Below are 40,509 nucleotides of genomic sequence, written 5' to 3' on the forward strand. Positions count from 1 at the left end.
GACTAATGACTAATGACTAATGACTAATGACTAATGACTAATGACTAATGACTAATGACTAATGACTAATGACTAATTAAAATCGCTTTACCCAATCTTCGCCGACGCGAAGTGTCAAGTCAGAATTGATTTCACCAGTAGAAGATGCTTCAATTTTACCGTCGCCTAACGCTTTTTGCAGTAGATTCGCTGCCTCTAAATCGCCTTGCTGAACAATAATTTGACTTTGACGCTCTTTCTGGGGCGAATCCTGCACTACAGATACATTAAAAAAGCCCTGTTTTCTGAGAAATTCAGCAACGGTTTTTGCGGTTGTCGGTTTGCTAGAAGCGTTTTGGACAGATATTTTGAGGTTTTTGGGCAAAACCGGCTCGCTGGGATTGCGAACTCGTCCTTGTGCAAAATCCGGCACGCCCGGGTTCAAATATTGTGTGATAACGCGATCGACCCCGACCGTATCTAAAATCCAATAACTCCTCAAATCCCCTTGTTTTGAACTAGAACTTCCAGGCAACATTACCATTTTAAAAGTATCTCGCTCCAATTGCAAACCGAAATTTGCCAGCGTCAATATTTCCTCATAATTTAGGTTTGTATCCACATATTTTTGCATCAATCGAACAATTTGTGGCAAGCGCACAAATACTGATGGACTTGCGAGGCGGTTCCGAATAGCTTGAATCAAAGATTGCTGTCGCTGAATGCGGCCGATATCTCCTAAACCGTCGTTGCGAAATCGAGCAAATTGTTCTGCTTGTTCTCCGTTGAGAGTTTGCCATCCCTGGGCTAAGTTTATTTTTAACTTTTGGGCGGTATCTGTATAGGACATGGCGCGAGGTACAAATACTTCAACTCCGCCCAACAAATCGACTAATTCCCGAAACGCACTGCTGCTGACTCGCACGTATCGTTCAATTCTCGTATTGTTCAGCATACTGCTAACCAATCGCGTCGCCAAAGCTGCTCCTCCCCTAGCATTGGCTTCGCTAATTTTGCGGAAGGGAATTCCGGGTACTTCGACTTGAGTATCTCGCGGAACTGAAAGCAAACTAATAGATTTATCTCTAGGATCGAGGTGCAATAAGAGTATTGTATCGCTGCGACCCTCAAAAATCTTAGGGGAATTGGCTGCTGCTTCTGGCACGCGGTCAATTCCCAATATCAAGATATTAACTGGCCGCGACAGGCGGTATCCAGAGCGGTTGGATGATGTATAGTTAAAGCCAGTAGCGTCTAGGACTCTACTGATAACTGGGGGTTCCACGGGAGCTAAGAGGGCGGTAATTGCCCCGATTGCTGCGGAGATGGCGGCTGTGAAAACTAGGAAAAATAGCCCAAATATATACAGGAAGATTTTAGGCTTTTTTCGAGATTCTCGATCGACTGGTTTAACAAAGTTGCTTTTAAAGATTGACCAGTTTTTCATTGACTTGCTGTTGATTATTGCATTTTTTCAGCTTTGCAGTAAAACTTGGGCGGTGCTTCGGGAAAGTATTTGAACAAAGCCGTACACAGCCAGCCTTCGAGATTTTTCGCTTCCCACCGATACCAGTTACCGCCGTATTCTTCTTTCAACCACAGCATTTCTGCTTGATATCCGGGAAATGGATTGGCCGAAAATAAGAGTCGGAAACCTTGAGCGGCATTGGGAATGTCTGCGACGAGCACGTTAATCATTTCGGGGACGCCCTGAACAAATGGTTCTCGGACAAGTCCGACTCGCTCGTCGTCAAAAACCCAGGTGTACTGTTCGCGATAGGGGTAAATTACCATCATGGCATTGGCCATGGTATTCTCCTCTTTTTATTTCGTTTGTTTTGTCGGCGAAAAGGCAAGTCTTGATACATTATATTCTGTTGCCCGGGAGTTGTACACTATCCGATTTGACAACCCTATTTTAACTTAGGAAATCTTGCGGGTTATTTACAAACTTTGTTCGGCTTGGGCGGATCGATCAAGTGTAGGGCGATCGGGCTTTAGAGCGGTTTTTTCACTGTTTTTATTTTCGGTAAATGGTAGCAAAATCAAAGACGCTTAAAGGTGATTCATTATTGCAGGATTTTTTCTTCTAATTGTGCCTAGTTTTATAACCATTATTACCTTTGTAGTAATGATATGGTTTCCGGTTGCATGGGAATGATAAAGTCAAGGTCAATAATTCCAAATTCTCCCACTCCCGACTCCCGATTCCCGACTCCCCATCATTCCGGTGTTACCGGAATTGATATGACGAATAGTTTTTATTCACCCAAACTATGAGGACGGACACCCTAACTACAAACCTTTAACTGTTTGTAGTTGGGTGTTATGTTTGTTTTCGGGAATATCCAGCTCAAATTCTCGTCAGCTCAACCAGCGCCTTAGCTAAATATTGATACTGCGGCAAAGTATTGTATAATTGAGCCGAAATCCTCACCAACTGCTTACTAGCATCCGGCCAAGGAATCACCGGAACTTCAATTTTAAAAATCTCCCACAGCGCCTCTTGCAAAGGTAGAATTCCTCCCTTTGCAACCGCATCAGGCTGGGAGTCTGCCAGTGGCACAACTGCCATCGAACCGACCATTTCATCAGGACAAGGCAGTGGCAAACCTAATTTGTCCGCCAATATTTTTCTCCCCGCCAACGCCAAAGCATGATTTTTTGCCATCAATTCCGGCCAGCCACCACTCAACAAAGAACCCATAAAATCAATAGCTACAGGCACGCACAAATAGGGACTCGGATCGACTGTTCCCATCCAGTCAAATTCTAATTGAAAGCGCGATTTATCAGCGCGCGGCGAGTTAGCACCGTGACTGATCGTAGTTGGGCGAATGGCATTTTGCTTGTCGCGCCGCACGTACAGAAAGCCCGCACCTTTCGGCGCGCACAGCCATTTGTGGCAATTTCCAGTATAGTAAGCCGCGCCAATTTCATCTAAATTCAGCGCTACCATTCCCGGCGCGTGAGATCCGTCTACTAATACATCCACGCCACGGTTAGCTAACTCGCCGACTAACTGTTTGATGGGAAAAATTAAACCGGTTTGGCTCACAATGTGGTCTAATAAGGCTAACTTTGTTTGCGGTGAAACGCACTTAATTATTGCTTCAATAATTTGTTGGGGCGACTCAATTGGAAAGGGTACTTCTGCTACTATTACTTTAGCCCCTGTCCGCTGGGCTACAAAGTTAATTGTGTTGCGGCAAGCGTTGTATTCCTGATTTGTAGTTAGCAATTCGTCGCCCGGAGCAAAATAGAGCGATCGCAAAACTGCATTTACTCCCGTGGTGGCATTCGGCACAAAAGCCAAGTCATCCTCACCCGCACCGAGAAATGCTGCTAACTGATTTCTCGCATTATCCAACAAGGGTTCAAATTCCCGCATAAAGAAGCGCAATGGTTCTCTTTCCAGTTGTTCGCGAAAACTGGTTTGCGCTTCCAGTACGGGAAGCGGACAAGCCCCAAAAGAGCCGTGATTGAGGAAAGTTATATTGCGATCGAGCAACCAATATTGGTTAATCATTAGTAATTAGTAATTAGTAATTAGTAATTAGTCATTAGTCATTAGTCATTAGTCATTAGTCATTAGTCATTGGTCATTAGTCATTAGTCATTGGTCATTAGTCATTGGTCATTAGTCATTAGTCATTAGTCAGTCAACCGTCAACCGTCAACCGTCAACCGTCAACCGTTACTCATTTTACCTTTTAATTGCTCAAACTCTTCTAATGTATTGCAATTCGATAACATTACTGCTTCTTGTTCCCCTACAGGTAGAGGGATTGCGGGGATTTGATTTAACCAGACTTGAAAGGAACGTCCGCCTTTGTCAATAAAACTTTGCAAACTGGGCAGAGATTGTTGGCGGTAGAAGCCGCACAAAGGCTCCCAGCGCGGATTTTGATAAGGCACAACTGCTAAAGTAGACGGGGGAACGTCTGTTAACTGACTTGCCCACTTCTGAATAATCTGAGCATTCAACAAAGGCAAATCGCAAGCTAACAGTAAAATCCACTCGGCGGCTATTTCTTTCAATCCCTGAGTCAATGCAACCAAGGGCCCGCAGCCGGGATTGTACTCTACCAGAAATTTGGATTTTTCGGTTAAGGTCGATCGATAGCGATCCGGCCAAGCAGTCAGAACATAAACTTCTGGCGTTACAACTGCTGCAACTTCGCACACCCGCTGCAATAGGGATTTGCCCTCAATTTCCAGCAAAGCTTTATCCCTACCCATCCGCGAACTTTGACCGCCTGCAAGCACAATTACAGCAATTTTATGATTTGTCATTGGGGAGAAGGAAGAAGGAAGAAGGAAGAAGGAAGAAGGAAGAAGGAAGAAGGAAGAAGGAAGAAGGAAGAGGGAAGAAGGAAGAGGGAAGAAGGAAGAGGGAGGAAGGAAGAGGGAGGAAGGAAGAGGGAAGAAGGAAGAGGGAAGAAGAAAGAAGGAAGAAAAATTTCTCAATATTTGGCGCGCACTGCCCACAAAACCTGCTCAATGTAGTGTGTCCACTAGGCACAAAACCTGATTAATTATTCTCAACTAAAAACACTAACGGCTTGGCTAACTTCCTCAAGTTTTTGCACGACTTTACCGCTTATCAATAAAGTTTCTGCCTCAATTAAACCCGAGTTCATATCCAAACAAACTCCGCTGCGCCACAGATAAAATCCGCCGTTCCAGATAGCGGACTGCATCAATTCAGAGGGTTTTCCCAGCAACACTTCCTGCATTTCTTTTAATAACTCAGATGCTGATTCAAAGGGAGGATTTGTGCTGCTAAAACCGTAATCTCCGTGAGCTAAAAGCACTCGCTCGAACTCTGCATCCGGCTTAGAAATGCCGATAATCGCAGTGCGATCGCGCGGCAAATCGCAGCTTCCCTCCAATCCTTTGACTGTGGTATAATTTTTTATTCCCCGCAACTCAAAGGCTTTTTTAAACATACCTTCTGTCGGCGGGTGGACGTAGCCGGAGATGACGTTAACGTCGCCGGCACAGGGACACCACATCAACTCCATTGTCGAAAAAGGTGGTCGTTTGCCGATTTCGCGGCGGTAGGGTACTAAAGTGGTGGCTTGAGGAAAATGCTTGGGAAGGTAAACAAAACCTAAACCCGTATTGTCAAAAACTTGCTGGACTTTTTCTAAACGGAGTTTTCTCCAGTCTACTCCCAAACCGCGCCAAATTTCAATGAGGGGAATGCCTTCCTTGGTTGGCATGGTATCGCCCCCGTGCATGAGGGTTGGGACGCCAGAGGCGGCTAAAATTAGGGCGGTTATTGGGCTAATTGGAGCCGTGCGCGATCGCCCGTCGTAAGCAACGCCAAACACGGCGACGGTAGAGACGGAAAACCCTTTTTCTCGGTTTGGGGGGGCAAGCACAGGCCCCAATTCTTCATAAGCATCGAGCATTCCGGCTAATTCTTCGCCGGTGGGCCGTTTAATGCGGTGGGAAATCATAAAAGCTCCGATTTGAGCCGGTGTTGCTTCTCCCAGCAGCATCATCCGCGTGGCTGCTGCTGCTTCGGATCGAGTTAAGTTTTCTCCTGTGTGTATTCCGCTGCCAATTTTTCGCAGCAATTCTCTAAATGCGTCACTCATAACTTGTGAAGTTGGTAATTGGTAATTGGTAGTTGGTAGTTGGTAGTTAGTAATTGGTAGTTAGTAATTGGTAAGATTTGAATCGTTTTAAATTTAAAATCCCGAACTCTCAATTCAAAATTATCGAATTAACTCCCTGATTTTTCTAGCTGGATTACATCAAATGGCGGCACGCATTCGCGTACCAGGTTCCAGAAATGGGCGATCGGCGGAATTTGCATTCGATCGTGTGTTGTCACCAACACGACTTCGCGAGTCCAAGTCGGATCGATCGCCGATTGGCCGATCGCCGAAACCTTGGAAGTTGACCGATCTTGGGCGATCGACCGAATTGCTAAAGTGCGATCGCCCTTCGCCTCCAGCAAAGCTGAATGCGGCAGCAAAGCAATCAATTCTCCCTGTCGCACCACACCCCGAAAAGCATCAAGAGTGTTGAGTTCCAAAACAGCATGAAGTGTAGCACCGATGCGTCCAAATTGTTCTTGCACCATCCGCTGCATTCCGTACCCGTCCTTAAACACCACTTGCGGGTAACAAATCAATTCCTGCCAAGGTACTCGATCGTACTGGGCCAAGGGATGACCCGCCGCCATCAACACCTCGATCGGCTCATTGTAGAGCACCTCAACCAACATTTCCGGGGCTTGAGTAAAATAGCGGTTGTTCATCACCACTGCTATGTCTACCAAACCGTCTTTGAGGACTTTCAGAGCTCGATCGCTTCCCAGGGAAGTCACCCGCAACTGCACGTTAGGATAGTCGCGGCAAAATTTTTGCAGCACAGGCGGCAAATAAGCACCGCAAACCGAGTGAATTGCAGCCACGCACAGTTCCGGCTGCTTTCCCGCCAACAAGTCTCCCAATTCTTCAGCAGCATTTCGCCAAGTCTGACAGATTTTGCGAGCGTGAGGTAGCAGGCGTTCCCCTCCCACAGTCAGCTTGGCGTGGGCTGTGCGGTGAAACAGCGACAAACCGACGGACGCTTCTAATCCCTGCACTTGGCGGCTAATAGTCGATTGCGTAACGCCGCACTTCCGGGCCGCTTGCTGAAAGCTACCGGTTTCAGCAACTGAAAGAAATGCTTGAAGCTGCTCTAAGCGCATGGAGGTTTAATTCGAGATGGTTTCAGAAATTTTACTGGAAGATAATCTGTGACATTAACCGATTTAGTAGCAGAATTTAGTAGACTTTGATACAGGTACAGATTAGTTTTGATTCCGGGGCGAGACGCGGGGATGCTTGGCGCTACGAATCAATTTGCTCGGGTAGGATTGCTGAGGACCAAAGTAGAGGTCGATTCTCCAATGTAGAAGGGATTCCTGCATCTGCAAAATTATAAAAAAATGGATTTAATCAATAGAAATTCATCGAATTTTGCCAGCTTGTAGCTAAACTGTTTGAATGAACTGCACAGTCAGAATCGCTTCATCACTTGCGCTAAATTGCTTGGTTTATCCCTATGCTTTGGACTCTAAAACTCGCCTTAAATTTCTTACCTCCTTGGGCATTATAGTACCTGACTCTGCCTAAACCTCTGAATAAATGTACGAATATTGCAGGCCGGTTAAAACCTGTAGTGAACTTTCATCCCCGGACTAAAGTCACCAAAAAACGAGCGAGAAGCCCCCTGGCTTTAGACATGGGGAGGAAAGCGGCTGCGACGACCGTCGCCTTGAATTATAATCCATAGGAATAGCCATCTTTTTTGTGAATAGGTTTGCAATATTTATGACTAATTCCTGCTACTCTTCCCTTCGTTGTGGCGATGTCAAACGAACCGGATGCACGGCAAAGAACTCGTCCCGCATAGGAACCGATTTTCTTACCTGCGGTGACGGTCGCGCTGATAATATCACCAGTTTGAAAACAGAAATGGATTTGCTTTCTTGATTTATGGCGAATTGGAAAGCCAAACTTATCTGTACCGCACATCTGTCGCGTTCCGTGTCCTGCTGCCTTGACTAGCAGGGGTTGAGAGATCAGCACCTTTAATTCTTCGACTTTGCCTACACAAGCAGCATCTAACCAGTGGGATTTAGGTAGATTTAATCGAGTGCGATTGAATTTTGTCAACCCGCCACTGCCAGTAGAAACTGGTAAACCAGTCATACGGAGTCGGCTAAATAACGCCCAGCGAGTCGAATTGACCGCTGCTGCGTCTTTCAAGGGACGTTTTGCTTGAGATAGAATCCGTTTCAAAATCTCTGGCTTTTTAGACAGGAATTGCCCAATATCTTGAGTCCCCTTCTGAGTATTGCACTTTTCGCAAGCAAGGCAAAGATTAGAAATGCGGTTAGATCCACCCTTGGCTTTGGGATGAATGTGTTCGACTTGTAGCGGTGTATTGATAACGCCACAGTAGGCACATTTTCTATCCCATTTATTCAGCAAATATTCGCGGATCTCGTATCCACATAAAACGCCTTGCTGGTATTCAATTCCAGAAATATCGGGATTTTCTAGTTGTTGCAAGTCAAAACGCACCAGTTCTTGAACAATAGAAGAAATGGGGGCGACCTTCATCAATCTAGTTACCCAGGTTAGGGTTGTTTCGACACGATGTTGTAAGCTTGGCGCTAGCCAACCTTTAGGGCGAACCCTATTCAGAAATCTCGCTTTTCGATAGCGAGTATGGCGATTCCTCCTACCTCTACGCAATGAACGGCGAGACTCAAGGCTGGCTTTAATAGCTTGACCTCGGTGAGTTAATTCTGCACCAAAGATTACGCTCTCTCCTTGCACTAATGCAAGTCCGCTCGTTTTAGAGCCAGGGTCTATTTTGAGAGTAATTGGCTCTTGGTGTGATGTTACCTCTACTTTGAGAATTATTGTGAATGGATACCTTTTGAAAACAGCAGCTTTGCCAGTGGTTAGCAATTTACGAGCCATTCCTGGGTGGATTGGATTGAGCGGTCGTTTATGGGTATCAAGCACAAAAACGAAATTAGACATAAAGTCCTCCATTGCTGGGTAAAGTTCGCTTCGAGAATGTTTTATGAGCTTGTTAGACTGAAGGCACTGGCTCGGGCCCCGTTAAACCTGTTTAACTTTCAGTGATAGAGCGGAAAACTAGCGACGCATTCTCCGGTATCGTGACTCTAAAAACGTAGGTCTAATCCTGTCTCTGGTAAGGTTCGGGCTTTTTTCTTGCACCGCTCGGAACGAGCCGGACTTCCTAAAAGCCCCCGCTTTTAAGCGTGGGGTTCCTTACTCTTGTTTTCTGTTTTTTTTGTATACACTAGGAATTAGCGGGTCAGCAACACAAGTGCAACGCCGGATCGATCGCACAGGAAAGCCGAAATGCTGCAATTTCTTAAGATTATGTCATTTAACCACAATTTTATTCTGCAAGGTGGATTTTGCCAGTGGCAGCCCCAGTTGATGGGACTGCACGCGGTCAGCGATTTGTTAATTGCCTTGGCTTATTATTCAATTCCAGCAATTCTGACATACTACTATGCCCGGAAGCAGGGGGACGTGCCTTTGAGCAAGGGGTTTCTGCTATTGGGAGTCTGGTTTTTCTGCGCCGGGACAACTCAGTTGATGCAATTTTGGATGCTGGTGCATCCCAGCGAATGGCTGTCAAGTTCGCTCGCGGCCGTGACGGCTGTCATCTCTCTGTGGGCTATAGCGGAACTGATACCCTGGGTTCCTCAAATGTTGGCTTTGGCTGGGGCGACCTCTTTACCAGCAAATACGGCGCTCTTAACCCAAAAGGTCGATCGACCGCAAGCCGACTCTGCCATTAAAAATTCCGCCGCATCCTCCACAACCGAAATCCAGCAAATTAACCAGCAATTGCTCTCGGAAATAATGCAGCGCCAGCGAGTCGAGGATATCCTGCTTGACACTGTAGACAAGCTGCAAGAAAGCCAAGAACGCTTCCGCGTTTTTCAGGAATTATCTCTAGACGGATTTAACGTGTTCCGCAGCATTCGCGAGGAATCCAAAATTGTGGATTTTGAATGGGAATACGTCAATCCCGCAGCCGCAAAAATTCTGCACAGCACCCCTGAAGCATTGGTCGGCAAGCGATTGCTGGAAGTGCTGCCAGGTCATAAAGATAACAGTTTGTTCGATCGTTTCGTGCAAGTTGTAGAAACAGGAATTCCCCTGGATATCGAGAGTTATTACAACAGCGAAGGCATTGTCGGCTGGTTTCGGATTATGACTGTTAAATTGGGCGACGGCATTGCTATTTCTTTTAGCGATATTACTGGGCGCAAGCAAGTAGAAGCATCCCTGCGCAACGCGCTGCAAAAACTCACTTCTCATTTTGAAAATACGCCCCTAGCGGTGATTGAGTGGGATGAAAACTTTCGTCTCAGCGGGTGGTCGCCGGCGGCCCAGAAGATTTTTGGGTGGAAGGCAACAGAAGTTTTAGGCAAGCATTTTAGCGAATGGAACTTTATTTCTAAGGACGATTTATCAGAGTTAGAATCGGCAATTTATCGTTTAAAAAAACCCGACCATCGCTGCAATGTAGTTCGCAACAGCAATTATGATAAGTGGGGTTCGTTGGTGCACTGCGAGTGGTACAATTCGGCTTTTTACAGCGATTCGGGACAGTTGATATCGGTGCTGTCTCTGGTTTTGGACGTGACGGAACGCTTTAAATTTCTGGAAGTGCTGCGACAGTCAGAAGAGCGGTTTCGGATTGCGGCAGAAAGTGCCAGCGATTTGATTTACGAATGGGATATCGAGACCGGCATCGTGCTGTGGTTCGGTCACGTAGACGAACATTTGGAGTACGAAAAAGGCGGATTTCCGAGGACAAGAGCAGCTTGGAACAGTATCTTGCACCCGATGGACCGCGATCGAGTCCAGGCCTCGGTCGATCGGTATTTGAGTGCGCCACACAGTTCTGCCGCCCCATTTTTTCAGGAATACCGCGTTCAGTGCCAGGGGGGCGGCTTCCTCCACTGGATCGATCGGGGCAAAGCAGTGCTTGACAAACAAGGCAATCCCTGCAGATGGATCGGCGTGATTAGCGACATCAGCGATCGCAAAGAGGCCGAAGAACAGCGGAATCTAGCCTTGGCGCGGGAACAGGCCGCCCGTCGCCAAGCCGAAGCCAGCGAACAGCTTTACCGCGCCCTCGCTGAAGCCATCCCGCAAATAGTTTGGACTGCTTCAGCCGACGGCTGGTTCGACTACTACAACCAGCGCTGGTTTGAATATACTGGCTTGACGCTGGAGGAAACTCAAGGCTGGGGGTGGCAGCTAGCCCTGCATCCAGATGACCTGGAAAATTGCGTAGAAAGCTGGAAGACCTCGGTAGAGACGGGGGGGACTTACGAGGTGGAATACCGCTTTAAACGGGCATCTGACGGGGCTTACCGCTGGCATCTGGGCAGGGCATTGCCCGTGCGGGACGCAGAGGGGAAAATTCTCAAATGGTTCGGGACTTGTACCGATATTGACGATCGCCACCGTTCGGCCCAAACAGCCTATTTTCGCGCTCAAGCTTTGGCTTTGCTGTCGTCGGCTTCCCTGGATTACGAGGAGGCGCTGCAAGGTTTGGCAGATTTAACAGTACCGGCGCTGGGGGATTGGTGCTGCGTGCATTTGGTCGAGCCCGACGGCTCGATCCGCTTGCAAGCAGTTGCTCACTCAGATCCGAGCAAAGTCGCTATGCTGTGGCAAATCGACCGGCGCTTGCCGCTAGACCCCCAGGGACGGCACGGAGTAGCAAAGGTGCTGCGGACTGGGGAGTCGAAGCTTTACGCAGAAATACCGGAATGGGTGATCGAGGCGGTTGTGCCGGACAGGGAACTGCAGTTGGTGCTGCGATCCCAGGTGCTGTCGGCAATCTGCGTGCCGCTGATGGCTCGCGGGCGGACGCTGGGAGCGATTTCGCTGCTGTGCGGGGAGTCCGGCCGCCGCTGCGGGGAGGGCGATTTGGTTTTGCTGGAGGATTTGGCGCGGGATGCGGCGGTGGCTATCGACAATGCGCGGCTTTACCGGGAAGCAGCGGAGGCCAACCGGATTAAAGACGAGTTTTTGGGAACGCTTTCTCACGAGTTGCGGACGCCTCTGAACGCGATTTTGGGCTGGGCCCAGATGCTGCGGCAGCGCCAGATGAGTCCGGAAAAAACGGCTGTGGGTTTGGAGACTATTGAGCGAAACGCGCGGTTGCAGACTCAGATGATTGAGGATTTGCTGGACGTTTCCCGGGTTGTGAGCGGCAAAGTGTGTTTGAAGCTGTTCTCGGTGGATTTGGCGCGGATTGTAGAAACGGCCGTGAAGGCTCTGAGCCCTGATGCTGAAGCTCGGGGAATTGAATTGGTGAGTTTTTGTGACGAAGGGGTGAGCTCGGTGAGGGGCGATGCTACTCGTTTGCAGCAGGTGGTGTCTAATTTGCTCTCGAATGCTATTAAGTTTACACCGCCGTCGGGTCGCGTGGAAATAAGGCTCTCGGAGGATGGGGAACCGGGAGCAGCCGGTGGCGCCATCTTGTCTGGGCCGTCTCCGGTTCACTGTGTTTCGATCGTTGTCAGCGATACGGGAATTGGCATTAGCAAGGAGTTTTTGCCCTTTGTGTTCGATCGCTTCCGCCAAGCTGACAGCACTTCTACGCGCAATTACGGCGGGCTGGGACTGGGATTGGCGATCGTCCGCCATCTCGTGGAACTCCACGGCGGCAGTGTCTGGGCCGAAAGTCCCGGGGAAGGACTCGGATCGACTTTCGGAGTGCGATTGCCAATAACAACAGCCAACAGCTAACGGTTAAATGTTGTGATTGGTTACTGGTTATTCGTGATTTTATTGATACCAGGACTCTGCTCTTGAGGGTAAGATTCATTGGTAAAATAGTAATGGCTGTGCGGTTCGTTTTTAGGACTTACTCCATTCACCACTAAGCCCAGAACGTGCTGGCTTGATTTCTTCAATAGCTCCTTCGCAAAAGCCACAGTACCAGAATTAAGAACTCCAGGCCGCACAACCAATAAAATCCCATCTGCTTTATTCCCGAGAATCAGAGCATCAGCAGCAACATTCAGAGAAGGAGCATCAATAATTACTGCATCATAAGTAGCCGAAAATTGCTTAATCAATAAAGTGATCCGCTGTGAATCCAACAGAGCCATTGGATTAGGCGGAATCACCCCGCAAGTGATCACATCTAAATTATCCATAACTTGGGCGATCGCATCCCCAAACCCAGCTTGTCCGACTATCACATTGCTCAAGCCTACTTGATTGGGAAGTTCCCAAATCCGATGTTGAACAGGACAGTGCATATCCGCATCTACCAGCAAAACCTTCCGTCCTAATTGAGCTATAGCTACAGCCAAATTAGCGGATACAGTAGACTTGCCTTCTTGCGGTAGAGAACTACTGACAACAATCACTTTCAGCTCTTTATCCGAACTCAGGAACCTCAGATTTGCCTGAAGCATTCGGTAAGCAGCACTGCTCGAAGTATGAGGACTATCTCTAACAACAATCTGTCGGGGAGATAGCTCTAAATCCTGCGCAGCAGACTTAAGCGGCCAGGAATTGCGCCGAGGATTTTTTTGAGGCTTTCTATGAAAAGGAATCACCCCCAACAAAGTAAACCCAAATAATTCCCTCGCCTCTTCAATAGTTTTCACAGACTTATCTTGAGACTCTAAAAGCAGCGCCGCAGCTATAGCAAGCAGAGTTCCCAACAAGGTGCCCGATACCAGCAATAAAGACTTGCGAGAACGCACTGGTTCCTCCGGAACACTCGGCTTTTGGATAATCCGAGCATTCCCCACTTGCTGATTTTCAGTAATCCGAATTTGCTGGAGTTTTTTCTGCAATTCTTCATAATCAGCTTCGGCTTCTTGGAGTTTTCTTTCTAGTTCCCGCTTTTCCTTCTCTAGTTTAGGCAAAAGTTTTACCCGCTGCTTGTAGCCAGCTAGAGCATTTGAGAGAATAGTAACTCGCTCAGCCAAACCCTGGCGTTCTACATCTACCTTGATAAATTCTTCGATCAGTTTTGGTTTCACGTCTCCTATCTGTAAACTTTGATTTGGCAACGGCTGTTGCCCGCCTAAAACTTGTTGTATTTGTTGGTCTAGTAAAGCTTTTATGGTAGCTTTTTGCTTTTCTAACCTAGTTATCATAGGCGAAATATTCCGGAAGCGATTTTGCTCAATAGCTAACTGACGCTCTATTTGTTTGTACTCTTTCAGAGCTTCCTGCACAGTGCTAGATTGGCTGAGAGTGCTGGTGGTCAATGCTTCCTGGGGATTCATTTGTAATTGGTATTCAAATGCTTTGGACTTAGCACTGGCATTGAGCAAATCCGACTTAGCTTGGTCGATTTGACTTTCTAGTTGCGCCATAACTGCTACTGCTGATTTAGCTTCTTCTTCAAGATTTACAACTTTATTATCTTCTTTAAATTTCCTCAATTCTGCCGCTGCTTTCCGCATAGCTTGGTCGGAGTTAGGCAGTTTCTTTTCAATAAACTGTCGAACAGACACAGCGTCTAACCGATTCACTTTTTGATTGTTATCTATATAAAAGTTCATCAGGGTTGTTACGACATCTGCTGCTATTTTCGGGTTGGGGTCTTTGTAGGAAACAGTGAGGATATCTGCTCCCCGAATTGTAGCTACGGTCAGCTTTGTTAAAAGTGTTTTTGTTTTCATAGGATGATTTTTTTCGTCTTTTAACTGAAGCCTATTTATAGTTTTTTCGATAATTTCGACAGAACGAATCAGTTCTATCTCGGTAGTCAGAGGGTTACTTTGCTCCGCCGCAGGAGTCAACTGTCCGATTTCTTTGCCCAATTCTGTTAAAGCAGATCCAGGAGTTGTTTTCTTAAATAACAGCTTTCCTTCTGCTTCATAAACTGCTTTTTGCTTCAGCGTGCCGTAGGTGGTGAGTGCAACAACCGAGGCAAATACAGCTAAGGCTGGCAGCCACCTGCGCTTCAAAATCTGCCAGTATTCCTGAAATCCGATACCACTTTCAGTTGATTCCATCTGTTACTCCCGAAAAATGATTTTTTGTAAACTCTAACACCCTAGGGCGTGTTTTCAAACTCTAACCACAACAGAATGCAGGCATCGCAATCATGGCTGTATAATTTGCACGCAATTTCTGATATCGGGTAGCAATACGTCTCCTGTTCTTGAGTCGGTTGATAGCACATTCAACTATATTATTGCGTTGACGGTAGATTTCAGGGCTAAAAAGACCGCGACGTCGTTCATTTGAAAGTCGTGGGACGGTAAAACTGATACCTCGCCGTAGATAACTACGGATGCGACGAGGTGCGATCGCCTTTGTCTCCTACCACCTAGAACGAGGCAAGGGGGCGGACGCTATAATCGAGGCGGATATATCGAGCTCCGCGAGTACCGCCAATGATAAGCGCGTCTGGGGAATTGCCGCCAATCAATAAATTGAGCGATAGCGAATCCTTTGAATCAGGATGTATATTCATAACCGTCAGCCTTATGAATGGTTCTTAAATACTTGGGATGTACGTCAAAGCTTTTACCTCCTGTGGTTAACTTAAAACTTGGCTTGAATCGAATGGCAATTCGACCCGTGTAGTTTCCTGCATACTTCCCAGTAAGGACATGGGCATTTACCAAATCCCCAGTTTGGAATCCCATAAAAAACTTTTGAGCTGGAGCATGACGAATTGGGAAACCAAAGTTGTCAGTGCCGCAACGCTGTCTTCTGCCATGTCCTTTGGCTTTGACAATCAAGGGTTTAACCCCATTGAGCAGAAGTCGTTCTGGAGTAGACGCACCAACATTTGCTGCATCTGTCCAATGCTGCTTCTCAATCCCTCTAGTCTTGCGATTAAACTTTGTTCGACCACCAGAACCTACTTCTGGTGGCAAACCCGTAGATTGAAGCCTTCTGTACAACTCCCAACGAGTAGCGTTAACAGCAGCGGCCTCTTTGAGGGGTGCTTTCGCTTGAGCCATTACTCGCTTGAGAACTTCTGGCTTCTTTTTCAAAAACTCCTCGACAGGTTTGTTTCCCTTGGCTTGGTTGCAGGAATGGCAACTAAGACATAGGTTTTTGACTCTGTTAGAACCTCCCTTGCTCCGAGCAAGGATGTGTTCAATCTCGAAGGGGACATTTTCAACACCGCAATAAGCACATTTTCTATTCCATTTTTGAAGTAAATACTCTTTCACTTCAAAGCCAAATAGTTCACCCCTTTGGTACTCAACTCCACTAATTTCGGGGTTTTGTATTTGTTGCATGTCAAAACGTACTAATTCTTGAGAAACTGCGGTAACCGGGCAGACTTTTCTAATTCTCCTAACCCACGTTTCGATGTTGGCAATTCGACTCTCAAGGGAAGGTGGCAGCCATCCAGTTCTACGGGTTCTGTTTAAGAAACGAGGCTTACGGTAACGAGTTTTACGGTTTCGTCTGCCTCTTCTTAATGACCTACGAGATTCAAGAGAGTTTTTAATCTGCTGTCCTCTGTGTGAGACTTCTAATGCGTTAGTAACTCGCCCCGTCTCTTCTTGAACCACAGCAATACCCGTAACCTTGCTGCCAGGATCGATCTTGATTCGATGACTATGAGTAACTGAAGCTTCAAAAACCCTATCCTGCAACACGATAGTGAATGGATAGCGTCTGAATACCTTAGCTCTTCCTTTGTCTAATAGTTCTCTTGCCCGTGCCTGATGACATGGATCAAGAGGTTTCAATTTTTTGTCTAATACGAAAACGCGCATTACTGCTGCCTCTCATTACTGGTTAAGTTTGCCTCGCTAATGTTATAAGAGCTTTTTAAGCCTGAAGCACTGGTTTTTCCTATAGCCTGTTTAACTTCAGACGACAGAGCCTAAAACTGGCACGCATTAAGCGGGTGTCATGACTCAAATAACGGAGTTCCTATTAGAAACTAAAGCTGGTCAACAAGGCTTACAGTTTCCTGCAAGCCTACACTGTACCGAAGGTCAGTGTAGGTAGTTGACTGTTGCGTACTTAAGTCTCCAAGGGTTCCTCAAGACTCCCTGCCGGAGCTCGCCTATTTTCTAGGATACAACGAGGCAAGAAAACACGCCCTAGGATTTTAAACACATTATTGATGAGAGCGCTTATATGATATAAGTCAAGCACTGTCATGGTTTTAGCACATATGTTGTTTGCCACCCCCCTAACGAAACATATTTTGATTAAGCATAAGTAAATAATTATAAAGTTATGAGCGATCGAACCCGTAGGGTCTGATAAACTCAGGAATAAGCTGGAATCTAAAAATTTAATAAACCACATAAATCTCAAAAAGGAAATTAAGAGATGGGACATATTCTTGATAATTTTTATCTAAGCAAAATAATATCACTTGAGTGATGCCCGATAAAAAGGCTGATTAATTTCAGCGGGTAGGGTGGTAGAAAAAAATACCTCAGCATGAGGTACTAGATCTAGTTGCGGTAAACTTGTTGTCTAGCACAGGGTGTCATGAATAAGAACATAAAAAAACTCAGTAAAGTGTTGGTGCGATTAAGAACCCGTCATTTTTTGATAATAGATACAATTTGTTTTGCGATCGCACCGTTATTGGCCCTGCAAATTCGTTTAGATGGCATATTGAATCTGGCTCCCTACTTACAGAGTCTGGCTGTAATTACAGTATTATTTGTAGCAGTCAAACTTCTAGTATTTTATGCCGGTGGCTTATACAAGCGTTACTGGCAGTATGCCGGTCTGGAAGAAATGGCACAAATAGCGATGCTGATAGGTATATCCCTAGGAGTAGAAACTATCTGGTTCCAAAAACTCTACCACCTAAATAATTCGCCGATCGCAAATCTGCCACGATCGCTGCCGCTACTAGAGGCTATGATCAGCTTTTTGTTAGTTGGGGCGATTCGTTTCAGCATTCCAGCCCTCGAAAGATGGAACCAAAAACCGTGGAAAGTTCAGCAGGGCGATCGCATCCTGATAGTCGGTGCGGGCAGTGCAGGCACAACTCTGGTGCAAAGGATGGAGAGGAGCCCGGAGGTAGGACTCCATCCCATCGCTTTCATTGACGACGACCCCAAAAAATTCAGGAAGCAGATTCGCGGACTGACTGTAGTCGGCAATCGTGGTAGCATTCCCGAAGTAGTTCGATCGCTAAATATCGCCAAAGTCATAATTGCCATCCCCTCAGCTCCGGGAAAAGAGATTAGGGAAATCGTAGAAATTTGCCAGTCAATTGGAATTCCAACCAGCACCCTCCCCGGCCTCAATGAAATCATGAATGGTCGTGTAAGTTTAGGTAGCCTCAGAGAAGTAAAGATTGAGGACTTGCTCCGCCGCGAACCCATTCAAACCGATGTTGAGAAAGTCTTGGGATTGATTGGAGGCAAGAAAGTTCTAATTACTGGTGCGGGTGGCTCCATCGGCAGCGAACTTTGCCGGCAAATATTAAAGTGCGCTCCCGCAGAAATTATCATCGTCGGACACGGAGAAAATTCTGTATTCAATATTCAACAAGAACTAGGAAAAATCCTGTCAGAAATCAAAAAAAAGAGCAAAACCCAAACAGATATTACTCGCGTGACAGCCTTGATGGCCGATATTCGCTTTCGCGATCGGTTAGAGTACGTTTTTGTAACAATGAGACCAGACATCATTTTTCATGCGGCGGCTCACAAACACGTACCCATGATGGAATTAAACCCGCCGGAAGCGATTACTAACAATGTGCGGGGGACGAAAAATCTGCTGGATATGGCATTGAAATACAATGTGGAACAATTTGTGATGATTTCCACCGACAAAGCGGTGAATCCAACTAGCATTATGGGAGCTAGCAAAAGAGCTGCCGAAATGCTGGTGCTGCAAGCAGCCAAAAAAAGCAAAAACCCGTTTGTAGTGGTTCGCTTCGGTAATGTTCTTGGCAGCCGCGGTAGCGTCGTACCTACTTTTAAACGACAAATTGCTGAGGGCGGGCCGATTACAATTACCCATCCAGATATCACTCGCTATTTCATGACAATTCCTGAAGCAGTTCAACTGGTTTTGCAGGCGGCAGTCATCGGCAGTGGCGGGGAAGTATTCATGCTTGAGATGGGGGAACCAGTCAGAATTTGTGATTTAGCAAAGGATTTGATTCGGCTCTCAGGATATGAAGTGGGCAAAGACATAGAAATCGAGTTCACAGGGCTGCGGCCGGGAGAAAAATTGTTTGAAGAGCTGTTTATTCCGGGCGAGAAATACAACCGCACTCAACACGAAAAAATTCTCAGTCTTGGCAATGCCAGCCGCCTAGTGAAAGAAAATATTGACGAGGAAGTAGAAGCCCTTTGTCAAGCAGGCGATCGTAATGATGCCAATTTAATTGTCTCACTGCTACAGCAGTTAGTACCTGAATACATACCAGGATATTCAACAGCCAATTTGCACGCAAATACAGCCAAAGAAACAACCGATACGGCAAAGATTAGCAGTGCAGCATCTGTTCAGTTAGAGAAAGATTTGCGGGTGGCTCTTGCCAATGACGAGTTTCGGGTTTACTATCAGCCGATCGTCTGTCTGCAAACCGATCGAATTAGTGGTTTTGAAGCGCTGTTGCGCTGGCAGCACCCAAATCAAGGTTTGCTTTTGCCAGACGAATTCCTACCAGATGCAGAAGAAACGGGCTTGATTGTTCCTATTGGCGAGTGGGTGCTGCGACAAGCTTGCAGCCAAATGCGGATTTGGCAGTCGCAATTTCGTCTTGAGTCTCCTTTAACAGTCAGCGTGAATCTGACTAGAAAACAGTTTTTCCACGCTGACTTAATCGAGACGATTCCCAAAATATTGAAGGAAACAAATCTCGATGCTTCGAGTTTGAGGTTAGAAATTCCTGAATATGTTGTGACGGAAAATTCTGAGTTGGCTGGGTCGGTTTTTCTCAAAATTAAAACTTTAGGGTTGCAAGTACAAATAGACCGCTGCGGTGTTAGCGATGTATCATTAACTCACCTTTACCAATTGACGCGGCTTAAGTATGGGAGATTCGACTGTTTGAAGCTAGATAGTTCTCTAGTCAGCGGGCTGGATGCTAGCAACCAGAACTTAGAAAATATTCGGAAAATTAGGGCGATAAGTGAGGAGTTAGGTATGGGTATGATTGCAACAGGAGTGGAAACGAGCTGGCAAATAGCTGAGCTCAAAGCTTTGAAATGCCTCTACGGACAGGGAGACTTTTTCTCTAAGCCTGTAGAAGGCTCTCAGGTAGGAAAATTAATGGGGGATGTGGCTGTTAATAGTTAAGGGGTGCATTACAAGATTCTGTTGTGCTTGTAACTGAACCTATGCTAGTAGCATATTACCTGTCAAAATTAACCTAACTCGGCTCTATCTCTCATGAAAAATTGGCGATATCAGAAAGGGCTAGATTTATGGCAAAAGTTTACAAGTGGCTCTACAAATCGACAAATTTTTGGTGCGGCTGTTACGGTTGGTATAGGAACCGGATTCGTGAAAGTGGCATCTGTCAGCAAAGAATTAGTGGTTGCTTGGAAATTTGGTACAGCGGATGATCTGGATGCGTTTTTAATCGCGTTGGTGGTTCCTTCTTTGATTACCAATGTTATAGCTGCCTCTTTTAACGCAGCTCTCATACCTACTTACATTCGGGTAAGAGAACAGTCAGGTATAAAAGCAGCTCAAAAACTTTTTTCTGGAGCCATAGCCTGGAGTCTGGGACTGTTAGGAATCACAACGGTATTAATGCTGGCTACTGCACCACTGTATATGCCAAAGCTGGCGGCAGGCTTCAGTGCTGAAAAATTAGAGCTGACTTACAAGCTGCTGTGCGCGATCGCTCCGATTATCCTGCTGACTGGTACGAGCACTATCTGGGGTGCTGTTTTGAATGCAGGAGAGCAGTTCGCTTTAGTGGCTGTTACTCCAATTATTACTCCAATTATTACGATGCTATTTCTTTTCGGGATTAATTCTTGGGGTGTCTTTAGCCTGGCATCTGGGCTAGTCTGCGGTCAACTGCTGGAAATGAGTGTGGTGGGAATTGTACTGCAGCGACAGGGTATTTCATTGCTGCCAAAATGGTATGGATTCGATCCTGAGCTCAGTGAGGTAGCTGGTCAGTACGCCCCGATGATTGCAGCCGCATTTTTAATGTGTAGTACTGCTTTAGTGGATCAATCGATGGCAACATTGTTACCTTCTGGAAGTGTCTCCTCATTGAACTACGGGAATCGCATCATTGCCTTGCCAATTACCATCGGCAGTACGGCATTGAGTACGGCTGTAATTCCCTATTTTTCCAAAATGGTTGCCCGTGAGGATTGGACAAGTGTACGTCATACGCTTAAGCGTTACATGATGATAATTTTGGCTGCTACTATACCGCTAACTGGGTTAATAATCTTGTTGTCTGAGCCGATCGTCCAAGTGCTCTTACAAAGGGGTTCATTTACGGCTAACGATGCTCATTTAGTAGCCAAAATTCAAGCTGCTTACGCCTTACAGATACCTTTTTATATCGGCAGCATTTTGGTGGTACGTTTAATTTCAGCTATGCGAAATAATCAAATACTGATGTGGGGGTCTGGCGGTAACTTAATCGTCAATATTGGTTTAAACTATTTGTTTATGCAATGGTTGGGAGTGCCGGGTATTGCTTTGTCAACCAGTGGCGTTTATTTGTTTTCTTTTTCATTTTTGTTATTTGTAGCCCTTAAGAAGCTAAAAAAATGGGAGAAAGCCACCCACATATAAGAGGAGAAAAAATCCAAATGCGTTGTACGTTGATCGTTGCTTCACTTACTTGTGGTGGTGCAGAGCGGGTAATATCTACTATGGCGAATTATTGGTCGTCAAAGGGGTGGGAAATTAACCTGTTAACCTTGGATGATGGTAAAGTTCCCCCATTTTATGACCTTGACTCCCAAATTTGTCATACTCCTTTAGGTATAGTAATCAATTCTAGTAATCCGAGCGCGGCAATCTGGAATAATTTAAAGCGGATTCAAAAATTGCGCTCTGCCATCATTAACACTAAACCTAATGTCGTGATTAGCTTCATGATCACAACGAATGTAATCGTTTTATTGGCAACCCGATGGTTGAAAGTACCAGTCGTAGTGTCAGAGCGTAATGATCCGGCAAGGTCTTCCATAGGTAGGATTTGGAAACAACTACGCCAATGGACTTACCCATTGGCCGATCGCATTGTTGTTCAAACTAAAAGGGCAGGGGATTATTTTTCATCTAAGTTACAAAAGCGTATTTGTGTAATCCCTAACCCAGTATTATTACCTCCATATGAAACAGAACTATCTGACAAGCTGTTGGGTGAGCGATCGCTTATTGCGATGGGCCGTCTTGTTCCCCAAAAAGGCTTCGATCTGTTGCTGGAAGCGCTGGCAAAGCTGAAAGACCGTTATCCCGAATGGACATTGACCATTGTAGGAGAAGGAGAGTTACGCCCACAATTAGAATCTTGGCGTAACGAACTAGGATTGGACGATCGCGTTCATCTCCTTGGACGAGTAACAAACCCCCATAAATTTCTCAAACAGGGAGATATTTTCATTATGTCTTCGCGCTTTGAGGGTTTTCCCAATGCCTTGTGTGAAGCGATGGCTTGCGGGCTACCAGTCATTTCCACAGATTGTCCTAACGGGCCAAGAGAGATTATCCGCGATGGTGTAGATGGTATCTTAGTCCCGAATGAAGATGTGTCAGCATTAGCCGCTGCAATGGAGCGCTTAATGTCCGATGAAAAAGAACGCCAATGTTTAGCCGATCGTGCTAAGGAGGTAACAGAAAGGTTCGGTTTAGAAAAAGTGATGGTTATCTGGGAATCATTAATTAATGAAGTAATTAAGGAGTCATAGAAATGTTCACAGAAAATAGCAAGCCAGTACAAAATAATCAAAAATACCAATATGTATTTACAGTTTTCACTCCTACTTATAACCGTCGCCATACTCTCCATCGCGTTTACGAGAGCCTGAAAGCACAAACTTACCGTGATTTCGAGTGGTTAATAGTCGATGATGGGTCCACTGACAATACCTGTGAATTAGTCGAGCAATGGCAGCAGGAAAACCTATTTCCGATTCGCTATATCTATCAAGAAAATGCACACCTACATATTGCTTTTAATCGAGGTGTAGGAGAAGCTCAGGGAAAATTATTCATCAAGCTTGACTCGGATGATTCCTGTGAACCGCAAGCATTAGATCGTTTTAAATACCATTGGGACGCAATTCCACTAGACCAAAAAGAAAAGTTTTCCGCTGTAACCTGTTTGTGTAAAGATCGAGATGGTAAAATCATTGGTAGCCTTTTCCCATTTAATCCCACAGATTCTGATTCTCTAGAAATTCGTTATCGCTTTAAGGTCAAAGGAGAAAAATGGGGCTTCCACCGTACTGATGTACTCAGGCAGTTTCCCCACCATGTTGAAGAAATAATCGGATTTTATATTCCCGAATCCGTGCTATGGAATAAGATTGCCAAAAAGTATAAAACTAGGTATGTTAATGAGGCTTTAAGAACGTATTGGACAGACCAGCCTTCAATCATGCGGAATTCTCAACACCCAAAAAAAAGAGCTGTTGGGGGGGAAATCTACTATTCAAATGTTTTAAATGAAGAGACGGAATGGTTTCGCTTCGCTCCGTTGATTTTTTTGCGATCCGGTGTCCTGTACAGTCGATACTCTTTGCATCTAGGTACTAAAATTAGCCAACAAATCGTTAATATCAAGACACCAATTGGTAAAATTTTATGGCTAATAGCATTACCTGTGGGATACTTAGTTTACCTCAAAGATAATTATGCAAATAAAAATGTTTAGACTATTTGGGAGATTTAAGTACATAAAGGAACAGTTTTATAAGGCGACTATAGTTGCTTTGTGTACAACTCTTGTGTACATGGGGTGTGTAGCTACACACGTAAATACACAAGCCCAAAAACTGCCTAAAAAATTAATCGAATATGGCTGGGATGTGCCTACACCTGTTTTTGTCAAGCAAAACATCGAACAAATGGAAAAACGACCATTTGATGGCATTGTGATTAGACTTAAAGGAGGTAAAAAAGTCTTCCTACACCAGCCTTACAATCCCAAAGAATTCAATCTAGATTTACAAAGCTTGAAATCAACTAATTTTACAAAATTTACGGATAATTTTGTGCTGATGTGGGCGACGCCAGAGGAAGGATGGGATTGGTTTAGCGACAGCGACTGGCAAGCATCCGAGCAAAATATTCGTCTCTTCGCACGAATAGCGCGATCGGCAGGTTTTGAAGGTATTGCTTTCGATCCAGAGTCCTACGGTGTCGATCCTTGGATTTATGCTAAACTGCCTGGTGCAAAAGATAAATCCTTTGAAGAATACTGGCAGCAAGTACGAAAAAGAGGTGCCCAATTCATGCAGGCAATTCAAGAAGAAATGCCAGGTGTTAAGGTTCTTTCCTTGTTTCAATTGAGTAATTTAGAGGAGTTTTTGGATGAACGAAATCTGCAAAAGCGGATGCATGAGATGTCTGCGGGAAGTTCTGGTCTTTTGGCCGCATTCCTCAACGGAATGTTAGATGTTGCCGAACCTAATATAACCATCGTTGATGGCAACGAGAATTCTTACTACTATGCAGGGAAACAGCAATTTTTTGAGGCCTACAAGTTAATTAAAGAAAAATTACTGACTTTTGTTGATGAAAAAAACCGTCAAAAATATGCAAAGCAAGTGCAGGTAGGACAGGCTCTCTACATAGACCATTTATTCGATCTAGGCAAACCACAAGAATCTAGAGTTAGCCATTATCTTAACTCCCAGCAGAGACAACAATGGCTCGAACATAACACTTACTATGGACTTTCTAGCTCAGATGAATACGTCTGGTGTTACAGCGAAGAAATGGACTGGTGGAAAAATAATGTTCCAAGTGGAGTTGAGGAAGCGATTCGATCGGCGCTGCAAAAGAGCAAAACAGGAAAACCTTTAGGGTTCAACATTGAAGGAACCATCCAAGGGGCAAAAATGTTACAAATGAATAAAAAAATAATCCGGTAGTGCCAATTCAAAAGTGAAGTGTAACAGAAGCTAAACTGAGATAATATTTCCCTTCCTGCTTAAGCCCCCCTGCCTAGCATCTTTGATTTTTGAAATTAATTACAGGTGGATGATTATAAACAGTTATACTCAGCAATAATCCAATTACTTAAAAGGCGGAATTTGCAGATGGCAATAAGAAGAGTCAACGAAATCGATTTTTTGCGATTTTTTGCAGCTGTGATGGTAATGCTTCATCACTATTCATTCAGAGGTTATGCAGCCGACGGCATGTCAACAATGCCTTACCCGTTACTAGCACCAGTAGCAAAGTATGGTTATCTAGGCGTTCAACTCTTCTTTTTGATTAGCGGATTCGTAATATTAATGACCGCTTCCACCGGCAGTCTAAAAAAGTTCATTGTCTCAAGATTTGCTCGGCTTTATCCAGCCTTTTGGGTGTGTTGCACAGTTACTTTCGTAACTATTACGACAATCGGCGGTAAATATTACTCAGCATCCATTGGTCAGTATTTTATTAACATGACGATGCTGAGTGGATTCATTGGCGTACCGTCAATAGATGGAGCTTACTGGTCAATTTTTACTGAATTGAAATTTTACGCTTTAATTGCCTTATTACTCATTTTTAGAAAAATCAACCAGGCTCAGTTGTTTCTTGTTTTGTGGCTAATTGCGACAATTGCTCTTAATGTACTCAAAATCGGTAAACTGGGATCTCTACTGAGCATAATTCTTATAGTCGATGATTCACCATATTTTATCGCTGGTGCTATGTCATTTTTGGTGTGGTCACGAGGTATATCATTAACTAGAATCAGTGTAATTTTTATAGCATGGCTGTTAGCGATAAGTTATTCCTTAGATGACATTCCAAGCAGGGAAACCCATTACAACACAGAATTTAACAGCTATGTGGTAATTGGGATGATTTCCACTTTCTTCGCAATAATGTTATTGGTATCAATACGACGAACTGGCTTTTTGGGAAAAAGGCAGTGGGTAACAATCGGGGCATTAACATACCCACTCTATCTTCTTCATCAGAGAATTGGATTTATGATATTTAATCTTGCATACCCAGCGATTAATCCACATATTTTGTTATGGGGTACAGTATTTCTCATGCTTGCAGCAGCATACCTTGTCAATGTATTAATCGAGCAAAAATACTCAGTTCGTTTAAAGAATTTATTGACTCACCTAATCGAATTAATTGAGCAAATATACTCAAATTATAGGAGGAATTTATTAACTTACCTTAAGCGAAAGAGAGATAAACAGTAGGTAACTTTCTGCATTTGGTGAGAATAGCAGAGAGGTGTAGTCTTAGGCTAAAGACAGAGGCAAATAAAACGCAGTTTCACATAGATTTGGGATGAGATATTGCCTCAACCCTAGAAAACTGACTTATTACGAATGATTAAATCTATAAATTTTGACTTTGGGTTTATAATCAGGAAATAATCAGCACACCAGCAGTAGCAATACGCATTAATTTGTAGGAGCAAGGCTATGAAAAAAAAAGTTATATTTCTGATTCGCGATCTTAACTATGGAGGCGCTCAAAGACAATTAGTTACTTTAGTAAAAGCACTTCATCAAGAAATACCAGGTGTTATGGACTTTCTACCTCAGATGAATACGCCTGATGTTATAATAAAATAAGCAAAACACGGCTTTCCCGCCATCGTGGGGCAAAACGTATATGTTGTTACAAAATATTGAGCAGTGGATTACGTCGTTAATGAAAAGTTATCGGTTTATTATCAAAACCATCCCCGCGACTAACCCACCCTACAAAATATAAGATTTTATGATCACCCCAGATACGGGAGAGCCGATTTTATGATCACCATAAGTACGGGAGAGCCTACATGCTAGAGGAAAAAAATAACTATTGGCATTTATTAAGATGCCCAAAAACAAGGTTACCTTTAAAGCAAATAGATCCGAAAAATTTAGTAACGGATTCAATTGAATCAAATCAACAATTCAGATATAGGTTTATTAAAACTATACCAGTTTTAGTGGATTTCGAGTCTTCAATACTAGACGAAAAGGAAACATTTGATACTTCGGCAGAAAGACTGATCGATTCTCCTTTTCGAAAGGGTATACCCGATATTCTAAAGAAGCTAGTATCACCGCCTGAAGTAACAACAGCTAATAATGTCAGAGAGCTAATATCACTATTGAAAAGTCAAGAGGAAAAACCAAGAGTATTATTTGTAGGAGGGGGCAGTATTGGACAAGGAATGCTACCATTCTACGATGATAAAGATATTAAAGTCTTAGGGTTTGATATTTTTTTCTCTCCATTCATTCAGTTCATTGCAGATGCACATCTAATTCCGTTAGCTGATGAATCTGTTGATTGTGTTATCGTTCAAGCCGTATTAGAACATGTTTTAGAACCTAATAAGGTAGTTTCTGAAATCTACAGAGTATTAAAGTCTAATGGGTTAGTTTATGCCGAAACTCCATTTCTGCAACAAGTACATGAAGGAGCTTATGATTTTACAAGGTTTACAGAAAGCGGGCATCGTTATATCTTCAAGCACTTTGAGTTAATAAAATCAGGAAATACTGCGGGTGCCGGAACTCAGTTACTTTGGACAATCGACTATTTCAGTAGAAGTTTATTTCGTTCAAAAGTAGTAGGTAAGATTTTAAAGTTAATATTTTTCTGGGTAAGATACTTGGACATAATTATACCGGAAAATTACTCGATAGATACGGCTAGTGGGTTTTTCTTTATGGGTAAAAAATCTCACAAAACCATTACACCTCAAGAAATAGTGAAACACTACAAAGGATTACAAAAATGAAGAAAAAAATTGTATTTCTTATTTATGATCTGAATTATGGCGGAGCACAAAGACAATTAGTGACACTAGCAAAAGCTCTCGATAAACAATGCTTTGATGTCAGCGTCTTCTACCATTACTCTAATGCTCCTTTAGAGAAAGACTTGAAAGATGAAAATATTACAACAATCTGTCTAGAAAAAAGCGGACGTTGGGATTTATTCGGTTTCTTTTGGCGTCTTGTTAAGCAACTTAAACGCATAGAGCCTGATATCTTGCATGGATATCTTGGTGATGCGAATTTGCTCACTATCTGCTTAAAGCCTTTTTTCCCCTCAACCCGGATTATTTGGGGAATAAGGGGCTCCAATACGCCTTCTGGTCGTTATGGTTTGCTAGGCAATCTCATCTCCCAGTTAGAGAGACTTTTATCCTCCTTTGCCGATCTGATTATTGTCAATTCCCATGTTGGTAAAGCGGATTGCGTCAATCAGGGATATTCTCCTAACAAAATGGTGGTAATTTCCAACGGTATTGACACCGAACGTTTTCAGCCTGACTCGGAAGCAGGTGCAAAAGTGCGATCGGAATGGGGAATTTCCGAAAATACAATTTTAATTGGTTTGGTGGGGCGACTCTCCCCGATGAAAGACCATCATACCTTTCTCAAGGCAGCGACACTACTATCCAAAGAAAGGGAAGACGTGCGTTTTGTCTGTGTTGGGGTCGGAGAGGAAAACTATGCCAAAGAATTGTATCAGTTGACCGACGCTCAGGGCATTGCTGAAAAAATTATCTGGGCAGGTGGACGCTCAGATATGCCTGCGGTATTTAATGCTCTTAATATCGCTTGTTCTTCTTCTTCTGACGGCGAAGGATTTCCGAATGTGGTTGGAGAGGCAATGGCTTGTGGCGTGCCTTGCGTGGTGACAGATGTAGGAGACTCAGCTTGGATTGTCGGCGATAAAGGCGTAGTCGTACCACTTAAAAATCCCGAAGCATTGAAGACTGGTATCAACGAGTTGATAGAAAAAGCTAATCTTGATAATTACAATCGACAGGAGATTCGACAGGTAATAGTTGAACAATTCTCAGTACGGGAATTAGTTCTCAAAACAAAAGCTGCTCTGCTGGGCGAATTTTATGTCTAAAGATAGCAATCAAAAACCAAAGTTTTGGTTTTATTATCAAGCTACTTTAGCAATAGGGTCGGTTTTGGTGTTCTTTACGTTTATTGATGTCTATTTTTTCGGGATCGGAAAACTACCTGCCCCTGTTGTGTCAATCAGTCTCTTTATAGGAGCAGGATTCCTACTATTGGTTTTTACCCGGTTTGCCCTCCTCAAGTATATCCCATCTGAGTTAATTATTTGGTGTGCAGGATATCTGGCAATTTCATTGTTTTCCTTTCTGGTGGCTGTAATTTTTTATGCGGAATATCCATTTGTTGACGAAGCATTTCCCGAAGTAAGAATTCGGATTTTGTCAGAAGCTTTTTTAATAATAATGTACTTAATTTTTGCCAAAAATCCGAAAATTCAAAATTTGACTAGAGTAGCCATGTGTCTAGCCGTATTACTGGCGGTATTCAATAACATCCGCGAGGTTAGCGAGCCTTTAGCATTTCAAGGATTAAATGGTTCAGGGCGGGCGGCTGGATATTACATAAATCCTAACCGCACAGGTCGTGCGTTAATTCTAGGAATGATTTTTGGAATGGGTGTACTACCAAAAAAATTACGCATACCTTTTGCGTTATTAGTCTTTTTTGGCATTTTCTTAACATTTTCAAGAGCAGCTATTTTGGGGTGGTTTATGGTGATGCCTATTTTTATACAATCAGGCGTGATTCCTCGCAAACAGTTTTTATTCTGGGTTGTAGGAATAGTAACTATGATTTCGGTGTTTGGTCCCGTTTTAAGTAACATAGATCTGAATGAATTGCAACGAGCGGGTTTAATCAATGTAGGTATTGAAAATATAACTGGCCGATTAGAATGGTTTCAAAACCCGCTCGCTAATAAAGAAGATTCGGGTGACTCGCGTGTGGAAGTGGTTATAACAGCTTGGAATATGTTTGTAGAACATCCTATTTTGGGAAACGGAATTGCCTCAACTAACAACTTAAATAATTGGGGGATATCTACGCATAATATGTACTTGTTATTTGTGGCAGAACATGGAATTTTTGGAATTTTTATCTTGCCTCTCTTTGTTTATGCGGTAACATGGCATTCCCGTGGGGAAAGCAAACATATCGCCTTGGCTTTTAGTAGTTTTATTCTTATCGCTGGGCTGTTTACTCATAACATAGTAGAAGAACGCTTTATACTGATATGTTTTGCGTTAATGGCAGCCATGAACGTTACAAGTAGGCTCGAACAAAAATCTAAGAATGTAATCTTTGAGAACAGTATTATAGAGTGAAATAGTCTAAAGGAGAACCAACAATGAAAGAATCTACGCTATTGAAAGGGAGAATACTAAGAATTGCAAGTTATGCAACACTTATAGTCTTAGCAATCTTCTATGGCATGGCAGCCCATAAATTCCAGTTACCCCCGTCTGGCTTTGTGAGTGCTGCTTTCAAACACATCGGAGTTCGTACACCAAAGGAATACCTCGAAACACCAAAGGAATACCTTGAAACGGATGTGACCCAACTCATCTCAATCAGGCAACAGCAGGATGTCTCCCGTCTAAGAAGAGAGTTAATCGCTGTCCTTTGGGGGAATCCTGGAATTCCATTATCGCTTCCTTCGGCGGTTGATGAAGGTTTTACGGATACCCGCTACAAAGACATCTCTTCTCTGAGTGAGATTGACAAACTGAGTATTGTGATGGAGTTTGGTATTGAGTCTTACGTCTATCATTTCATCCCAAAAACTCCCAACAACAAAGTTGTTCTATACCATCAAGGGCATGACGGGGATTTCTACGAAAGTAAAGTGCAGATTAGACGATTCCTTGATAGTGGATACTCTGTAGCCGCATTTTCTATGCCCTTATTGGGCTTTAACAATCAGCCAACAGTTCAATTACCGCGACAGGGCAAATTGAAGCTGACAAGCCATGACCATATGAAGTTTTTATTACCTAAAAACGGTCATCCAGTCAAGTATTTTGTCGAACCGGTGGCGATCGTATTGAATTACCTCGAAAAGAACTTTGACTATTCGTCTGTGTCGATGGTGGGAATAAGCGGGGGTGGATGGACGACAACACTCGCTGCCGCAATTGACACCAGGATCGAAAAGAGCTTTCCCGTAGCAGGCTCGTATCCCATATACCTGCGATCGAATTCACAGAGAGATTGGGGCGACTACGAACAAACAGTGCCAGAAATATATAGGACAGTGAACGATCTTGAACTCTATATACTTGGCTCTTATGGGCTTCATAGAAAACAATTACAAGTAATAAACCAATATGACTCTTGTTGTTTCGCAGGAACCAAGTGGGAAACGTATAAAGATATAATAAGAGAACGAGTTCATGAATTAGGAACGGGCGAATTTGAACTCTTCTTAGATGCTACTCATAGGGAACACCTTATTTCTGAGGCTGCCATGAGTCGGATACTGGATGAACTAGCAAGTAACAGTAGGTGAACAATTGCATTAATGGCAGCGATGAATGTGACAAGTCGGCTAGAGCAAAAATCTAAACAAGGAGATCGATGATGAGAATTGTTTATGCGATCGTTGGACTGACTACTGGAGGAGCAGAAATAATGCTCTACCGTATCCTGTCTAAGATAAATCGAGATCTTTTTAGCCCCTATGTGGTGTGTTTGATGGATCGTGGGACGTTGGCCGATCGCATTGAAGCCTTGGGTATACCTGTTTATACCTTGGGGATAAAAACAGCAGGAGTACCCACACCAAATGTAATTTGGAAACTGGTTAACATCATCCGTGAAATTAAACCAGATTTGATTCAAGGTTGGATGTATCATGGCAATTTAGCGGCCCAGTTTGCCAGTTTGTTTGTGGACCAACAAATACCTGTTTTTTGGACTATTCAAGGAACAGTTTATTCCTTGAATTTGGAAAAAAAAATGACAGCAGCTATTATTAAATTATCCGCCTATTTATCTCGGTTTACTACCAAGGTAATTCATGTTTCTCAGGTGGGAAAAATTCAGCACGAAGTCTTGGGCTATGACAAGAAGAATGGGTGTGTAATTTTCAATGCTGTCGATACGTCCCTATTTGTACCGTCAGAGGCAGCTAGAGCAGATATCAGAGCAGAGTTAGGTTTGCCGGAAAATGCTTTTCTGATAGGATTGGTATGCCGTTATCATCCCATGAAAGATCATGCTAATTTTCTACAAGCTGCTGCACTCTTATTACAAGAATATCCAGATATACCCTTTGCGCTGGTGGGTACGGGAGTCGTGAAAGAAAATGAATCTTTGTATCAAACGATCGAACAATTAGGAATTTCCCATCGCACGCACCTACTGGGAGAGCGCAGCGATATGCCTCGCATCACAGCGGCTCTGGACATTGCCAGTTCTGCTTCTGCTTATGGTGAAGGATGCCCTTTAATTGTGGGAGAAGCGATGTCTTGCGGTGTACCGTGTACAGTGACGGATGTGGGAGATTCAGGGTTGATTGTCGGCAATACTGGATGGGTAGTACCTCCCAAAAATCCAGAAGCATTGGCTAAAGCTTGGCAAGAGTCGATCGAGCTTGGTGCAGAAGGTCGAGAAGCATTAGGAAAAGCAGCACGGACGAGAGTTATCGAATGCTTTTCGTTAGACTCGGTTGTCGCTAGCTATGAAAGATTGTATGAAAGTGCCATGACTCAAAGATAAATTACTGGTGTTTAACCATCTTCATTCAACTAGCCCGCGCACACTTTATTTTGTTGAAAGAGTTTTGCTAATGATTAGATCGTATCAAGACTACTTGACATATCTTGAGGCTGATAGGATAGCCTTGAAGCGGGATAAAACATTGAAGTCTTTACTGTTTGATGATATTTGGAAATTTCAACGGTTGATGCGTCAGCTTGAGTACCAAACGAATTGTCAGATAGGTAACCCCCTGAGAATACTAACTGCTTGGCGATATAAAATGCTTGGCAGACAACTAGGATTTTCAATTCCTATAAATGTTTGTGGACCGGGATTATCAATCGCTCATCAAGGTACTATAGTCGTACACCCCGATGCTAAAATCGGTGCGAATTGTCGATTGCATGTATGTGTCAATATTGGAGCGCAAGCAGGAAAATCTCATGCGATTCCTCAAATTGGGGAAAACTGCTATATTGGTCCGGGAGCCAAGATATTCGGGGCTGTTATCTTGGGAAATAATATGGCAATAGGAGCTAATGCTGTTGTTAATAAGAGTTTTCCTGAAGGAAATTGTACAATTGGTGGAGTACCAGGAAAAAAAATCTCTGATAAAACTTCAGAAGGTCTCTTAATTAAAGCTTTTCCATTAGAAAAAAGTGAGGTTTGAAATTCTTGCACGATTCAGTCAAAACGGTCTATTATCGCAATAGACTACATATAATGTTTAATCTATAAGGGTCGCTAGTCATGTATTACAATAAATAACAAGGAATTAAAACTAATGTGTGGCATTACTGGTTTTTGGAATCTATCTACGGACCTAAACGGTGAAGAAATACATAACATCGCGCAGCAAATGTCATACACCTTGCTACATCAATGTCCAGATAGCGACAGCATCTGGGTAGTTTAATAAAGCTCAGATTATGACCGTCTAAAGTATAATTATCTGAGACAAAAACTATTCCAATGAGTCATTTAGATGGACAACACCTTAACACTACGCTAACATGGAAGAATTGAGTTATCAAGTTTGATCTACTGAAAGTAGGAGAAATTGTGAATGAAAACCTTTGCTCTAAAGAAAGTGCTTCGGAAAATTCGATCGGTTAGCACATTCTGGATTGCTGAACCGACCTTGGAGCATCTAGAGGCTATTCGGACATATGAACTTGGCATTGTACTTGATATGCTGCCTCCAAGAGGTAGAGTTCTTGAGATCGGCGGGGGAACAGGATGGCAAGCGCGAGCCTTGGAAAATCGTGGCTATGATGTCAGCGCGATCGATATAGCTTCGAGCAATTATCGGGCGAACCGCGTATGGTCTGTAACTGAATATGATGGCAAAAATATCCCATTTGATGACAACACCTTTAGTATTATCTTCAGTTCCAATACGCTTGAGCACATTCCGTACATATCTGAGTTTCAGAAGGAGATTCATAGGGTTCTTAAACAAAATGGGGTTGCGATCCATGTGTTACCTTCAAGTAGCTGGCGCTTATGGACAAACATTACACATCTTCTGAAATGGTGGACTATACCAACACCTCATGGAGAATCTGCTAAAAATGCGCTAACGGAAATTTACTATTTCAGCCGTTGGTGGTGGGTTCGACTGTTTCGTGAGACCGGCTGGAAAATTGTAGCTCAGGATTCAAACAGATTGTTTTATACCGGATATTCAATCATGGATTCTCATTTAAACATTAGTATGCGAAATAAATTGAGTTTTGTCTTGGGAAGCTCATGCAATATCTTCGTTTTGAGTTCTTCTGATGAACCTGATTCACAGGTGTGAAGAGAACCGTTGTCTTGCACGATCACAGGAATTTCTCCGCTTTGAGCTAATCGATATTCAAAGCTTCTGGTTGATAGCCGAATATAAGAGAATTGTTACTTTATCAAGGCGAATAATACCAAATGTGTGGAATTACTGGTTTTTGGAATACATCTATAGAAGTTAGCGCTGACAAGTTGCAAGCGATCGCGCAGGAAATGTCAGACACCTTGCTACATAGAGGCCCAGATAGCGGCGGTATCTGGGTAGATGAAGCAGCGGGAATTGCCCTGGGACATCGGCGATTGGCAATTGTAGATTTGTCGCCAGAAGGACATCAACCGATGCTGTCTGCCAATGGACGCTACGCGATCGTCTTTAATGGCGAAATTTATAATTTTTTAGAATTACGGCAGGAACTAACCAAGTACGGTCACACTTTTCGCGGACATTCCGATACCGAAATCATGTTAGCTGGTTTTAGCCAGTGGGGAGTCAAGCAAGCGATCGAGCGCTTCAACGGAATGTTTGCCTTTGCCTTATGGGATCGTCAAGAGCGACTTTTGCATTTAGGGTGCGATCGCTTAGGCGAAAAACCCCTCTATTATGGCTGGATAGGTCAAACTTTTATATTTGGTTCTGAATTAAAAGCCCTCAAAGCCCATCCCAGTTTCCAAGCCGAAATTAACCGAGATGCTTTAACCCTATTTGTCCGCCATTGCTGCGTACCCGCCCCTTATTCAATCTACAAAGGCATCTATAAATTACCACCAGCAACACTCCTCACCTGGAACGGTACAGCTACTCATCCCACCCCAATTCCCTATTGGTCTGTCAAGGAAGCAGCCGAATTTGGCGTTGCTAACCCCTTCACCGGATCGGAACAGGAAGCAATAGACCAAATGGAGGCGCTACTGCTGGATGCGGTAGGACTGCGAATGATGGCAGACGTACCTTTAGGTGCTTTCCTCTCTGGGGGGATTGACTCCTCCACAGTGGTAGCGCTGATGCAGGCTCAAAGCAGCCAACCCGTGAAAACCTTTACTATCGGTTTTTATGAAGATGCCTACAACGAAGCACAGTATGCCAAAGCAGTAGCGCAACACCTCAAAACAGACCACACAGAACTTTATGTCACTCCAGCAGAAGCACTAGCAGTTATTCCCAAACTCCCTACTCTATATGATGAACCCTTCTCCGACCCCTCTCAAGTTCCTACTTTCCTGGTATCTCAGATGGCGAGAAGGCACGTCACAGTAAGTCTTTCTGGTGACGGCGGCGATGAATTGTTTGGGGGATACAACCGCTATGTCTGGGGTCGCAGCATTTGGCAGAAGGTTGGCTGGATGCCCAAAGCGCTAAGGCAGACTGCTGCTAATGCCTTGACCAGCCTATCGCCTCAAACTTGGGATCGGACTTTGGGTAATTTTAATGCCTTAGTGCCAGTCAATTTGAAGAAATCTATGTCTGGCTTCAAAGCACACAAACTGGCGGAGGTTTTGGCAGTTTCCGATCCGGAAGCTATGTATATGGGCTTAGTTTCCCACTGGAAAGATCCAGAAGCATTAGTCATCGGTGGATTTGAGCAGCCCACAAATTTAACCGATCGCCAACGCTGGGCAAAGGTACCCTCATTTACCGAAAGCATGATGTACCTAGACACAGTGACATATCTACCGGACGACATCCTGGTGAAATTAGATCGCGCCAGTATGGGTGTCAGCTTGGAAGGTCGGATACCGTTTTTAGATCACCGCGTAGTAGAATTGGCATGGCGCATACCATTATCGATGAAAATCCGTAACAATAAGGGTAAGTGGCTATTGCGTCAAATTTTAGATAAGTACGTACCTAACAACTTAATCGATCGGCCTAAAGCGGGATTTGGCATTCCAATTGATAGCTGGCTGCGTGGCCCTTTGCGGGATTGGGCAGAGGCGCTTCTTGATGAAAAGCGCTTGCAAAGAGAAGGGTTTTTTAATCCCGGGCCGATTCGCGAAAAGTGGGAAGAACATCTGGCGGGCGATCGCGATTGGCAATACTATTTATGGATTATATTGATGTTCCAAGCCTGGTTAGAGGTAAATTAAATGAAAATTCTGCATATTTGTGCGATCGGAGCCACGGCAAAAGTGCTTTTGAAACCTCAGATAGATTACTTACTATCCCGTAATCTATCAGTTGAAGTTGCCTGCTCTCCAGACTCGGATGTTGAGAAATTACAACAGCAGGGATACAGGATTCACCCTATTTCAATAGACCGGAAAATTTCACCATATCTTAACATTAAAAGTATCTATGCTCTGGTTAATTTAATCCGAAAAAATCAGTACGACCTCGTTCACGTACATACTCCCATTGCTGCGGTTTTGGGGCGGATAGCTGCTAAAATAGCTGGGGTAAAACGTATCGTTTACACTTCCCACGGTTTGCCTTTTCACGATCGCTCTTCTCCCAAAGAATATACTTTATACTCTAATGTTGAAAAATTTGCTGCATTATTAACCGATCGGATTTTGAGTCAGAATCATGAGGATATCGCTACAGCTAAGAAATTAGGTCTTTGTCCGCCAGAGAAAATCGCTTATCTCGGCAACGGCGTGGATATCGATCGCTTTAATCGCGATCGCCTCGACCCCGATCATCAAGCCCAATTAAGAAAATCTTTAGGTATCCCCGATACTGCCAACTTAATTATCGGTACAATTGGCCGTTTAACCCGCAAAAAAGGCAGCGGATACCTGATTGAAGCAACAGCCAAGTTAGTCTCGCAATTTCCGAACCTGCACGTTCTGATTATTGGTGGCGAACTCAGTACCGATCCGGAACCTTTTTACACGGAAATAACGGAACGAATTCGCACCCTTGGCATCCAAAATAATGTTACTTTGACAGGGATTCGTCAAGACATACCAGAAATTTTAGGACTGTTAGATATTTTCACACTGCCTACTTTCACCCATGAGGGATTACCTCGATCGATTGTGGAAGCAATGTCGATGGGTTTGCCAGTTGTTGCTACAGATATCCGAGGGTGTCGAGAAGCAGTTTTGCACGAAAAAACAGGCTTAATCGTCCCACCTCAAGATAGTCAAAAGTTAGCAGAAGCTTTGGGGAAATTGCTATCAAACTCGGAGATGCGAGCGGCCTACGGTCAAGCTAGTCGTCAGCGAGTTGAAGCTGAATATGATGAATCTTTTGTGTTTGAAAGACTGGAAAATTTCTATCGAGAACTGGGGGTGACGATCGTGTAAATTTTCAATTTTTTTCAGGCTAGGGCTTGGGTGATAGATAATCAACAATCAACAATTAACCAATGAGTAATATAGTGACAGGCGCGGCAGGTTTTATCGGTTCTAACTTAGTAGAAACTCTGTTAAAGCAAGGTGAGAAAGTCATCGGCATTGATGAAGTCAACGATTATTACGATCCCGAATTGAAGAGAAAAAATCTCGCTCATTTTGCCAAACATCCAAATTTTCAACTGATAGAGGACAATATTTTATCTTTGGATTGGCGATCGCTCTTAGCTAATACAGAAGTCATTTATCACCAAGCAGCGCAAGCAGGCGTCCGCGCTAGTTGGGGAGAAGGTTTCCGCCTCTACACCGAGCGCAACATCAATGCAACTCAGGTACTCTTAGAAGCAGCAAAAGATGCACCGCAACTGAAAAGATTTGTACTAGCTTCTTCTTCTTCGGTGTACGGCAATGCTGAAACTTTCCCTACCAGCGAAACAGCCTGCCCTCAACCAGTTTCTCCCTACGGAATTACTAAGTTAGCCACTGAACGTTTGTGTTCGCTTTATTATCACAATTTCGGCGTTCCGGCAACCATCTTGCGCTATTTCACCGTTTACGGGCCTCGCCAGCGTCCCGATATGGCATTCCACATATTTTTTAAGTCAATTTTGCGCGGCGAAGCGATTTCAATTTACGGAGACGGACAGCAAACCCGAGACTTCACGTTTATCAGCGATTGCATTGCTGCTAATTTAGCTGCTGCTAAAGTTCCAGAAGCTATCGGCGAAATTTTCAATATAGGAGGGGGAAGTCGAGTTGCTTTAGCAGAAGTTATTCACACAATGGAAAACATTGTCGATCGCCCTATTCGCATCAATTATCTAAAATCGGGAATAGGAGATGCGCGCGATACCAGCGCTGACGTATCCAAAGCTCAGAAAATATTGGGATATGAGGCACAGGTTTCTTTGAAGGAAGGGTTGAGGCAAGAATGGGAATGGGTGCAGTCTTTGTATAGTTAGGGGGTACTTAACCTACTTGACGGATGCAGCTACCGGCAGGGATTGTACCGGACAGGAAATTTATTATTTAGTAGAGCAAAAAATGCAGATTCTAGTAATTAATTTATCAGACTCTTTGTGGTTAGAGACTCTGGAAAAACTTCGCCACGATATTTATCATTTGCCTGAGTATCTATATTTAGAGTCTGTTAGGTACAACGCCGTAGCAGAAGCTATTTTGATAGCAGAAGATGACAAAATATTTTTTCTGCCTTATTTGTTGCGGAGGTGTGATAACATATTTGACCAAAGCTTAACAACACAAGAAGTTTTTGATGTAGTCTCCCCTTATGGTTATCCGGGAATTCTGTTGAGTGATAAGGCAGCTAGTACGAAAGAGTTTTTAGATTTAGCAATCAATCAGCTAGTCTCTACATTGCGCGCCAAGAAAGTGTGTTCGGCATTTTTTCGGCTGCATCCGATACTTAACAGCGGCTTCAATGATTTTTTATCTCCCGATATTTGCAAGGTTAATGGAGAAACTGTATCTGTTAATTTAAAACTCTCCGAAGCCGAAATATGGAGTCAAACTAGACCGGAACACCGCACCCGTATTAACAAGTTGAAACGTTCGGGAATGATTACTAGAATGGTTCCATTTCAGGAGTATATCAGCGAGTTTATTTCTCTTTACCATGAAACAATGGATCGGGTAGGGGCTGGGGGATCGTACTATTTTGATGATCAATACTTTTCGCATTTCTATAAACTAGGTGAAAAAGTCCACTTGTGTATAGTAGAATTAGAGGATAAAATTACTTGTTCAGGGATATTTACCGAGTGTTGTGGCATAATTCAATATCACTTGGGAGGAACCAGAAACGCATTTTTTAAACAATCACCCAGCAAGCTGATGTTCGATTATATTCGATTTTGGGCTAAAGAACGCGGCAATGAAGTTTTGCATTTGGGGGGTGGTGTTGGAGGTGGCAAGGATAGTCTCTATCATTTTAAAGCAGGTTTTTCTAAGCAAACGCACACCTTTCTCACACTGCGCTTAATTATAGATGAAGAAAAATATCGCCATCTGGTTGAATTGCGTGCAAAGTCTTTAAATGCCGAGGTTGCAGAACTACTGAGTACAAATTTTTTTCCTGCTTATCGCTGTCCAAAATAAACTAAAGTCAAATAAAATTGAAATTTTGCACCATTTTTGAATAACACTTGAAAAGTATATGTCAATTATCAATAACAAAGAAGTTTACCGTACAGTAGAATTTGAGGCTTGGGCAGATAAAAAAGGTCTCAACGAAGACGAAAAGTATCTAATTGTCAAATATTTGAATAAAAATGGAAAAACAGTTGAAGCTGGCACGGCTGGAGGAAGAATTCTGCGGGAAATGAAAGATTTAGGTTTTCAACAGCTTTACGGTTATGATTATGTGCCTGATTTTATCGAACAAGCAAAGCAGAGAGAGGCAACTCAGAGTATCTCTTTTGAAGTGCAAGATGCAACAGATTTAACTTACCAAAATTCTGGTTTCGAGCAGATAATTTACTTGCAGCAAATTGTGTGTTTTATAGAGGAAGAGGAAAAAAGGTTAAAAGCTTTTAGAGAGGCTTATAGGATTCTTAAAAATGGTGGAACCGCACTCTTCTCGTTTTTAAGTTTTGAATCTAGAATCAAAAGTCCGTTTGTAGTATATTTAGCATATTTAAGTATTTTGAGGAGGTTATCTGGATCGAATCGCTCAATTCAATATATTCCTTGGCTAAAGCTGGGCGGAAAATATAACTTTTTGGCGCTACTCGATCGCCGCCCTTACCCATATTGGTATAAAGTACAAGAGGCTCACCAAATTTTGACACAAGTCGGGTTTAAAATAGTTGCCGTTGGTTCGAGTTATCAGATTAGCAAAGGTAAGATGTGTCATGACATAGAATCCTGGAAACATGAATTAATTGCAGGGATGCTTTACTTTGTTTGCAACAAGTAAATTCTAGTACACCACAGGGTAAGGACAGGGCAGTGTTGTGTTTTCAAATATCACACCATTATCAATTTTTCAAGTTTCTGTAACAATACTTCGGACTGTTTTTGATTGCCAACCGTAGAATAAGGGTTTCAAGGCTCCAAGGCAAGTTCCCTACCAACGGAAAATCGAGGGTTTCAGACGGCGAACTAAAAACTGTCGAGACTATTGCTGTAAAAGTAAGGAATGAGAATTAAATAACTTCCACAAGGAAAGTGGGATGGGCGTCCCGCCCGTCCTTTTTGGACGGGCGGGA

General features: G+C 43.7%; 30 protein-coding genes. 21 read left to right on the forward strand and 9 right to left on the reverse strand.

Annotated elements, in window-relative coordinates; translation table 11 throughout:
• Nucleotides 1-76 precede the first annotated feature (76 nt).
• The 4 genes from QUB61_RS21195 to QUB61_RS21210 form a co-directional block, all read right to left on the reverse strand.
• Nucleotides 77-1,426 (reverse strand): LCP family protein, encoded by a 1,350-nt coding sequence (locus QUB61_RS21195; protein ID WP_333132008.1) that lies wholly within the window; start codon nucleotides 1,424-1,426, stop codon nucleotides 77-79.
• Nucleotides 1,427-1,440: 14 nt separating this feature from the next.
• Nucleotides 1,441-1,788: a DUF6717 family protein gene (locus tag QUB61_RS21200; RefSeq protein ID WP_333132005.1), complete on the reverse strand. Its 348-nt coding sequence runs from the start codon at nucleotides 1,786-1,788 to the stop codon at nucleotides 1,441-1,443.
• Nucleotides 1,789-2,332: 544 nt separating this feature from the next.
• Nucleotides 2,333-3,508, reverse strand: coding sequence for an aminotransferase class V-fold PLP-dependent enzyme (locus QUB61_RS21205; protein WP_333132003.1), 1,176 nt, complete (start codon nucleotides 3,506-3,508; stop codon nucleotides 2,333-2,335).
• 161 nt (nucleotides 3,509-3,669) lie between these two features.
• On the reverse strand, nucleotides 3,670-4,275 hold the full coding sequence (locus tag QUB61_RS21210; protein WP_333132001.1) for a molybdenum cofactor guanylyltransferase: 606 nt from the start codon (nucleotides 4,273-4,275) through the stop codon (nucleotides 3,670-3,672).
• On the opposite strand from QUB61_RS21210, the gene QUB61_RS21215 reads away from it, so the two are divergent.
• Complete coding sequence (locus QUB61_RS21215) at nucleotides 4,264-4,488, forward strand: hypothetical protein (protein ID WP_333131999.1); 225 nt, start codon at nucleotides 4,264-4,266, stop codon at nucleotides 4,486-4,488. The two genes, QUB61_RS21210 and QUB61_RS21215, sit on opposite strands and share 12 nt — an antisense overlap.
• A gap of 35 nt (nucleotides 4,489-4,523) precedes the next feature.
• Here the strand turns inward: QUB61_RS21215 and QUB61_RS21220 are convergent, their stop codons facing one another.
• The 3 genes from QUB61_RS21220 to iscB (QUB61_RS21230) all read right to left on the reverse strand — a co-directional run bounded on the left by QUB61_RS21220 (nucleotide 4,524) and on the right by iscB (QUB61_RS21230) (nucleotide 8,540).
• Nucleotides 4,524-5,588, reverse strand: coding sequence for an anthranilate phosphoribosyltransferase family protein (locus QUB61_RS21220; RefSeq protein ID WP_333131997.1), 1,065 nt, complete (start codon nucleotides 5,586-5,588; stop codon nucleotides 4,524-4,526).
• 128 nt (nucleotides 5,589-5,716) lie between these two features.
• Nucleotides 5,717-6,691 (reverse strand): LysR family transcriptional regulator, encoded by a 975-nt coding sequence (locus tag QUB61_RS21225; RefSeq protein WP_333131995.1) that lies wholly within the window; start codon nucleotides 6,689-6,691, stop codon nucleotides 5,717-5,719.
• A gap of 574 nt (nucleotides 6,692-7,265) precedes the next feature.
• Nucleotides 7,266-8,540, reverse strand: a complete 1,275-nt coding sequence (gene iscB, locus QUB61_RS21230) for an RNA-guided endonuclease IscB (RefSeq protein WP_333131993.1) — start codon at nucleotides 8,538-8,540, stop codon at nucleotides 7,266-7,268.
• A gap of 348 nt (nucleotides 8,541-8,888) precedes the next feature.
• On the opposite strand from iscB (QUB61_RS21230), the gene QUB61_RS21235 reads away from it, so the two are divergent.
• The gene (locus QUB61_RS21235) at nucleotides 8,889-12,314 is read left to right on the forward strand and encodes a PAS domain S-box protein (RefSeq protein WP_333190099.1); all 3,426 of its coding nucleotides are present in this window, start codon (nucleotides 8,889-8,891) and stop codon (nucleotides 12,312-12,314) included.
• A gap of 20 nt (nucleotides 12,315-12,334) precedes the next feature.
• On the opposite strand, the gene QUB61_RS21240 is transcribed toward QUB61_RS21235, so the two are convergent.
• Nucleotides 12,335-14,551, reverse strand: a complete 2,217-nt coding sequence (locus QUB61_RS21240) for a polysaccharide biosynthesis tyrosine autokinase (protein WP_333131989.1) — start codon at nucleotides 14,549-14,551, stop codon at nucleotides 12,335-12,337.
• Nucleotides 14,552-14,998: 447 nt separating this feature from the next.
• A complete protein-coding gene (gene iscB / locus QUB61_RS21245; protein WP_333131987.1) occupies nucleotides 14,999-16,282 on the reverse strand; it encodes an RNA-guided endonuclease IscB in 1,284 nt (427 codons plus the stop codon).
• Between the two features lie 733 nt (nucleotides 16,283-17,015).
• On the opposite strand from iscB (QUB61_RS21245), the gene QUB61_RS21250 reads away from it, so the two are divergent.
• From QUB61_RS21250 to QUB61_RS21340, 19 genes are all read left to right on the forward strand, one after another.
• Entirely contained in the window at nucleotides 17,016-19,799 is a 2,784-nt protein-coding gene (locus tag QUB61_RS21250) for a polysaccharide biosynthesis protein (RefSeq protein WP_333131985.1), read from the forward strand.
• Between the two features lie 93 nt (nucleotides 19,800-19,892).
• A complete protein-coding gene (murJ, locus tag QUB61_RS21255; RefSeq protein WP_333131983.1) occupies nucleotides 19,893-21,269 on the forward strand; it encodes a murein biosynthesis integral membrane protein MurJ in 1,377 nt (458 codons plus the stop codon).
• Nucleotides 21,245-22,390, forward strand: a complete 1,146-nt coding sequence (locus QUB61_RS21260; protein ID WP_333131981.1) for a glycosyltransferase family 4 protein — start codon at nucleotides 21,245-21,247, stop codon at nucleotides 22,388-22,390. Before murJ ends, QUB61_RS21260 begins: the two co-directional genes overlap by 25 nt.
• 2 nt (nucleotides 22,391-22,392) lie before the next feature.
• Nucleotides 22,393-23,358: a glycosyltransferase family 2 protein gene (locus QUB61_RS21265; RefSeq protein WP_333131979.1), complete on the forward strand. Its 966-nt coding sequence runs from the start codon at nucleotides 22,393-22,395 to the stop codon at nucleotides 23,356-23,358.
• The gene (locus QUB61_RS21270; protein ID WP_333131977.1) at nucleotides 23,339-24,580 is read left to right on the forward strand and encodes a hypothetical protein; all 1,242 of its coding nucleotides are present in this window, start codon (nucleotides 23,339-23,341) and stop codon (nucleotides 24,578-24,580) included. Before QUB61_RS21265 ends, QUB61_RS21270 begins: the two co-directional genes overlap by 20 nt.
• Nucleotides 24,581-24,748: 168 nt before the next feature.
• Nucleotides 24,749-25,867: an acyltransferase family protein gene (locus tag QUB61_RS21275; RefSeq protein ID WP_333131975.1), complete on the forward strand. Its 1,119-nt coding sequence runs from the start codon at nucleotides 24,749-24,751 to the stop codon at nucleotides 25,865-25,867.
• A gap of 228 nt (nucleotides 25,868-26,095) precedes the next feature.
• Nucleotides 26,096-26,248 (forward strand): hypothetical protein, encoded by a 153-nt coding sequence (locus tag QUB61_RS21280; protein ID WP_333131973.1) that lies wholly within the window; start codon nucleotides 26,096-26,098, stop codon nucleotides 26,246-26,248.
• A gap of 209 nt (nucleotides 26,249-26,457) precedes the next feature.
• Nucleotides 26,458-27,411 (forward strand): methyltransferase domain-containing protein, encoded by a 954-nt coding sequence (locus tag QUB61_RS21285; protein ID WP_333131971.1) that lies wholly within the window; start codon nucleotides 26,458-26,460, stop codon nucleotides 27,409-27,411.
• Complete coding sequence (locus QUB61_RS21290; protein ID WP_333131969.1) at nucleotides 27,408-28,541, forward strand: glycosyltransferase; 1,134 nt, start codon at nucleotides 27,408-27,410, stop codon at nucleotides 28,539-28,541. Before QUB61_RS21285 ends, QUB61_RS21290 begins: the two co-directional genes overlap by 4 nt.
• Nucleotides 28,534-29,817 carry an O-antigen ligase family protein gene (locus QUB61_RS21295; protein ID WP_333131967.1) on the forward strand — a complete coding sequence of 428 codons (1,284 nt, stop codon included), beginning with the start codon at nucleotides 28,534-28,536 and terminating at the stop codon, nucleotides 29,815-29,817. Before QUB61_RS21290 ends, QUB61_RS21295 begins: the two co-directional genes overlap by 8 nt.
• A gap of 23 nt (nucleotides 29,818-29,840) precedes the next feature.
• On the forward strand, nucleotides 29,841-31,001 hold the full coding sequence (locus QUB61_RS21300) for a hypothetical protein (protein ID WP_333131965.1): 1,161 nt from the start codon (nucleotides 29,841-29,843) through the stop codon (nucleotides 30,999-31,001).
• Nucleotides 31,002-31,069: 68 nt separating this feature from the next.
• The gene (locus QUB61_RS21305) at nucleotides 31,070-32,212 is read left to right on the forward strand and encodes a glycosyltransferase (protein WP_333131963.1); all 1,143 of its coding nucleotides are present in this window, start codon (nucleotides 31,070-31,072) and stop codon (nucleotides 32,210-32,212) included.
• Between the two features lie 94 nt (nucleotides 32,213-32,306).
• Nucleotides 32,307-32,864: a hypothetical protein gene (locus QUB61_RS21310; protein WP_333131961.1), complete on the forward strand. Its 558-nt coding sequence runs from the start codon at nucleotides 32,307-32,309 to the stop codon at nucleotides 32,862-32,864.
• 396 nt (nucleotides 32,865-33,260) lie between these two features.
• On the forward strand, nucleotides 33,261-33,998 hold the full coding sequence (locus QUB61_RS21315; RefSeq protein ID WP_333131959.1) for a methyltransferase domain-containing protein: 738 nt from the start codon (nucleotides 33,261-33,263) through the stop codon (nucleotides 33,996-33,998).
• 122 nt (nucleotides 33,999-34,120) lie between these two features.
• On the forward strand, nucleotides 34,121-36,067 hold the full coding sequence (gene asnB / locus QUB61_RS21320; RefSeq protein WP_333131957.1) for an asparagine synthase (glutamine-hydrolyzing): 1,947 nt from the start codon (nucleotides 34,121-34,123) through the stop codon (nucleotides 36,065-36,067).
• Nucleotides 36,068-37,231, forward strand: a complete 1,164-nt coding sequence (locus tag QUB61_RS21325) for a glycosyltransferase family 4 protein (RefSeq protein ID WP_333131955.1) — start codon at nucleotides 36,068-36,070, stop codon at nucleotides 37,229-37,231.
• A gap of 62 nt (nucleotides 37,232-37,293) precedes the next feature.
• Nucleotides 37,294-38,241, forward strand: a complete 948-nt coding sequence (locus QUB61_RS21330; RefSeq protein WP_333131953.1) for an NAD-dependent epimerase/dehydratase family protein — start codon at nucleotides 37,294-37,296, stop codon at nucleotides 38,239-38,241.
• A gap of 217 nt (nucleotides 38,242-38,458) precedes the next feature.
• Nucleotides 38,459-39,397 (forward strand): GNAT family N-acetyltransferase, encoded by a 939-nt coding sequence (locus QUB61_RS21335; protein WP_333131951.1) that lies wholly within the window; start codon nucleotides 38,459-38,461, stop codon nucleotides 39,395-39,397.
• A 58-nt stretch (nucleotides 39,398-39,455) separates the two neighbouring features.
• A complete protein-coding gene (locus tag QUB61_RS21340; RefSeq protein ID WP_333131949.1) occupies nucleotides 39,456-40,217 on the forward strand; it encodes a class I SAM-dependent methyltransferase in 762 nt (253 codons plus the stop codon).
• Nucleotides 40,218-40,509: the final 292 nt, after the last annotated feature.

Origin of the sequence: Microcoleus sp. C2D2 (assembly GCF_036702495.1) — a bacterium.
Lineage (GTDB): Bacteria > Cyanobacteriota > Cyanobacteriia > Cyanobacteriales > Microcoleaceae > Microcoleus.

What these genes read in the sequence shown, in the direction of transcription:
- QUB61_RS21195 (WP_333132008.1), bottom strand. Translation starts at nt 1,426, where the DNA reads ATGAAAAACTGGTCAATCTTTAAAAGCAACTTTGTTAAACCAGTCGAT.
- QUB61_RS21200 (WP_333132005.1), bottom strand. Translation starts at nt 1,788, where the DNA reads ATGGCCAATGCCATGATGGTAATTTACCCCTATCGCGAACAGTACACC.
- QUB61_RS21205 (WP_333132003.1), bottom strand. Translation starts at nt 3,508, where the DNA reads ATGATTAACCAATATTGGTTGCTCGATCGCAATATAACTTTCCTCAAT.
- QUB61_RS21215 (WP_333131999.1), top strand. Translation starts at nt 4,264, where the DNA reads ATGATTTGTCATTGGGGAGAAGGAAGAAGGAAGAAGGAAGAAGGAAGA.
- QUB61_RS21210 (WP_333132001.1), bottom strand. Translation starts at nt 4,275, where the DNA reads ATGACAAATCATAAAATTGCTGTAATTGTGCTTGCAGGCGGTCAAAGT.
- QUB61_RS21220 (WP_333131997.1), bottom strand. Translation starts at nt 5,588, where the DNA reads ATGAGTGACGCATTTAGAGAATTGCTGCGAAAAATTGGCAGCGGAATA.
- QUB61_RS21225 (WP_333131995.1), bottom strand. Translation starts at nt 6,691, where the DNA reads ATGCGCTTAGAGCAGCTTCAAGCATTTCTTTCAGTTGCTGAAACCGGT.
- iscB (WP_333131993.1), bottom strand. Translation starts at nt 8,540, where the DNA reads ATGTCTAATTTCGTTTTTGTGCTTGATACCCATAAACGACCGCTCAAT.
- QUB61_RS21235 (WP_333190099.1), top strand. Translation starts at nt 8,889, where the DNA reads ATGCTGCAATTTCTTAAGATTATGTCATTTAACCACAATTTTATTCTG.
- QUB61_RS21240 (WP_333131989.1), bottom strand. Translation starts at nt 14,551, where the DNA reads ATGGAATCAACTGAAAGTGGTATCGGATTTCAGGAATACTGGCAGATT.
- iscB (WP_333131987.1), bottom strand. Translation starts at nt 16,282, where the DNA reads ATGCGCGTTTTCGTATTAGACAAAAAATTGAAACCTCTTGATCCATGT.
- QUB61_RS21250 (WP_333131985.1), top strand. Translation starts at nt 17,016, where the DNA reads ATGAATAAGAACATAAAAAAACTCAGTAAAGTGTTGGTGCGATTAAGA.
- murJ (WP_333131983.1), top strand. Translation starts at nt 19,893, where the DNA reads ATGAAAAATTGGCGATATCAGAAAGGGCTAGATTTATGGCAAAAGTTT.
- QUB61_RS21260 (WP_333131981.1), top strand. Translation starts at nt 21,245, where the DNA reads ATGGGAGAAAGCCACCCACATATAAGAGGAGAAAAAATCCAAATGCGT.
- QUB61_RS21265 (WP_333131979.1), top strand. Translation starts at nt 22,393, where the DNA reads ATGTTCACAGAAAATAGCAAGCCAGTACAAAATAATCAAAAATACCAA.
- QUB61_RS21270 (WP_333131977.1), top strand. Translation starts at nt 23,339, where the DNA reads ATGCAAATAAAAATGTTTAGACTATTTGGGAGATTTAAGTACATAAAG.
- QUB61_RS21275 (WP_333131975.1), top strand. Translation starts at nt 24,749, where the DNA reads ATGGCAATAAGAAGAGTCAACGAAATCGATTTTTTGCGATTTTTTGCA.
- QUB61_RS21280 (WP_333131973.1), top strand. Translation starts at nt 26,096, where the DNA reads ATGAAAAAAAAAGTTATATTTCTGATTCGCGATCTTAACTATGGAGGC.
- QUB61_RS21285 (WP_333131971.1), top strand. Translation starts at nt 26,458, where the DNA reads ATGCTAGAGGAAAAAAATAACTATTGGCATTTATTAAGATGCCCAAAA.
- QUB61_RS21290 (WP_333131969.1), top strand. Translation starts at nt 27,408, where the DNA reads ATGAAGAAAAAAATTGTATTTCTTATTTATGATCTGAATTATGGCGGA.
- QUB61_RS21295 (WP_333131967.1), top strand. Translation starts at nt 28,534, where the DNA reads ATGTCTAAAGATAGCAATCAAAAACCAAAGTTTTGGTTTTATTATCAA.
- QUB61_RS21300 (WP_333131965.1), top strand. Translation starts at nt 29,841, where the DNA reads ATGAAAGAATCTACGCTATTGAAAGGGAGAATACTAAGAATTGCAAGT.
- QUB61_RS21305 (WP_333131963.1), top strand. Translation starts at nt 31,070, where the DNA reads ATGATGAGAATTGTTTATGCGATCGTTGGACTGACTACTGGAGGAGCA.
- QUB61_RS21315 (WP_333131959.1), top strand. Translation starts at nt 33,261, where the DNA reads ATGAAAACCTTTGCTCTAAAGAAAGTGCTTCGGAAAATTCGATCGGTT.
- asnB (WP_333131957.1), top strand. Translation starts at nt 34,121, where the DNA reads ATGTGTGGAATTACTGGTTTTTGGAATACATCTATAGAAGTTAGCGCT.
- QUB61_RS21325 (WP_333131955.1), top strand. Translation starts at nt 36,068, where the DNA reads ATGAAAATTCTGCATATTTGTGCGATCGGAGCCACGGCAAAAGTGCTT.
- QUB61_RS21330 (WP_333131953.1), top strand. Translation starts at nt 37,294, where the DNA reads ATGAGTAATATAGTGACAGGCGCGGCAGGTTTTATCGGTTCTAACTTA.
- QUB61_RS21340 (WP_333131949.1), top strand. Translation starts at nt 39,456, where the DNA reads ATGTCAATTATCAATAACAAAGAAGTTTACCGTACAGTAGAATTTGAG.